Origin of the sequence: Microbacterium maritypicum (genome assembly GCF_041529975.1) — a bacterium.
Lineage (GTDB): Bacteria > Actinomycetota > Actinomycetes > Actinomycetales > Microbacteriaceae > Microbacterium.
Map to the genome: position 1 here is coordinate 3,327,147 of NZ_CP168030.1, position 56,553 is coordinate 3,383,699.

54 protein-coding genes (2 of these 54 running past the window's edge) are annotated in these 56,553 nt (G+C 69.9%); 22 read left to right on the plus strand and 32 right to left on the minus strand.

The window, feature by feature from the left end:
• From ACCO44_RS16115 to ACCO44_RS16125, 3 genes are all read right to left on the minus strand, one after another.
• Window positions 1-1,139, minus strand: the 5' portion of a protein-coding gene (locus ACCO44_RS16115) for an ABC transporter substrate-binding protein (protein WP_029263029.1). Its footprint begins 436 nt before the window's first position; the window shows 1,139 of its 1,575 coding nt (coding positions 1-1,139); the start codon lies at window positions 1,137-1,139; the stop codon falls past the left edge of the window.
• A gap of 102 nt (window positions 1,140-1,241) precedes the next feature.
• Window positions 1,242-2,681: an aldehyde dehydrogenase family protein gene (locus ACCO44_RS16120; protein WP_105709506.1), complete on the minus strand. Its 1,440-nt coding sequence runs from the start codon at window positions 2,679-2,681 to the stop codon at window positions 1,242-1,244.
• Between the two features lies 1 nt (window position 2,682).
• Window positions 2,683-4,350 (minus strand): thiamine pyrophosphate-dependent enzyme, encoded by a 1,668-nt coding sequence (locus tag ACCO44_RS16125; RefSeq protein WP_372467382.1) that lies wholly within the window; start codon window positions 4,348-4,350, stop codon window positions 2,683-2,685.
• Between the two features lie 159 nt (window positions 4,351-4,509).
• On the opposite strand from ACCO44_RS16125, the gene ACCO44_RS16130 reads away from it, so the two are divergent.
• Window positions 4,510-5,238: a FadR/GntR family transcriptional regulator gene (locus tag ACCO44_RS16130; protein ID WP_105709504.1), complete on the plus strand. Its 729-nt coding sequence runs from the start codon at window positions 4,510-4,512 to the stop codon at window positions 5,236-5,238.
• Window positions 5,239-5,274: 36 nt separating this feature from the next.
• Here the strand turns inward: ACCO44_RS16130 and ACCO44_RS16135 are convergent, their stop codons facing one another.
• The 5 genes from ACCO44_RS16135 to ACCO44_RS16155 are packed head-to-tail and all read right to left on the minus strand — an operon-like array spanning window position 5,275 to window position 10,363.
• On the minus strand, window positions 5,275-6,456 hold the full coding sequence (locus ACCO44_RS16135) for a M20 family metallopeptidase (RefSeq protein ID WP_372467385.1): 1,182 nt from the start codon (window positions 6,454-6,456) through the stop codon (window positions 5,275-5,277).
• A complete protein-coding gene (locus ACCO44_RS16140) occupies window positions 6,453-7,634 on the minus strand; it encodes an amidohydrolase (protein WP_372467387.1) in 1,182 nt (393 codons plus the stop codon). Before ACCO44_RS16140 ends, ACCO44_RS16135 begins: the two co-directional genes overlap by 4 nt.
• On the minus strand, window positions 7,631-8,167 hold the full coding sequence (locus tag ACCO44_RS16145) for a hypothetical protein (RefSeq protein ID WP_029263035.1): 537 nt from the start codon (window positions 8,165-8,167) through the stop codon (window positions 7,631-7,633). The genes ACCO44_RS16140 and ACCO44_RS16145 overlap by 4 nt, the downstream gene beginning before the upstream one ends.
• 1 nt (window position 8,168) lies before the next feature.
• Window positions 8,169-9,371, minus strand: a complete 1,203-nt coding sequence (locus tag ACCO44_RS16150) for an aromatic ring-hydroxylating dioxygenase subunit alpha (RefSeq protein ID WP_262000575.1) — start codon at window positions 9,369-9,371, stop codon at window positions 8,169-8,171.
• A gap of 23 nt (window positions 9,372-9,394) precedes the next feature.
• The gene (locus tag ACCO44_RS16155; protein ID WP_372467389.1) at window positions 9,395-10,363 is read right to left on the minus strand and encodes a 2Fe-2S iron-sulfur cluster-binding protein; all 969 of its coding nucleotides are present in this window, start codon (window positions 10,361-10,363) and stop codon (window positions 9,395-9,397) included.
• Window positions 10,364-10,511: 148 nt separating this feature from the next.
• Here ACCO44_RS16155 and hisC point away from each other — a divergent pair, with 148 nt between their 5' ends.
• Window positions 10,512-11,621: a histidinol-phosphate transaminase gene (gene hisC, locus ACCO44_RS16160; protein WP_372467392.1), complete on the plus strand. Its 1,110-nt coding sequence runs from the start codon at window positions 10,512-10,514 to the stop codon at window positions 11,619-11,621.
• 24 nt (window positions 11,622-11,645) lie between these two features.
• On the opposite strand, the gene ACCO44_RS16165 is transcribed toward hisC, so the two are convergent.
• The 5 genes from ACCO44_RS16165 to ACCO44_RS16185 form a co-directional block, all read right to left on the minus strand.
• Window positions 11,646-12,692, minus strand: a complete 1,047-nt coding sequence (locus ACCO44_RS16165; protein WP_372467394.1) for a winged helix DNA-binding domain-containing protein — start codon at window positions 12,690-12,692, stop codon at window positions 11,646-11,648.
• Window positions 12,693-12,735: 43 nt separating this feature from the next.
• Window positions 12,736-14,184, minus strand: coding sequence for a glyceraldehyde-3-phosphate dehydrogenase (locus tag ACCO44_RS16170; protein WP_262000572.1), 1,449 nt, complete (start codon window positions 14,182-14,184; stop codon window positions 12,736-12,738).
• Window positions 14,185-14,364: 180 nt separating this feature from the next.
• Window positions 14,365-15,030: an SDR family oxidoreductase gene (locus ACCO44_RS16175; RefSeq protein WP_262000571.1), complete on the minus strand. Its 666-nt coding sequence runs from the start codon at window positions 15,028-15,030 to the stop codon at window positions 14,365-14,367.
• Window positions 15,031-15,115: 85 nt separating this feature from the next.
• Window positions 15,116-16,051, minus strand: coding sequence for an N-acetylmuramic acid 6-phosphate etherase (murQ, locus tag ACCO44_RS16180; protein WP_105709495.1), 936 nt, complete (start codon window positions 16,049-16,051; stop codon window positions 15,116-15,118).
• Window positions 16,041-16,937, minus strand: a complete 897-nt coding sequence (locus tag ACCO44_RS16185) for an N-acetylglucosamine kinase (RefSeq protein WP_372467397.1) — start codon at window positions 16,935-16,937, stop codon at window positions 16,041-16,043. The genes murQ and ACCO44_RS16185 overlap by 11 nt, the downstream gene beginning before the upstream one ends.
• A gap of 134 nt (window positions 16,938-17,071) precedes the next feature.
• On the opposite strand from ACCO44_RS16185, the gene ACCO44_RS16190 reads away from it, so the two are divergent.
• The 6 genes from ACCO44_RS16190 to ACCO44_RS16215 all read left to right on the plus strand — a co-directional run bounded on the left by ACCO44_RS16190 (window position 17,072) and on the right by ACCO44_RS16215 (window position 23,018).
• Window positions 17,072-17,929 carry a MurR/RpiR family transcriptional regulator gene (locus ACCO44_RS16190; RefSeq protein WP_029263044.1) on the plus strand — a complete coding sequence of 286 codons (858 nt, stop codon included), beginning with the start codon at window positions 17,072-17,074 and terminating at the stop codon, window positions 17,927-17,929.
• Between the two features lie 152 nt (window positions 17,930-18,081).
• Window positions 18,082-19,065 (plus strand): GNAT family N-acetyltransferase, encoded by a 984-nt coding sequence (locus ACCO44_RS16195; protein ID WP_197021064.1) that lies wholly within the window; start codon window positions 18,082-18,084, stop codon window positions 19,063-19,065.
• Window positions 19,058-19,750 (plus strand): PIG-L deacetylase family protein, encoded by a 693-nt coding sequence (locus ACCO44_RS16200; protein WP_029263046.1) that lies wholly within the window; start codon window positions 19,058-19,060, stop codon window positions 19,748-19,750. The genes ACCO44_RS16195 and ACCO44_RS16200 overlap by 8 nt, the downstream gene beginning before the upstream one ends.
• Window positions 19,751-19,790: 40 nt before the next feature.
• Window positions 19,791-21,107: an extracellular solute-binding protein gene (locus ACCO44_RS16205; RefSeq protein ID WP_372467400.1), complete on the plus strand. Its 1,317-nt coding sequence runs from the start codon at window positions 19,791-19,793 to the stop codon at window positions 21,105-21,107.
• 58 nt (window positions 21,108-21,165) lie between these two features.
• Entirely contained in the window at window positions 21,166-22,101 is a 936-nt protein-coding gene (locus ACCO44_RS16210; protein WP_051662632.1) for a carbohydrate ABC transporter permease, read from the plus strand.
• Window positions 22,098-23,018, plus strand: a complete 921-nt coding sequence (locus ACCO44_RS16215) for a carbohydrate ABC transporter permease (protein WP_372467403.1) — start codon at window positions 22,098-22,100, stop codon at window positions 23,016-23,018. Before ACCO44_RS16210 ends, ACCO44_RS16215 begins: the two co-directional genes overlap by 4 nt.
• A 3-nt stretch (window positions 23,019-23,021) precedes the next feature.
• Here the strand turns inward: ACCO44_RS16215 and ACCO44_RS16220 are convergent, their stop codons facing one another.
• The gene (locus ACCO44_RS16220) at window positions 23,022-24,164 is read right to left on the minus strand and encodes a DUF998 domain-containing protein (protein WP_372467405.1); all 1,143 of its coding nucleotides are present in this window, start codon (window positions 24,162-24,164) and stop codon (window positions 23,022-23,024) included.
• 70 nt (window positions 24,165-24,234) lie between these two features.
• On the opposite strand from ACCO44_RS16220, the gene ACCO44_RS16225 reads away from it, so the two are divergent.
• From ACCO44_RS16225 to ACCO44_RS16235, 3 genes are all read left to right on the plus strand, one after another.
• Window positions 24,235-24,885: an HAD-IA family hydrolase gene (locus ACCO44_RS16225; protein WP_029263051.1), complete on the plus strand. Its 651-nt coding sequence runs from the start codon at window positions 24,235-24,237 to the stop codon at window positions 24,883-24,885.
• Between the two features lie 79 nt (window positions 24,886-24,964).
• Complete coding sequence (locus ACCO44_RS16230; RefSeq protein WP_029263052.1) at window positions 24,965-25,321, plus strand: YidH family protein; 357 nt, start codon at window positions 24,965-24,967, stop codon at window positions 25,319-25,321.
• Entirely contained in the window at window positions 25,318-25,758 is a 441-nt protein-coding gene (locus tag ACCO44_RS16235) for a DUF202 domain-containing protein (RefSeq protein WP_262000564.1), read from the plus strand. Before ACCO44_RS16230 ends, ACCO44_RS16235 begins: the two co-directional genes overlap by 4 nt.
• A gap of 53 nt (window positions 25,759-25,811) precedes the next feature.
• Here the strand turns inward: ACCO44_RS16235 and ACCO44_RS16240 are convergent, their stop codons facing one another.
• The gene (locus tag ACCO44_RS16240) at window positions 25,812-27,410 is read right to left on the minus strand and encodes a DUF222 domain-containing protein (RefSeq protein ID WP_372467407.1); all 1,599 of its coding nucleotides are present in this window, start codon (window positions 27,408-27,410) and stop codon (window positions 25,812-25,814) included.
• An 893-nt stretch (window positions 27,411-28,303) separates the two neighbouring features.
• Here ACCO44_RS16240 and ACCO44_RS16245 point away from each other — a divergent pair.
• Entirely contained in the window at window positions 28,304-28,993 is a 690-nt protein-coding gene (locus tag ACCO44_RS16245) for a M23 family metallopeptidase (RefSeq protein WP_372469421.1), read from the plus strand.
• 52 nt (window positions 28,994-29,045) lie between these two features.
• On the opposite strand, the gene ACCO44_RS16250 is transcribed toward ACCO44_RS16245, so the two are convergent.
• Window positions 29,046-30,497 carry a gamma-aminobutyraldehyde dehydrogenase gene (locus tag ACCO44_RS16250; protein WP_372467408.1) on the minus strand — a complete coding sequence of 484 codons (1,452 nt, stop codon included), beginning with the start codon at window positions 30,495-30,497 and terminating at the stop codon, window positions 29,046-29,048.
• Window positions 30,498-30,597: 100 nt separating this feature from the next.
• On the opposite strand from ACCO44_RS16250, the gene ACCO44_RS16255 reads away from it, so the two are divergent.
• Genes ACCO44_RS16255 through ACCO44_RS16265 form a run of 3 tightly spaced genes read left to right on the plus strand, consistent with a single transcriptional unit; the run spans window position 30,598 to window position 32,841 of the window.
• The gene (locus ACCO44_RS16255; protein ID WP_372467409.1) at window positions 30,598-31,065 is read left to right on the plus strand and encodes an Lrp/AsnC family transcriptional regulator; all 468 of its coding nucleotides are present in this window, start codon (window positions 30,598-30,600) and stop codon (window positions 31,063-31,065) included.
• A 28-nt stretch (window positions 31,066-31,093) separates the two neighbouring features.
• A complete protein-coding gene (locus ACCO44_RS16260; RefSeq protein ID WP_372467410.1) occupies window positions 31,094-32,497 on the plus strand; it encodes an NAD(P)/FAD-dependent oxidoreductase in 1,404 nt (467 codons plus the stop codon).
• On the plus strand, window positions 32,494-32,841 hold the full coding sequence (locus ACCO44_RS16265; RefSeq protein WP_372467411.1) for a cupin domain-containing protein: 348 nt from the start codon (window positions 32,494-32,496) through the stop codon (window positions 32,839-32,841). Before ACCO44_RS16260 ends, ACCO44_RS16265 begins: the two co-directional genes overlap by 4 nt.
• A gap of 20 nt (window positions 32,842-32,861) precedes the next feature.
• On the opposite strand, the gene ACCO44_RS16270 is transcribed toward ACCO44_RS16265, so the two are convergent.
• The 6 genes from ACCO44_RS16270 to ACCO44_RS16295 all read right to left on the minus strand — a co-directional run bounded on the left by ACCO44_RS16270 (window position 32,862) and on the right by ACCO44_RS16295 (window position 39,037).
• The gene (locus ACCO44_RS16270; protein ID WP_372467412.1) at window positions 32,862-34,373 is read right to left on the minus strand and encodes a carboxylesterase/lipase family protein; all 1,512 of its coding nucleotides are present in this window, start codon (window positions 34,371-34,373) and stop codon (window positions 32,862-32,864) included.
• Window positions 34,374-34,423: 50 nt separating this feature from the next.
• On the minus strand, window positions 34,424-35,401 hold the full coding sequence (locus ACCO44_RS16275; protein ID WP_372467413.1) for a site-specific DNA-methyltransferase: 978 nt from the start codon (window positions 35,399-35,401) through the stop codon (window positions 34,424-34,426).
• Entirely contained in the window at window positions 35,380-36,429 is a 1,050-nt protein-coding gene (locus ACCO44_RS16280) for a biotin/lipoate A/B protein ligase family protein (protein ID WP_372467416.1), read from the minus strand. The genes ACCO44_RS16275 and ACCO44_RS16280 overlap by 22 nt, the downstream gene beginning before the upstream one ends.
• 65 nt (window positions 36,430-36,494) lie before the next feature.
• The gene (locus tag ACCO44_RS16285; RefSeq protein ID WP_372467417.1) at window positions 36,495-37,232 is read right to left on the minus strand and encodes a DUF1684 domain-containing protein; all 738 of its coding nucleotides are present in this window, start codon (window positions 37,230-37,232) and stop codon (window positions 36,495-36,497) included.
• Window positions 37,233-37,408: 176 nt separating this feature from the next.
• On the minus strand, window positions 37,409-38,266 hold the full coding sequence (locus ACCO44_RS16290) for an alpha/beta fold hydrolase (protein WP_372467418.1): 858 nt from the start codon (window positions 38,264-38,266) through the stop codon (window positions 37,409-37,411).
• A 33-nt stretch (window positions 38,267-38,299) separates the two neighbouring features.
• Window positions 38,300-39,037 carry a copper homeostasis protein CutC gene (locus ACCO44_RS16295; protein WP_105711284.1) on the minus strand — a complete coding sequence of 246 codons (738 nt, stop codon included), beginning with the start codon at window positions 39,035-39,037 and terminating at the stop codon, window positions 38,300-38,302.
• A gap of 59 nt (window positions 39,038-39,096) precedes the next feature.
• Between ACCO44_RS16295 and ACCO44_RS16300 the strand changes: the two genes are divergently transcribed.
• The 3 genes from ACCO44_RS16300 to ACCO44_RS16310 all read left to right on the plus strand — a co-directional run bounded on the left by ACCO44_RS16300 (window position 39,097) and on the right by ACCO44_RS16310 (window position 41,231).
• A complete protein-coding gene (locus ACCO44_RS16300; protein WP_029262135.1) occupies window positions 39,097-39,537 on the plus strand; it encodes a MarR family winged helix-turn-helix transcriptional regulator in 441 nt (146 codons plus the stop codon).
• Between the two features lie 5 nt (window positions 39,538-39,542).
• Entirely contained in the window at window positions 39,543-40,880 is a 1,338-nt protein-coding gene (locus tag ACCO44_RS16305; RefSeq protein WP_372469422.1) for an MFS transporter, read from the plus strand.
• A 63-nt stretch (window positions 40,881-40,943) separates the two neighbouring features.
• Window positions 40,944-41,231: a hypothetical protein gene (locus ACCO44_RS16310; protein WP_262001590.1), complete on the plus strand. Its 288-nt coding sequence runs from the start codon at window positions 40,944-40,946 to the stop codon at window positions 41,229-41,231.
• 95 nt (window positions 41,232-41,326) lie between these two features.
• Here ACCO44_RS16310 and rocD read toward each other — a convergent pair whose 3' ends face one another.
• The 8 genes from rocD to ACCO44_RS16350 form a co-directional block, all read right to left on the minus strand.
• The gene (rocD, locus tag ACCO44_RS16315; protein ID WP_372467419.1) at window positions 41,327-42,547 is read right to left on the minus strand and encodes an ornithine--oxo-acid transaminase; all 1,221 of its coding nucleotides are present in this window, start codon (window positions 42,545-42,547) and stop codon (window positions 41,327-41,329) included.
• Window positions 42,544-43,422, minus strand: a complete 879-nt coding sequence (ddaH, locus tag ACCO44_RS16320) for a dimethylargininase (protein WP_372467420.1) — start codon at window positions 43,420-43,422, stop codon at window positions 42,544-42,546. The genes rocD and ddaH overlap by 4 nt, the downstream gene beginning before the upstream one ends.
• A gap of 171 nt (window positions 43,423-43,593) precedes the next feature.
• A complete protein-coding gene (locus ACCO44_RS16325; RefSeq protein WP_372467421.1) occupies window positions 43,594-44,595 on the minus strand; it encodes an NAD(P)-dependent alcohol dehydrogenase in 1,002 nt (333 codons plus the stop codon).
• Complete coding sequence (locus tag ACCO44_RS16330; protein WP_091031373.1) at window positions 44,592-44,831, minus strand: helix-turn-helix transcriptional regulator; 240 nt, start codon at window positions 44,829-44,831, stop codon at window positions 44,592-44,594. Before ACCO44_RS16330 ends, ACCO44_RS16325 begins: the two co-directional genes overlap by 4 nt.
• Window positions 44,831-45,265, minus strand: a complete 435-nt coding sequence (locus tag ACCO44_RS16335; RefSeq protein WP_372467424.1) for a hypothetical protein — start codon at window positions 45,263-45,265, stop codon at window positions 44,831-44,833. Before ACCO44_RS16335 ends, ACCO44_RS16330 begins: the two co-directional genes overlap by 1 nt.
• 78 nt (window positions 45,266-45,343) lie before the next feature.
• Window positions 45,344-49,012, minus strand: coding sequence for a proline dehydrogenase family protein (locus tag ACCO44_RS16340; protein ID WP_372467425.1), 3,669 nt, complete (start codon window positions 49,010-49,012; stop codon window positions 45,344-45,346).
• Window positions 49,013-49,071: 59 nt separating this feature from the next.
• Window positions 49,072-50,469 carry a Re/Si-specific NAD(P)(+) transhydrogenase subunit beta gene (pntB, locus tag ACCO44_RS16345; RefSeq protein ID WP_372467426.1) on the minus strand — a complete coding sequence of 466 codons (1,398 nt, stop codon included), beginning with the start codon at window positions 50,467-50,469 and terminating at the stop codon, window positions 49,072-49,074.
• Window positions 50,466-52,019, minus strand: coding sequence for a Re/Si-specific NAD(P)(+) transhydrogenase subunit alpha (locus tag ACCO44_RS16350; protein ID WP_372467427.1), 1,554 nt, complete (start codon window positions 52,017-52,019; stop codon window positions 50,466-50,468). Before ACCO44_RS16350 ends, pntB begins: the two co-directional genes overlap by 4 nt.
• Before the next feature lie 187 nt (window positions 52,020-52,206).
• Here ACCO44_RS16350 and ACCO44_RS16355 point away from each other — a divergent pair, with 187 nt between their 5' ends.
• Genes ACCO44_RS16355 through ACCO44_RS16365 form a run of 3 tightly spaced genes read left to right on the plus strand, consistent with a single transcriptional unit; the run spans window position 52,207 to window position 54,064 of the window.
• Complete coding sequence (locus ACCO44_RS16355; RefSeq protein ID WP_029262123.1) at window positions 52,207-52,911, plus strand: hypothetical protein; 705 nt, start codon at window positions 52,207-52,209, stop codon at window positions 52,909-52,911.
• Window positions 52,908-53,468, plus strand: a complete 561-nt coding sequence (locus tag ACCO44_RS16360) for a hypothetical protein (protein ID WP_051662546.1) — start codon at window positions 52,908-52,910, stop codon at window positions 53,466-53,468. Before ACCO44_RS16355 ends, ACCO44_RS16360 begins: the two co-directional genes overlap by 4 nt.
• Entirely contained in the window at window positions 53,465-54,064 is a 600-nt protein-coding gene (locus tag ACCO44_RS16365) for a hypothetical protein (RefSeq protein WP_372467428.1), read from the plus strand. The genes ACCO44_RS16360 and ACCO44_RS16365 overlap by 4 nt, the downstream gene beginning before the upstream one ends.
• On the opposite strand, the gene ACCO44_RS16370 is transcribed toward ACCO44_RS16365, so the two are convergent.
• Window positions 54,019-55,419, minus strand: a complete 1,401-nt coding sequence (locus ACCO44_RS16370; protein ID WP_051662545.1) for a hypothetical protein — start codon at window positions 55,417-55,419, stop codon at window positions 54,019-54,021. The genes ACCO44_RS16365 and ACCO44_RS16370 overlap by 46 nt on opposite strands.
• Before the next feature lie 43 nt (window positions 55,420-55,462).
• Window positions 55,463-56,023, minus strand: coding sequence for an acyl-CoA thioesterase (locus tag ACCO44_RS16375; protein WP_029262119.1), 561 nt, complete (start codon window positions 56,021-56,023; stop codon window positions 55,463-55,465).
• A 131-nt stretch (window positions 56,024-56,154) separates the two neighbouring features.
• On the opposite strand from ACCO44_RS16375, the gene ACCO44_RS16380 reads away from it, so the two are divergent.
• Window positions 56,155-56,553, plus strand: partial view of a GNAT family N-acetyltransferase gene (locus ACCO44_RS16380; RefSeq protein ID WP_168429446.1) — the 5' portion only. 111 nt of this gene lie beyond the right edge of the window; the window shows 399 of its 510 coding nt (coding positions 1-399); its start codon is at window positions 56,155-56,157; the stop codon falls past the right edge of the window.

Consider the following 56,553-nt stretch of genomic DNA (forward strand, 5'->3'; position numbering starts at 1 on the left):
GATGCCGGGTAGAGCATCAGGATGGACAGCGGCTTGCCGTCCTTCGCGCGGATGCCGTCGGCACCCTCGACCCAGCCCGCGGCGTCGAGTGCGGCAGCAGCAGCATCCACGTCGTAGTCGGGGATGGCGCCGGAGCTGTCCATGGCGGTGCACGCGGCGCCGAATTCGGACACGAGTGTCGTGATCTGCTCGCCGCGACCGGCGGAGGCGACAGGCCCGACGGCTTCGCGGTCCACAGCCTGGGCGAGAGCTTCACGGACGGCGAGATCGTGGCCGACCCGGCCTTCCGCCTGGTTGAAGAAGATCAGTCCCGGGCGCAGCGGCACCTCGAGTTCTTTCGCGAACTCGGTCTTGTCGAGCCGGTCGCGCTCGCTGCCGCCGACCTCGGCGACGTTGGCCTCGCCGGTCTGGAGCATGTTGGCGGCGGTCGAATCGCTCTCGATGATCGAGACCTCCACCGTGCCGGGCAGCCCTGCTGTCTCGCTGGTCGTGTCGTCGGGACCCCAGGTGTAGTCGTCACGCAGCGTGAACGTGTACGACTGCCCCGGGGAGGACGCCTTCAACGCGTAGGCGCCGGTGCCGTGGAACTCGGTGTCGAGAACGGCCGGGTCGGCGAGACCGGACGCGCACACGATCGGCAGGGCGCCGATCGTCTCGGCGAGGAAGCTCTGGGCGTTCGCGCTGGTGAAGGTGACCGTGCGGGCATCGTCGTCCGCCTCGATCGTGAGGCCCTCGGCCGGGAAGTACACGCCCTTGTACGGCGAGCCCGTCTCGTCGGCCGCGGCGTACTCGAATGTGGACTTGACATCGGTCGCGGTCAACGGCGTGCCGTCGGCGCAGAGGATGCCGTCCTTGAGCGTGAACTCCACGCCGGTCGTGGTCGACTCCCACGAATCCGCGAGCAGCCCTCGGGGCTCCTCCCCGGTCGGGTAGAAGAGCAGCGACTCGTACCCGAACGTGGATACGGACTCACTCGCGTTCGTCGCGTTCGTGATCGGGTTGAGCGTTCCGGGATCCGATTGCACGGCGATCTTGATCGTCTGTGCTTCTCCTCCCCCGGGCTCCGCCGTACCGGCGCAGCCGGACAGGGCGAGGGCCGTCACGCCGACGGCGGCCGCGGCGACAATGCTGCGTCTCATGGTGTCCTCTCTCACGGGTTCCGCACGGTGCGGGTCAACCCAATTGAATGTTATGAATTACTCTTTATTGGCTCGTGTCGCCGGTGTTTCGGGTATGTAACTTCACGAGCGATCGTCGAGGAGGGCAGCGGCGCCCATCACCGACTTGAGCTCGAGGAACTCCTCGAACCCGTGGACACCGCACTCCCGACCGACGCCCGACTGCTTGTATCCGCCGAAGGGCGCACCGACATCGAGGCCTGCGCCGTTGATGCCGACGGTCCCGGTGCGCATGCGCAGAGCGATGTCGAGGGCGCGTCGAGGGTCGCTCGACCACACGCCGCCCGACAGTCCGTAGACGCTGTCGTTGGCCAGGTCGACAGCCTCATCGACCGTGCCGTAGGGGGTGATCGTGAGCACCGGACCGAAGACCTCCTCGTGGAAGATCCGCATGTCCGGCGTCACATCGGTGAAGATCGTGGGCTGCACGTAGGCGCCGCCTGCCGTCGGTTCGACGATATCGAGACCGCCGGTCAGCACCTGCGCGCCCTCGTCGATCGCCGTGGCGATGTGCGCCCGGACGCGATCGCGCTGCAGAGCCGAGGCGAGGGGCCCGGTCGCGGTCCCCTCCTCGCGCGGATCACCGGGGGCCCAGCCCGCGGCGACCTCGAGCGCGGCCTTCTGCCAGGCATCGCGCATGCTCTCCGGTACCAGGACGCGGGTCTGCGCGGCGCAGGTCTGGCCGGCGTTCGCGAAGCACGAGGCGAGCACTCCCCGCACCGATTCCTCGAGCGGTGCGTCGTCGAGCACGATCGCGGCGGACTTGCCGCCCAGCTCGAGAGCGACCTTCTTGATGGTCGCCGCCGCGGCGCGAGCCACCTGCTCCCCCACCTGGCGTGAGCCGGTGAAGGTGACCATGTCGACGCCCGGGTGGGCGACGAGGGGCGAGCCGACTCCTGCGCCGTCGCCGTGCACGATGTTCACGACACCGGCCGGCAATCCGATCTCGCGGAGGATGTCCCCGATGATCGCGGCGTTGAGAGGGGCGACCTCGCTGGGCTTGAGCACCACCGTGCAGCCCGCGAGAAGGGCGGCGCCGACCTTGAGCACGATCTGGTGCAGCGGGAAGTTCCACGGGGTGATCGCGGCGACGACGCCGACCGGCTCCGAGACGACGAGGGAGTTCGACACCGCCTCCCGCTCGACGTGCGCGCGGGCGGCATCGGCGAGCATGTTCAGGTCGGCGATCGCGACCCCGACCTGAGCGGAACGCGCGAACGCGATCGGCGAGCCCATCTCGGCACTGAGGGTCGCGGCGAGAAGCTCACGGTGGCGCGCCAACCCCTCGGCGAGCGCCTCTACGTAAGCGATCCGCTGCGCCATCGGCGTCGTGGACCAGCTGCCGAACGCGTCCGCGGCCGCAGCCACCGCGCGATCGACGTCCGCGGGGCCGCCTGCGACGACGGCGCCGATGACGGTGCCGTCGGCCGGGCTGACGACATCGATCGCCCTGAGGCCATCGACATCTTCCCTGATGCCTGCGATGTCGTGCCCGATGGTCATGTCAGACCCCTGCCCGCTGCACGAGGTGCGCGTCGGGCGCGAGCGGAACGGGACGCGGGACGCCCTCATGGATGAGGTGCCACGGCGAGGGGAACTCCCCCACCGGCACGTCGATGAGGATCGGCTCGTTCGCGGGGACCGCATCGGCGAGCACACCCGCCAGTTCCTGCGGCGTGTACGCCCGCGCGGAGCGGATGCCGTACGCGTCGGCCAGCTTGCCGTAGTCGGGGTTCGTCAGGTCGCTGGCGAAGTAGCGCGCGCCGTAGCGGTTCTTCTGGATGCGGCGCACGTTGCCGTAGAACCCGTCGTGGAAGACGATCGTCACCAGTCCGAGGCCGTAGCGCTTCGCCGTCGACAGCTCCTGCAGGGTCCAGGAGAATCCGCCGTCGCCGTTGACCGAGACCACCGAGCGGGTGGGATCCGCGGCCTTCACACCCAGCGCCGTCGCGAAGCCGTAGCCCAGCGTGCCCTGGTAACCGGGGCCGATGTAGGTGCGCGGCTGGTACGCGGGGTAACAGGCGCTGGCCGCGTAGCCGACCTGGGTGAACTCGCTCACGAAGACGCCGTCCTCGGGCAGCGCACCGCGGATCGCGGCGAGGTACTCGCGCTGCGGGGCGATGTCGTCGAACTGCTCGGCGAGCCAGGAGCGGACGCGGACGAACTCGCTCTCGCGGGAATCGCGCTGCGGGGACCCCACCTCGGCGGCGAGCGCGGCGAGCGCCAGCCGGGCGTCGGCGTGGAGGGTCTGCACGGCGGCGCGCGGGCCGCCGAGGTCTGCCTCTTCCGCGTTCACGAGGATCACCGGTGCACCATGGGTGTCCACCTGGGTTCCGAAGGTGGAGACGAAGCGGGTTCCGACCGCCAGTACGAGATCGGCGTCCTCACGGAAGGCGCGGAGCGCGAGCGAGTCGAACGCGAGGCGGTGCCGGGCGTCGAGCGCTCCCCGGCCGTTCTCGGTCATCAGCACGGGAATCTCCAGCGCCTCAGCGAGCGCCTGCAGAGCGACGGACGCGTTCGAGGCGAGCACTCCGCCGCCGACGACGATCATCGGCCGCCGGGCGGCGAGGAGCCGGGCCGCCGCGTCGCGGATCTGCTGCTCGTCGGGAACGAGCGGGGCGTCGGCGACCATCTCGGCCGCCGCCATGCGCGAGGTGGCGGCGAGCACGTCCGGCGGCACCTCGATCGCGACGGGACGCGGGCGGCCGCTGCGCAGCTGCACGAAGGCCTCGCGCACGAGTCCGGGGATCTCGTCGGCGGAGCGGGCGATGCCGGTCCACTTGGTGAGCCGTTCGAGGATGCCCGTCTGGTCCGGGATCTCATGCAGGGCGCCGAGTCCGCGGCCGATGGCCTTCGAATCGATCTGTCCGGCGATGAGCAGTATCGGCGAGTTCGCGGAGTAGCCCGTCGCCACACCGGAGAGGGCGTTGAGCACTCCCGGGCCGGGAACGACCATGGCGACACCGACGTCTCCGGTGCTGCGCGCATACCCGTCTGCCATGTAGGTCGTCGCCTGCTCGTTGCGAGCGCAGATGAAGTCGACCTGGTCGGCGCGGGCATGGAGGGCGTCTGCGGCGGCATCGAGCTGAACGCCCGGAATGCCGAAGATCCGTGAGACTCCCTGGTTGATGAGGGAGTCTGCGAGCAGATCGCCACCGGTGTGGTCGGTCATCTGTTTCCTCTCGTGAGCAGCATTGCGTGATTGACTGTATTAGATACATTCAATTACTGCAAATAGGAGAATCGCCCTGATCCGCCGCTCCCCGGCGGCGGGGCGTCCCTAGGATGTGAGAGATCCGCTGCAGAACACTGCCCCGACCGAAGGATTCCCGTGGCCAGCACCCAGGATGACGCGCGCACCTTCCAGCGTGTCGCGCCCGCACAGTCCGTCGCCGACCGCGTCGTGACCGAGGTCGAAGCGATGATCAAGTCCGAGGGCCTCACCCCCGGCCACCGCATCGGCACACGACAGGACCTGTGCGAGCAGTTCGGCGTCGCGCCGGCCACACTCGGCGAAGCGCTGCGCGTGCTGCGCGCCCGCGGCTCCGTCGACCTGCGCCCTGGCCCGGGCGGCGGCATCTTCGTCGCCGACCAGTCGCCGCTCATCCGCCTCGCCCACAGCGTGCTCCGTCTGCGCCAGACCGGCGCTCCGGTCAACGACGTGATCAAGGTGCTCGATGCGCTCGACGAGGCGGTCATGCATGACGCCGTCCTGAACCGCACCGATGCGGACATCGCCGACCTCGACGCGGTCATGTCCGACCTCGCCGACCACTGGCACGACCCGATCGAGGGGCTGCACGGCAACTGGCGGCTGCATCGCCGCATCGCCGAGATCTCGCCGAACGCGGTGCTGCGGACGTTCTACCTCAACCTCGTCGACTACATCGAGGGCGAGACCGCCGGCGCGGCGGATGAGGACGCACTGGCCGTCCCCGGATTCCGCCAGGACACGGACGAGCGCCTGCACATCCACGAGGCACTCATCGATGCGATCCGCAGCAGCGACGTCGAGGCCGGGCGCAAGGCCGTGCTGGACCACCGCACGCTCGGCCGCTGACCGCGGTTCGGTACCGCGACCGGACGGCGCCCGCGCCTAGCGGGACACGTGCCGGAGAGCGAGCGCGGCCAGCGCCGCGGCCTGATCGCCGAGCACCGCATCGTCGAAGACCGCGTGCGGTGAATGGTTCATCGGGATCTCGTCCGGGTCGACGTGCAGCGGCGTCGCGCTCAGGAACAGGAAGGTCCCCGGCACTTCGCGGAGCACGAATGAGAAGTCCTCCGAGGCCATCCAGGGCACGGCGAGCTCTTCGACCCGGTCGTCGCCGAACTCCTCCCGGAGCACCGCCGTCGCCGCCGCGGTCTCCGGGGCCGTGTTGACGGTCACCGGATAGCCGATGATCACCTCGACATCGGCCGTGCACCCGTGCGCGGCCGCGATGCGCTCGACGAGGGGCGGAAGTTCCGCCTGGGCCTGTGCGATCGAGGCCTCGGACAACGTGCGCAGCGTCGCGGCGAGGCCGGCCTGCTCGGGGATCACGTTCACGACCTCGCTCGCGAACAGCTTCGTCACCGAGAGCACCACGGGGTCGAACACGTCGACGCGCCGGGTGACCCAGCTCTGCAGCGCCAGCACGATCTCGGCGACCGCGGGCACCGGGTCGACCGCCTGATGCGGGCGGGAGCCGTGGCCACCCCGGCCGTGCACGGTGACCCTCAGCACGTTCGCACCGGCCATGATCGTGCCCGGTTTGAGTTGGAACGTGCCGCGCTCCCCCGGACCGACATGGATGCCGTATGCCGCTTCGACCCTCGCGCCTGACGCCTCGAGCACGCCGTCGCGGATCATCAGCGGCGCACCTCCGCCGGCCTCCTCGCCCGGCTGGAACATGAAGACGACGGACCCCGCGATGCTCTCCCGCCGTGCCGCGAGCAGCCGGGCGGCACCGACGAGTCCGGCCACATGGAGGTCATGTCCGCACGCGTGCATGGCGCCGTTCACGGACGCGTACTCGAGCCCGGTCTCCTCGACGATCGCCAGCGCGTCCATGTCGCCCCGCAGCAGCACCGACGGCCCGTCCGCCGCTCCGCGCAGCACCGCGGTGACCGAGCTCAGGTCACTGCCGGTGGTGATCTCGAGGCCGAGGTCGGCGAGTTCCGCGAGCACGACGGCCTGCGTCTGCGCAAGCTCGAAACCGACCTCGGGGATGCGGTGCAGGCGGCGTCGCAGATCGACCAGCTCGGGCAGCAGGCGGGCGGCATCGTCGCGCAGCGTCACAAGTTCTCCTTCTTCGCGGTGTAGACGGTCCGTCCGTCGATGAGCACCTCCCGCACGGTCGAGGCGACGTCGAGCGGGTCTCCGGTCCACAGAACCACATCCGCGTCGCGGCCGACCTCCAGCGCACCGACGCGGTCGCCGATGCCGGCGATGTCGGCCGCGGCGGAGGTCACGGCGGCGATGGCGGTCTCGCGGGGAAGGCCGGCACGCACGGCGACGGCAGCCTGCAGAGCGAGGAGCCCGATGGGAACCACCGGATGATCGGTGGTCAGGGCGACGCGCACTCCCGCGGCGGCGAGGGTCGCGAGGTTCGCAGGATCGGCCTCGCGCACCTCGACCTTGGATCGGCTCGACAGGATGGGGCCGAAGATGACGGGCACATCGCGCTCCGCGAGCACGTCGGCGAGCTTGTGGGCCTCGGTTCCGTGGTTGAGCACGAGACGCAGCCCGAACTCCTCGGCGATGCGCAGCGCCGTCGCGATGTCGTCGTGCCGATGCGCGTGCTGCTCCCAGGAGAGCGCGCCGTCGAGGGCCTCGGTGAGCGCCTGCTTTCCCAGGTCGACCGCGAACGGTGTGCCCTCGGCGCGGGCGCGATCCCGCCGTTCGGCGTAGTCGCGCGCATCCAGGAGCGCCTGCCGGATGACGAGCGCGATGCCGAGACGGGTCGACGGCAGCTGCTTGCGCTCCCCATAGGCCTGCTTCGGATTCTCGCCGAGCGCCGACTTCATGCCGAGGGCCGCGCGGATGACCTGCTCGTCGACCGAGCGTCCACCGGCGGTCTTGATCGCCACGCTCTGCCCGCCGATCGGATTCCCCGATCCCGGTTTCACGACGACCGCCGTGATGCCGCCTGCCAACGCGTCGGCGAACGCCATGTCCTCGATGTTGATCGCGTCGATCGCCCGCACGCCGGCGGTCACGGGCGACGACACCTCGCTGCCGTCGAAGCCCGCGGGGCCGTTGGCTTCTTCGTGCACGCCGATGTGGCTGTGCGGGTCGATGAGTCCGGGCAGGACCCAGCATCCCGTCGCATCGATCACCCGCGCACCGTCCGGCACCGCGATCCCGACACCGACCGCCTCGATGCGGCCGCCCGCCACGAGCACCGTGCCGCCGTCGAGCTCCTCGCCGAGGCCGGTGACCACGCGTCCGCCGACGATCGCGACGTCAGCGCTCATCCCTGCTCCTCGCTCGTGTGCATCGTGTTCCCTCCCGTGCGCCGTTCGACGAGCGCGCGCGTCCGTGTCAGCAGATCATCGAGGTCGAGGCTGAGGATGCCGGCAGCGGGGTCGACCCGCACGACGATCCCGTCCTCGCACTCCGGCGGCTCTCCGCTGAGATCCACGAGAGGATCGTCGACCCAGACCCACGGCAGACCATCGGCATAGCGGCGGATGTGCGCGAGCTTGTCGAACTGCACGGGCAAGAAGGGCCAGGGCTCCTCCGGCAACTCGAGCGGCCCGCGGAACGCCGTGTGCGCGTTGTGTCCCCACTCGGATGCCCAGACGATGTCGAAGTGCTCGGCCAGCTCGTGCAGGCGTCGGGCCGCCGAGTCCGGGATGGCGACGTCGCGGACCCACCGGCCCCAGGCGGAGAGGTGGTGCATGCTCACCGGGACCGAGGGCTCGCCCTCGATCACGAACACGTCGCTGATCCCGAGCACGAGGACCGGGCGGTCTCCGCGCGGCGGTCGCGCCGTGTACTTCGCCATGTCAGTCGTCCACCGCGTCGGCGAGCAGCGGCGCGTCTGCGGCACCCTCGAAGTAGTTGCCGCCCTCGATGCGCACCAGCCGCTCCGCCTCATCGAAGCTCACGCCCACCGGGTCGCCGCCGGCTGCGACCGCGCGGTGCTGCTTGGCCATCATCCGCCGGATCATCGCGATGCCCTGATCGGTGGTCGTGAGGTGATCCTCGGAGTGCAGCGAGATGGCACCCTGCGACTTCTGCGCCTCGTAGTCACCGGGCAGGCGCTGATGCTCGAGGTCGGTGAGCTCCTTCCACGGCTTGCCCTCGTGCGTGGAGCGGAGCTTCGCGAGGAAGTCGGGATCGGCATCGCGCGCCACGGTGAAGATGCGGAAGTTCGTGTCATCCATCGGCACGACCCAGCCGATCATGTTCGTCTGCCCCGAGCTGAGCTTCGGGCTGGCCACGACCCGCAGGTTCGGGAAGATGACCTCGGTGACGCGGCGCAGCTGACGACCGTCGCCGAGCTCGCGCATCTGGATGCTGCGCACGCCGAGCGGCGTGTACTCGTAGCTGACCTCGGGGATGAGCGCCATCTCGGGCGTGAACTGGTTGCCGCTGAAGCGCGCGTGCAGGATCGGCACGTGGAACGGGTCCATCACGTTCTCCCAGTGCTGCAGCCAGTTGAAGTCGAGCTGGGCGGGTCCGCCGCCGCCCACGCCCTGGTCGTTGACGATCAGCTGCTCGTCGTCGGCGAGCTCCTCAAGGGTGTCGTACCGCGGAAGCACGGGCTTCTTCTCGGGCGGGCCCAGGTACGCCCAGATCAGGCCGTACTGCTCCTCGACCGGATACCAGGGCTGGCGCACACGATCGCGGTGCAGGCCCAGTTCGGGCTCGCACGGCTGCTCGAGGCAGTGCCCCTCGGTGTCGAACACCCACCCGTGGTAGCAGCAGCGGATGCCCTCCTCTTCGACGCCGCCGTAGAACAACGAGGCGCCGCGGTGGATGCAGCGCGGGTGCAGCAGGCCGGCCTTGCCCTTGCGGGTGCGGAAGAGCACGAGCTCTTCGCCCAGCACCCGCAGCGAGATCGGGCGCGTCGTCGCATCCTCGACCTTCGCGACCGGGTGCCAGTAGCGGCGAAGCACCTCGCCGTAGGGGGTACCGGGGCCGACCTGGGCGAGCTCGTTGAGCGGCTGCCCGAGGCGTAGGCCGTATGCGGTTCCGGTGTCCATGTTCGCTCCGTTCGTGCGGGGGGTCAGATGTCGAGGACGAGACGCTCGCCGAGAGAGCGGGAGACGCAGATCATCATCGTCTCGTTGCTCTCGCGCTCGTCGGGGGTGAGGATCGAGTCCCGGTGTTCGGGGGTGCCGTCGATCACGGTCGTCTCGCAGGTGCCACAGACGCCCTCGAGGCAGGAACTCGGCACCCCGATCCCGGCGCTCTCGAGCATCTCGAGGATGCTGCAGCCGCGGTCGACCGTGACGACGAGGTCGGACCTGGCCGCCACGACCTCGAAGGTGTCGGCGCCCTGCGACTCGCCGAACGTCTTCGGCTGGAAGCGCTCGAGATGCAACGCACCGTGCGGCCAGTCGAGGCTGAGCGTTTCGAGGGCATCCAGCATGCGTTCGGGGCCGCACGCGTACACGGCGGACCCGGCGGAGGGGACACCGATCCACGCGGCGAGGTCGAGTCGCTCGTCGGCGTCGCCACGGACCAGGAGCGTCTCGCCCCCGGCCAGCTGGGGGTAGCGGAGGAACGCCATCCGTTCCTCCGTCGAGCCGAGATACGCCAGGCGCCACGGGATCCCGCGGCGGACGGCCTCGGACAGCATCGGCAGGATCGGCGTGATGCCGATGCCGCCCGCGACGAACACGTACTCCGTTGCGGGGGCGAGCGCGAAGTGGTTGATCGGGGCGGAGACGGTCACGAGTTCGCCGACCCGGAGACTCTGGTGCACATAGCGGGAGCCGCCGCGACTCGGGCTCTCGGCCAGGATCGCGACGCGCCAGGCAGTGCGGTCGGCGGGGTCGGAGCACAGCGAGTACTGGCGCTCCACTCCGTTCGCGAAGCGGAGGTCGATGTGCGCGCCGGGCTCCCACGCGGGCAGGGGCGCGCCCGTCGGGTCGTCGAGTTCGAGGGACAGCACGTCCCGCGCCTCCCACCGCATCGCCCGCACGCGCAGGGCGAGGGACGCTTCCGGGGAATCCACCGCAGAATGGGGCACCGTCGCTCCGCTCCTTCCGTCGTTCCGGCCGCCATCGACCGAATTGACCACATTCGATATATTCAATTGCGATAGTATGGATGATGCCCGGCACTGTCAAACGGACGGACGGGTGCCGCACGAGCGGATGATGAGAGAGGCGGAACGGATGTCGGAGCTGAGACTGCGGGAGGACCTGAACGCGATCCCCGGATACACCCCGGGGAAGGCCGCGCCGCAGGCGGAGACCACCGGACCGGTGTTCAAGGTGTCGTCGAACGAGAACCCCTATCCCCCGCTCCCGTCGGTGACCGCGGCCATCGCCGACCGGCTCGCGCATATCAACCGCTACCCCGAGACCGCGGCGACCGCCCTCACCGCCGTGCTGTGCGAGCGGTTCGGCGTCGAGCCGGTGAACGTCGTGCTCGGCAGCGGATCGGTCGAGGTCGTCTCGCAGCTGATGCGCGCGACGGCCGGCGAGGGCGATGAGATCCTGTTCGCCTGGCGGTCGTTCGAGGCGTATCCGATGCTCGCTCGCGCGGCCGGAGCCGTGCCCGTCATGGTTCCCCTCACGGACGACCACCGGCACGACCTCGACGCGATGCGGGCGGCCATCACCGATCGCACGCGCCTGATCCTGGTGTGCAACCCCAACAACCCGACCGGAACGACGATCGGCGACGCCGAGCTCGACCGGTTCCTCGCCCAGGTCCCGCCGCACATCGTCGTCGTGATCGACGAGGCGTACGTGCAGTTCAACGACCGCGACGACTCCCCCGTCGGCATCGAGTACTTCCGCCGCTACCCGAACGTCGCCGTCGCGCACACCTTCTCGAAGGCCTACGGCCTGGCCGGCATGCGCATCGGCTACGCGATCGCCCCCGAGCAGTTGGGCGTCGCGCTGCGCAAGGTCGCCATCCCGTTCGGCGTGACCGACCTGGCGCAGACGGCCGCGATCGCCTCCCTCGCCGCCGAGGACGAGCTCGAGGCCAGGGTCGCCGAGCTCGTCGTCGAGCGGGAGCGCGTCGTCGCCGCCTTCACCACCGCCGGCCTCGCGCTTCCCGAGAGCAAGGGCAACTTCGTCTGGCTTCCCCTCTGTGATGCCACGGCCGCTGCCGCCGAGCTGTTGGAACGCCACGGCCTGCTCGTGCGGCCGTTCCCGGGCGAAGGGCTCCGGGCGACCGTCGCCGAGCCCGAGGCCAACGAACGGCTCATCGCGCTGGCACCCGAGATCGCCGCACTCGTCGCCCCCGCGGAGGCCGTGCTCGCCTCGCGGTGACCGTTTTCTTCGCCGGCGACGCGCTCAGTCGCCGGCGAAGTGCGCGAATCGCGCCAGCGCGGCCTCCACGGCTGCCGGTTCGGCGGGTTCCGCGAACAGCTCCGGCGGCGCGTCGCGGGTCGCGCTCGCGTGCGTCCAGCATCCGATGACGCGTCCCTGCTCGATGAGCGTGGCGCGCACCATGCCGTTCTTGCCCGGGCCGACGGTGGCCAGGTGCTCGGGCGCGCACACGGTCGTGCGGTCGGCGTAGGAGATGTAGTACTCGTCGAAGGCAGGGAGGGCGTGGACCGTCGCCGCGCCCGTCGCTCGCCGCGGACGCTGAAGCGACACGAACAGCCCTTCGTCCACCTCGTCGACCCGCCCTGCCGCGCGCTCGACCGCCTCGCGTGACTGCCCGAGCGTGAGTCCCGACCACCACGCGAAGTCGGCGACGCCCGCCGGTCCATGTCCGCCGATGTACCGCACGAACAGCTCGGCGAGTGGGTCTGCCGGGCGGGTGTGCTCGCGGATGTGCTCCTCGGCCAGCACGAACCGCTGGTCTCTGGTGATGCCCGCCCGCGCGGCGACCGGCCCCTGGCAGATGCGGCCGTCGATCGTGAGGGTGAAGAGCAGATGGATGCCGCGCTGCCCCGTCGGGTCGATGCCGACGCCCTCGAGGATCTCGAACACCTCGGCGCGGGTGCGGCCACCGTCGCGCAGCTGCGGTGTCAGCGCGCGCACCGCCGTCGCGACCATGCCGTCGTCGATGCCCAGCTGACGGTGACGGGAAACCGCCTGCTGCCGCTGTCGGGCGGCGGTGACCTCGAGCATCCAGCCCAGGTCGCGTGCCGGCACGGTGTGCAGCGTGCCGCGCATGGTCCACGCCCGCACGAGGTCGCCGCGGTCGAACGCACGGTCGACGTCGCGCAGACGCACCGGCCCGCGGGTACGCGCGGCGAGCGCCCAGCGGCCCGCGGTGAAGTCCTGGCTCTGCACCGCGAGCATGTGGTGCGCGGCATCCGTCACCGTGCGCGCCGGCGCGCTCAGCCGATGCGAGCGGAGACGCTCGGTGAGCAGGGTCGCGGTGTTCATGCCCCCATCATGCCGGGCGCCACCGACGCGGCGCAGGAGACTCTCAGCCCTGCAGCGTCACTTCGCGGCGCTCGGGCAGCACGATCGGGTGCGACCCCGCCATGACCTCGAGCACGCGGATCACCTGGCACGAGTAGCCGAACTCGTTGTCGTACCAGACGTAGAGGATCAGGGTGTCCTCGTCGGCGATCGTGGCGAGGCCGTCGACGATGCCGGCGCGGTGCGAGCCGACGAAGTCGGTGGAGACGACGTCGGGGCTCTCGACGTAGTCGATCTGCTGGCGCAGCTTCGAGTGCAGCGAGACGCGGCGCAGGTAGTCGTTGACCTGCTCCTTGGTGGCCGGGCGCTCGATGGTGAGGTGCAGCACCGCGAGCGACACATCGGGCGTGGGCACACGGATCGAGCTGCCGGTGAGCTTGCCCTCCAGCTGCGGGAGCGCCTTGGCGACGGCCTTCGCGGCTCCGGTCTCGGTGATGACCATGTTGAGCACCGCAGAGCGACCGCGGCGGTCGCCCTTGTGGAAGTTGTCGATCAGGTTCTGGTCGTTCGTGAACGAGTGCACGGTCTCGACATGCCCCTTGACGACGCCGTACGCCTCGTCGATCGCCGCCAGCACCGGGGTGATGGCGTTCGTGGTGCAGGAGGCCGCGGAGAGGATGCGGTCGGAGGCGGCGATCGTCTCGTCGTTGATGCCGTGCACGATGTTCTTGAGCGGGCTCTTTCCCGGTGCGGTGAGCAGCACGCGCGCGACGCCCGTCGAGCGCAGGTGCTGGGAGAGGCCTTCCTCGTCGCGCCAGCGTCCGGTGTTGTCGACGACGATCGCGTCGTGGATTCCGTGGGCGGTGTAGTCGATGGATGCCGGGTCGTCGGAGTAGATCACCTGGATGCGGGTGCCGTTCGCGATGATCTGCTCGGCCTCCTCGTCGACGGTGACGGAGCCGGCGAAGCGGCCGTGCACCGAATCGCGCAGCAGCAGGGAGGCGCGCTTGGCGAGGTCGTTCTCCGCCCCGCGGCGGACGACGATGGCGCGCAGCCGCAGTCCGCTGCCGCCGCCGGTGTGGGCGATGAGGATGCGGGCGAGGAGGCGACCGATGCGCCCGAAGCCGTAGAGAACGACGTCGGTGGGCTCGGCGGCGACGGCCCCCATGGCGGGTGCGAGTTCCTCGGCGAGGTAGTCGTCCAGAGGCCGGCCGCTCTCGGCGTGCCCCGCGACCAGGCGCGCGACGTCGAGCGACGAGGCGCCGGGAGCGAGGGCGTGGATCGCCTCGAGCACGGCGAGCGTGTCTTCGATCGGGAGCCGCTCGTGCCCGAGTTGGGCGACGCGCTCGTGCACCTCGACCAGTCCCGTCGCCGAGAGCCCGAGCAGTCGGTGCCCGTGCAGCGAGGTGACCACATCGTGTTCGCGTCGAAGCGCCCCGATGAGCGGGATCATCCGCTCCGCCAGCTCTTCGCTCTCAGCCCAGTCGTCGCGGTGTGCCGCGGAATCGTTCATCTGCGTCCTTGCATGTGTGAGCGCGCGCCGAGATCGCCGGCGCGCGAATGTGCCGGGTGGATCGGGGGATGCCACCAGCGTACAAGCCGCGAGATGACGAGCCGAATCGGCGGCACGCACCGGCTGCGGATCGCCGGCGGTCTCCCCTCGTCATGGAGATCCGCACCCCGTCACGCTCGGTCAGTACTGCGCCGAGAATGCCCCGTCCGACTTGAGCAGCTGTCCCGAGACCCAGCGGCCCTCGTCCGACACGAGGAACTCCACCACGGCCGCGACGTCGGCGGGCCGTCCGAGTCGCCCGAGCGGCGTCATCCCGGCCAGTTCCGTGCGCGTCTCGTCGTCCATCCAACCGGTGTCGATGGGTCCGGGGTTCAGCACGTTCGCCGAGATGCCCCGCGGACCGAGCTCGCGGGCAGCCGAGATGACCAACCGGTCGAGAGCGCCCTTGGATGCGCCGTAGGGGAGGTTTCCGGTCACGTGGTCGCTGGTGAGGGCGAGGATCACTCCCCCGTCGTCGCCGACCTGTCGCGCGAACGCCGCGATCAGCAGCAGGCTCGCCCGTGCGTTCACGGCGACGTGCAGGTCGAAGCTCTCGGCCGTGGTGTCGAGCATGCCGGATTGCACGTCGTGCGCATGGCTGAGGATGAGCGCGGAGATCGGACCGTGCGCGGCCACCACCTCGGCGATCAGGGCCTCCGGTCCATCCACGGTCGACAGGTCGGCGAGGTGGTCGGCGTCGCGGAGGTCGCTCGTCACGACGGTCCAGCCGGCCGCACGCAGGCGGGGGACGATGCCGGCGGCGATGCTGTTCGCGCGCGCGGCGCCGGTGATCAGGGCGAGGGGCATCCGGCCACGCTACCGGACCGACTCCCGGGCTCGGCGCGGCCCGCGCAGGGGCCGAGACACATCACGACGGCACCGGCCGCTCCCCTCAGGCGAGAGCGGCGATCGCGTCGCGGAGCACCCCGTCGGCCTCATCGAGCGCGGATGCCGCGGCCTGCGGTGTGGCGTCGACCGCCAGCATCAGCAGGGCGCGCTTGACCGAGCCGTCCGCCCCCTGCAGCGCGGCGGCCGCGACGTCGATGTCGACGCCGGCGAGCTGCGACACGGTACGGATGGAGCGCGCGTGGAGCTTCTCGTTCGTGGCGAGGAGATCGACCATCACCCCGCGGTAGGTCTTGCCGAGCTTGATCATCGACAGGGTCGTGAGCATGTTCACGACGAGCTTCTGCGCGGTGCCGGCCTTGAGCCGCGTCGATCCGGAGATGAACTCCGGTCCGGTCACGACCTCGATGGCGACCTCCGCGGCGGCACCGATCTCGGAGTCCGCGTTCGAGGCGATCGCCGCCGTGAACGCGCCGACGCTGCGGGCGTAGTTCAGCCCGCCGACGACATACGGCGTCCGGCCGGAAGCCGAGATGCCGACCACCGTGTCGTCGGCCGAGAGTCCGAGTTCACGCAGGGATCCACCTGCCGCCTCCGCGTCGTCCTCCGCATTCTCCACGGCCGAACGGATCGCGATCTCGCCGCCGGCGATCAGCCCGACCACCATCGAGGGGTCCGTGCCGAAGGTGGGCGGGCACTCGCTGGCATCCAGCACGCCGATGCGGCCTGCCGTGCCGGCCCCGATGTAGATGAGCCGACCGCCGCGCCGGAACCGCTCCGTGATCGCGTCGACGACCGCCGCGATCTCGTCCGCCCGTTCGGCGACCGCCTCGGGGACCCGCCGGTCCTCGTCGTTCATCCGATGCACGAGCTCGGCCGTGCTCAACAGGTCGAGATCCCCGCGCTCGGTCGTGGATGCCTCGGTGCCGAGGCCTTCCAGTACGGAGAGGAGGGAGGCGAGGCGGGAGTCGTCATTCGGCACGGTGGACGAACCTTTCGTGAGGGAGATCGGTGCGGCGTGCGATCAGCAGCGCGCCGTCGAGGGCGTCGCCGGCGGCGGGGACCACCCGGCGTCCGGCGGCGTGCAGCGAGGAGATGAGACTGTCTCGGAACCAGGCGTGATCCGTGAGGCCGCCGTGCAGCGCGATGTCGCGAGTCAGTGACGAGGCGGCGACGGCCGTGGCGGTGAGCAGGCGGATGCCTTCCGTCGCGATCCGGTGGGCGACGTCGTCACCGGTCTCTGCGGCGTCGAGCACGAGAGGCGCCAGGGAGCCGAGACGCCGAGCGACCGATCCCTCCTCTGCGAGCCAGGTGACCACGTCGTCGGCAGGAAGGATGCTCGCGGCGACTGTTTCACTCAGTCGCGTATCGGGTCCGAGCCCGGCGGTCGCCCGCTGCACGGCTCTGGCCGCTTCGCGGCCGAGCCAGGATCCGCTGCCGAGGTCGCCGATGTCGGGCCCCCAGCCGTCGATCAGACGGATGCCGTCTGCGTCGGCGCCGAGCGCCGCAGCGCCGGTGCCCGCGATCAGCAGCACTCCGGGCGAACCGCCGAGAGCGCCCGCGTGGGCGGTGACGACGTCGGACGCGACGGCGACGCGCGCCCGCACCGACGCGGCGAGAGCGGCCGCGAGCGCCAGAGCGGCGGCGGGTGCGACCCAGGCGCCGGCTGCGCCGACCCCGAGAAGTTGGGGTGCCGCGTCCTGGTCGAGCAGAGGAAGGATCGACGCGACGGCGTCCTCGACGCCGTTCGGCGTCGCGAGCCCCGGGGAGCCGATGCCCGATCGTACGACGCGCTGCTCGGCGTCGACCATGGCGCGGCAACGTGTCTTGCCGAGGTCGACCGCTACGGCCGTCGGGGCGCTGCTCATCCTTCTCCTCGCTGTGACGTTCACAACAGTTCGGAAAGAGTCTACATCGGATCTAGACTTACTGAAAAGAATTTACCCAACGTTGCGCAGGGGCCCACGACATACTGAGAATCCCACATCTCTGGAGGAAGCGGATGAGCATTCAGTCGACGATCGAGGCAGCGGCCGCGACGCTGCCCCCGTCTCTCGCCCGCGTCGCCGCAGCGATTCGGGAGAATCCGTCCGTCGTCATCGACATGACCATCAACGAACTCGCCGAGGAGTGCCACACCTCCGTGGCCTCGGTCGTACGGTTCTGCCGCGCGATCGGATTCAGCGGCTATGCGCCGCTGCGCATGGCGCTCGCGACCGAGCTGGGCAAGGAGGCGGCGCAGTTCTCGGCGCGGGGCGCATTCGGGTCCGAGATCTCCGACGAGGACACGCTCAGCGAAGCAGTGTCCAAACTCGCCTCTCTCGAACTGCTCGCGATAGAGGAGACGGTGGCCCGACTCGACTTCGACGTACTGGAGGCCGCGATCGACGCCGTGGACCGCGCCGACCGCATCCTGATCTTCGGCATCGGGGCGAGCCAGTTCGTCGCAGAAGACCTCGCACACAAGCTCCTTCGCGTGGGCAGGAATGCCCACGTCCCCTCCGACCCGCACGAAGCGATCGCCGCGACCGTCCTGCAGACCTCCCCCACGGTCGCCATCGGGTTCTCACATGCGGGCTCCACCGCGGAGACGGTGCGCTTCCTGGAGACGGCGCGTGCCAACGGCGCGGCGACCATCGCAGTCACGTCGGCCAAGGACTCCCCCCTCGCCGGCGCCGCCGATCACGCATTGTTCACCGAGGTGCGCGAATCCACCTTCCGCGCCGGAGCGATGGTCAGCCGGATCGCGCAGCTGGCGCTCGTCGACTGCCTGTTCGTCGGCATCGCGAAGCGCCGTTTCGCCGAAACCGTCGACGCGCTGCGCCGGACCCGCGAGGCCACCCGGGCCCTCCGCGACTGAGCTCGCGCCGGCCTCCTCCCCCAGGTTCGACACCCACGGCGACCGGCGGCGAGATCGTCATATTTCCGTAATGTAAACGATCTACGTATCTCTCGACTTTCTTGAACATTGTTGCCATACTGGCCACACCCGAAGGCGAGAGGACGACGACGTTGACGTATGAGCACGGCACCACGATGGTGCGCCCCTTCCGACCCGGTGAGAGCGCTGCTCTTGCCGAGGCCTGGACCCGATCCGCCCCGCAGGACGGGATCACCCCCGCACGACTGCGCGATCTGGTCCTGCTCGATCGGAACTTCGATGCGGACGGCCTCCTCATCGCCGAGCGCGACGGCGCGATCGTCGGAGCGGCCTATGCCGTCCGCCGCCGCATCGCACACGACGCCGGCGATCTCCAGCCGGAGACCGGGTGGATCCCGTTCTTCTTCGTCGTCCCCGAGCAGCGCGGACACGGTCTCGGGCGCAGCCTACTGACCCAGGCGATCGGCTGGCTCCGCTCGCACGGCGCGACCGAGGTCGTCTTCTCGGCGTACACGCCGAACTACGTGCTGCCCGGTCTCGATACCGCCCGCTACCCCGCCGCGTCGGCACTGCTCGAATCGCTGGGGTTCTCTCGCATCGAGCGTCCGAGCGCGATGGACCGTTCACTGATCGGCTATCAGATGCCCGACGACGTCCGCACTCGGATCGAAGCGCTGCGCGCCGACGGGTGGTATCTCGGAACGCCGAGCGACGACGACCTCGTGCCGTTGATCCGCATCGCCGGCGAAGCCTTCAATTCCGACTGGGCGCGTGCGATCCGCGAAGGCGTTCTCGGCGGGCTGCCGCTGGAACGCATCCTCATCGCCAAGAACCCTGAGGGCACGGTGCTCGGCTGGGCCATGCACGGCACCTACGAGTCCGTGATCGAGCGTTTCGGCCCGTTCGGTGTGCTCCCGGAGAGCCGCGGAACGGGACTCGGCAAGGCGCTTCTCCACCTGACCCTGGAGCGGATGACCGCGCTCGGCGCACACAGCGCCTGGTTCCTCTGGGCCGATGAGGGATCGACCGCATCGGCCCTGTATGCCAAGACCGGGTTCGCCGCGACCCGCACATTCGACATCCTGCGCGCAGAGATCGGAGAGAGCAATGTCTAACACCGTCATCGCGGTCGGCGGCCACATCGGCGACATGGAGCTGACGGCGGGCCCCACACTCGCCAAGGTCGTCCTCGAGGGCGGCCGCGCCATCATCGTCGACTGCACCTACGGCGAGCGCGGGCATCCGACGGTCGCACCGAGCGTCTACCGCGAGCAGAAACTCCACGAGGCCCGCTTCTTCGCCGAGACGATCGGCGCTGAGCTGATCACCCTCGACTACTCCGACGGGTTCCTCCCGGACGACGAGGCGGTCGCCGAGCAGATCGCCGAGATCATCCGTGCGACCAAGCCCGATGTCCTGATCACCCACTGGGTGCACTCCATGCACCGGGACCACGAGCGCGCGGCGCAGGCGGCCCTCCGCGGCGCCTTCCTCGCCTCGATCCCCCTTGAGGAGATCGAGGCGGCGCGGCATTCCGTTCCGCGGATCCTGCACGCCGAGAACTGGGAGGACATGGAGGGGTTCGAGGCGGACACGTTCTTCGGCATCCCCGACGAGGCGTTCGACCTCTGGCTCACCGGAATCCAGGAGCACGCCTTCGCGCGCGGCGAGACCTACGGCTTCCGCTTCATCGACTACTACTCCGCGCTCATGCAGGTCAAGGGCTGCCTGGTCGGTGAGCGGCGCGCAGCCGCATTCCGATCTGCGGGGGCCGAGAAGTTCACCCTCGCAGGCCCCTGATCCTCCTCACCCACCCGATACGCACAGAAACGAAGGAACCATGAAGAAATCACTTCTCGCGGTCACCGCTCTGGGGCTCGCGACGACGCTGACCCTCGCCGGCTGCTCCGGCTCTTCCGGTGGCTCCGGCGATGCCGGCGGCTCCCAGGAACTCACATTCCTCACGCACTGGGGACCGGACCAGGTCGCGATGCTGGAGGCCGCCGGCGCGGCGTTCACCGAAAACCATCCCGACATCACCGTCAAGGTGCAGGCGGTCCCGTTCGGCAACCTGCTCTCGACCCTGCGTACGCAGGGTGCGTCGGCGGACGGCCCGGCGATCGTCGGCATCTACGACGCGTGGCTGCCCGAGCTGGTGCGCGACGGCCTCGCCGCTGCCGCGCCCGCCGACGTCGCCGACGAGGTCACGGAGAACTGGCCGGCCGGCGTCGTCTCGGCGGCGAGCAACGGCGGCGACGTGTACGGCATCCCGAACGAGATCGACCTGTACCAGCTCAACTACAACTCCGCGCTGTTCGACGCGGCGGGCATCGCCGAGCCTCCGGCCGATTGGGACGCCCTCGTCGAGGATTCCGCGAAGCTCACCACCGGAGACCAGCAGGGCTTCGGCCTCATCACCGGCTGGAACTCCGGCGTGGTGCATCCGTTCCTGTCGCTGCTCGCGTCGAACGGCGGCTCGTTCCTGAACGAGGAGGGCACGGCTTCCGAGCTGACCAGCCCGGAAGCCCTCGAGACGGCGGAACTGTACGAGAAGCTGGTCGCCGACGGGTCGAGCGACCCCAGGAAGTCGACGGCGAACGCCAACACCACCGGCCCGTACCTCGACGCCTTCGTGAACGGTCAGACCGGCATGATCGTCATGGCCAACTGGTGGGAGAGCGCGCTCCGCGACGGTATGGGCGATGACTTCGAGAACGTCGCCACCGCGCCGATCCCGGTCGGCCCCAGCGGCGATGAGTCCTCGTCGATCTCGTACTCCTGGATGACGATGGTCAACGGCAAGGCTTCCGACGCGCGTCAGAAGGCGGCGTGGGAGTTCCTCACCTACCTCAACGGCCCGGACTCCGGCGAAGCCGGTTCCTCGGCGATGGCCGACATCCTGCTGTCGATGGGGATCCTGCCCACGCGCTCCTCCGACCTGGAGGCGCACGCCGCTGAGCTGGAGACGCCGTTCCTGTCGTCGTACGTGACGGCTCTGGAGAACGCGACCCCGTTCCCGACCGTGCTCGGCGGACCGGCTGCGACCGATGCCCTGCAGCGACAGCTGGAGGCACTCGTGAACGGCCAGGTCGATGCGAAGACGGCGATGGAGAACGCCGCTCGCGACGTCGACGCCGCGCTCAGCGCCGCTCAGTGACACCCCGGCGGGGAGGCGGCCTCGACCGCCTCCCCGCCATCCTCCCGAAAGGCCTGACTTGACGACCCTCGAACGTCCCGCCGCCGCGCCGCCCGTCGCGCGCACCTCGAAGCGCCGGAGCATCGCTTCCACCCGACGCTGGTCGGCGCTGTTCCTCAGCCCGGCGCTGCTCATCATCGGCGTCTTCACCCTCATCCCCACCCTGATGACGGTCTGGATCAGCTTCCACCGCTGGTCGATGTTCACCCCCATCACCGAGATGACGTGGGTGGGGCTCGACAACTACTCCGGGCTGTTCGCCGATGCGACCAGAGTGCAGGCGCTCGGCAACACTGCCCTCTACGTGCTGCTGTCGATCGTCATCACCGTGCCGATCGCCCTGCTGATCGCGCTCCTGCTGTACTTTCCGCGCCTCAAGGGCAAGGGCATCGTGCGGGTGCTGCTCTTCGCGACCTATGTGATCCCGACGATCGCGATCGTGATCATCTGGAGCAACATCTACGCGCCCGGCTACGGCCCGCTGAGCACCATGGTCGCCGCGGTCGGGATAGACCCGCCCGGATGGCTCAGCGACCCGCAGTGGGCCCTGGTCTCGCTCGTGATCTTCAACGTCTGGCAGATGCTCGGCTACTACGTCATCCTGCTCATCGCCGGGCTCACCCAGATCTCCGAGGACCTCTACGAGGCCGCACGCATCGACGGCGCGGGCATCGTCCGTCAGACCTGGTCGATCACGATCCCGCTGCTGCGCCCGTCGCTGGTGTTCGTGGTGCTGATGACGTTCATCAACTCGATCCAGGTGTTCGATCCGATCTACCTCCTCACCCAGGGCGGGCCCGCGAACTCGACCAACATGGTCTCGTTCGAGATCCAGCGCACCGCGTTCCAGTACGGCATGGCCGGTGAGTCCTCGGCCCTCGCGGTCTCGCTGTTCCTCATGATCATCGCCGTCGGCGGGGTCCTCGGCATCATCATGAAGGGACGCACGCGATGAGTCTTCAGACCAGGACCTCGGCCCCGACCTCCACGCCGCCTCGGGCTCCGAAGCCGAAGACGGCGCCGCCCTCTCGGCGTCCGGTTCCGATGCGGCGGCGGCTGTCGACGGCTGGACTCTACGTGCTGCTGGCGATCGTCGCCCTGGTGCCGCTGTTCCCGCTGTACTGGCTGGTGATCTCGGCGCTGAAGTCGCCCGCGGAGTTCTCCCAGATCCCGCCGACCTGGTTCCCGACCGACCCGACGCTCGATCAGGCCGCGACCGCGCTGACGGCGGTGCCGTTCATGCAGTCCATGATGAACAGCCTCATCATCGCCGGCGGCAGCACACTCAGTGTCCTCGCCACCAGCATCCTTGCGGGGTACGTGTTCGCCAAGCACACCTTCAAGGGGCGCGATCTGCTCTTCTGGTCGATCGTCGCGACGATGTTCCTGCCCCCGATCGTGACCCTGGTGCCGCTGTACTACCTGGTCAACAGCATGGGACTCTCCGACACGTATCTCGGCGTGATGCTGCCGTGGTTGGCGAACGCGTTCGGCATCTTCCTGATGCGGCAGTTCATCCGCGACATTCCGGACGAACTCATCGAAGCGGCCAGGATGGACGGCGCCGGAGAGTTCCGGATCGTCTGGCAGTTCGTCGTTCCGCTGCTGAAGCCCGCGATCGTCACGCTCGCCGTCTTCATGTTCGTCTATGCGTGGAACAACTTCATCTGGCCGCTCTCGATCCTGCGTTCGGAGGCGCTCTACCCGGTGGTCCTGACCCTGAACAGGCTCATGTCCTACACGATGAGCTTCGAGTATCAGAACGTGGTGCTGGCCGGTGCGATCATCGCGTCGCTTCCGACGCTCCTGGTGTTCCTGGTCACGCAGCGGGTGTTCGTCGCCGGAATCGCCGCCAGCGGTGTGAAGGGCTGACGCTCACGCCGCAGCCCCCGGCACGGTGCCGCCCGTCCGCTCGACCTCGTCGATGCGGGCGGGCGGCGCTGTTCCGATCGAGCCCGCCGTGCGCAGGAAGACGATGATCCAGCTGAAGATCAGCACTGCGGCGATGAGTTCGACCGCGGTGAGGTTGTAGTAACCGACCGCGAAGAATGCGGCCAGCAGGATGATCACGAGCACGAAAGCCCAGCCGAAACCCACGAACACCTTCGGGATGCTGGGCAGGAGCCACGGCAGTCCCACCACGACGACGCCGAACACGACCGTCATACCGGTCGCGACGGTGTTGTGCAGGAGGAAGAACTCGTCGACGGGGAACAGCCCGACGCAGGCGAGGAAGATCCCCAGGAGGATCAGACCTCCGCGCACGAGGATCCGTCCGCGGCGGTCGGCGGGATCGTCGGCGGGGAGCCCGGCTGTCGCGTACCGGGCGATGGTCGTCACCATGATGCCGGCGATGATCAGGGTCGCGTTGAAGGCCACGGACGAGCTGTTGCTGCTCATCCCGAGCGCCGACAGGTTGTCGCGCCACCAGTGCACGTCGCTGGAGGCGAGCATGCTGGCGAAGGCGCCGACGACGAGGAAGACCGCGAGCACGAGCGAGAGGACCATGGGCGTGAGCGCCACCGCGCTGAGAAACGAGACGTAGCCGGTCAGAGCGAACGCGACCGCCACCAGCACCGCGCCGGGGAAGGCGAACACCGGCGCATCCGTGAAGCTCCGCTCGAGGAGCTCCGCGACGCCGAGCCAGCCGAGGTAGGCGATCGCCGCGTGCGCGAACGCGATGGCGGCGAGGTCGTACCAGCGCAGTCGATCGCCCGGCACGGTGAAGCCGTCGCGGACCGCGGCCGGATCCACCTGATCCGGCCGCACCGCGATGCGTCCGAGGGCGAAGGCGATGGCCGCGGTGATCGCTCCGCCGAACGCGGCGAAGACACCGATCGAACCGCTGCCGCTGATCGCCAGATCATGTCCCCAGAACACCGGGAGCGCGACGAGGAAGCCGATCACGACGAACCCGGCGCCGACGATCAGCGCGGTCGCCTCGAACACGGCATCCGCCGTGTCGGGACCCCGCACCTGCCGCAGCACCTGCACGACTCTCTTCGCGAGTGCATTCATCGTCCGTGCCTCCCGGTCCACATCATAGAAGTCGGCAGGCGTCCGATCCGCCCCGCACTAGCCTGGAGGGGTGCCCCAGACTCTCGCCGCCCGCGCCGTCCTTCTCGACATGGACGGGACCCTCGTCGATTCGACAGCTGTCGTGGAGCGGCTCTGGCTCGCCTGGGCGGAGCCGCACGGCATCGACCGCGAAACGGTGCTCCGCGTCGTGCACGGCCGCCAGGGTCACCAGAGCATGGCGATCATGCTGCCCGAGCGCGACCATGCCATCAACCTCCGCGAGAACGAGGTCATGCTCGCCACGGAGGCGAGTGATGTCGACGGTGTGATCGAGATCCCGGGCGCACGGGCGCTGCTCGAGGCGCTGCAGCCGTTCCCGCACGCGATCGTCACCTCCGCCAACGTCGCCCTCATGACCGCTCGGATGCAGGCCGCCGGGCTCACCGTCCCCGAGCGCAGCGTGACCGCCGAAGACGTCTCCGCCTCCAAGCCCGATCCCGAGGGATTCGTCCGCGCCGCGGGCCTGCTGGGGATCGACCCAGCGGACTGCATCGTGTTCGAGGACTCCGGCGCGGGAATCCAGGCGGGTCTCGCGGCCGGTATGCGGGTCGTCGGCGTCGGGAAGCACGCGGCAGCACACAACCCGACAGTCCTGGTCACGGATCTCTCACAGGTGGCTGTGACCCCCACCGCGACCGGCTTCGAGATCACGATCTCCTGACGACGGTCGCTCCCCCGCGAGCGCCGCACCCCGCCGCACCCCGCCGCACCCCGCCGCACCCCGCCGCTACGATGAGGCGATGCGACGTTTCCCCGCCTCGGTGTTCGGCATCGGCGAAGAACCCGATCCGCGTTTCTCTCTGGCGAACGAGCGCACGTTCCTCGCGTGGACCCGCACCGGCCTCGCGCTGATCGCGGGTGGCGTCGCCCTCGAAGTCCTGGGCCTCGACCTGCACGCCGGTTTCCGCCTCGCGGCCTCACTGCTGCTGATGATCACCGGCACGGCGGTCGCGCCCCTCGCCTGGTGGGAGTGGATGCGCGCGGAGCGCGCCCTGCGCCAGTCGCGCCCGCTGCCGGGAGCCTTCTCTGCGATCGTGCTCGCGGTCGTCGTGACGGTCGTCGGCCTGCTGGTTCTGGCGGGGGTGCTCTGGCGGTGACCGGTCAGGGGCACATCCCCCCGGGGGCACTCGTCTCGGGTCCGTTCGATCCGGGACTGCAGCCGGAGCGCACGGAACTCGCGTGGCGGCGGACTGCGCTCGCCATCGCGATCGGCTCGGTGGTCTCCCTCAGGGTCTTCCCCCTGCTGCTGCCGGCCGACGCGGCTGCGTGGGGACTCGCGCCGGGAGTTGTCGGCATCGGCGCTGCATGCACGTTCTGGGTGGCCGCCCGGCGCCGACAGCTGCAGACGACCGCCGCCCTGCACTCCTCCTCCACACCGGCGGAGCTCTCCACACCGGCGGAGCTCTCCACACCGGCGGAGCTCTCTTCCGAGGCGATGCCCGGAGGCGGGATGCTTCTCGCCTTGACGGCGCTCGCCGCCGCCTTCGGCGCCGTCTCCCTCGCCATCGTCGCGGTGTCTCTCCTCGTTCGCTGAGTGGGCTGGCGCTCGTCCTCCCGGCAACGACAGATCACACCCGCAGCAGCTCTTCACACCCGCAGCGGAACAGAACGCGTGTCGTTTCGCGAGGTCGTTGTTCGTGGCGTCGGGGGTTGTGGTGTCGGGGGTTGTGGTGTGCGCCAGCGTCGGGTGGGGTCCCACCAGGCGGGTCCGCGGACGTGGGGTGTGCCGTGGCGCATGCGGATCTCCCATCCGCTGGTGTCGAGGGTTCTGTGGTGGTGCCAGCAGAGGGCGACGCCGTTGTCGGTGTGGGTGGGGCCGCCGTGGGCGTGCTCGTGGACGTGGTGGATCTCGCACCAGGTCGCGGGGACGTGGCAGCCGGGGATGAGGCACTCGCGGTCGCGGAGGGTGATCGCGCGACGCTGATGCGCGGTGAAGATCCGGTCAGTGGTGCTGATGCCGATGATCCGCCCGTGCGGGTCGAACAGCACCCGTTGCACCCCGCCCGCGCACGCGGTGTGGACGGCGACACGGGTGGAGACGGGGGTGTCGATGCCGTCGACGTGCGCCCACCCGCGACCGGTCGTGTAGTCGTCGGCGGTGACGGACACCACCAGTGTGGGCGCGCCCCCACCCAGGCGTGGGGTGTCGTCATGGCGGGCGGCGATGCCGAGGATCGCGGCGAGGGTGTCGTGCTGCTTCTGCGACCGCGAACGCGGGTCGACCATCCGCCCCGGGTCACCGGACGGAAGCGCGTCGCCTCCCGCCTCGGGATCGTCGTCTGCAGGGCTTCCATTCCGAGCCCCGGTGTCGCCGGTGGTGTCGTGCGCGTGAGCGTGGGCCTCATCGGCGTCCGTCTCCCCCGTGGGCCGGAACATGACTCCGGGGACGGGTGGTCCGTCGACTTTCGGGTTCAGGTACGCGTCGAACAGGCGCTGCAACTGTCCCGCGACCTCGGGCAGCAACCGTCCCCGGACCGGGATCACCCCGTCTTTCGCGCGCCCGAGGGTCAGCCCCCGCACCCGCATCGCGATGTCGTCCGCGGGTTCCGCACCATCGGGGTCGAGATACTGCACGATCACCTGCGCCAACAACCGCAGATCCTCCGGCGTCGCCGCCGGTCCAACATCCCCGCCAGCGTCCGGTTCCGCATCCGCACCCGCATCCGGGTCAGCAACAGAGGTTCCCCGCGCGTACGCGGCCAACTCCGCATCCGCCCGCAACCGGTCCGCCGTCCCGACCCGGGACCCGGCCTGCTCGATCGGCCCGATCGCCGCCAACAGCCCCGCGACCCCGATCGTCCCGTCCACCAACGCCACCCGCAACGCCGGCCACCGCGCCGGCAACCACGCCCCCGACGACACCCCCACCTCCCGCCGCACCGCCTTCGCGGCCTTCACCACCCGCCCCGCCCCCGCAGCATCCGTGCGCAACACCCGCTGCAGCAACTCGTTCACCGTGCGACAGCCATATCGCCCACAGAACGCCGGCTCCCCCGACCCCGCCGGCCGCTCATCGACCGACGCGACCGTCTCCACGACCACCGCCCCCACCCGCCGCTGCACCTCACCCGCGACCCGCAAAACCTGCATCTTCTCGTCGTCCGCGAGCCCCGCGATCACGTCCGAGCGCAGCACCGCATCCAGGTCAGCGACGACCTGGACGAGCAGTTCCACGGGGTTGTTCATACCCCTAAGTCAACCCGGGGCCACCGACATTCAAACCCCGATAACCCCAGTTCAGAGCGATATTCCGAAACACGCGAAACACGCGAAACACCGACACGCCCTCCACAGAAACACCGACGCAACACTTGACCACACCGGCTAGAGCACGCCGCACTGCGACGCACGCGGACGCCCCCACCAGGGCAGAGTGTGAGTATCCACGTCGACACCGCACACACCGATGTCGCTGGAGACCGAGCATCCGTCGTCGAAATGACGTCGAGCATCCGCTCTTCGATTTGACGCTCACAGGTTCGCCAACTAAATTACAGATCGGTAACGGTGGCATCCGGGGGGATCGACCGCCGCGTACATCTGCCCTCCGGAAGGACTCCGTCACGAACTCCCTGCCACCCGAGCGCGCTCACGACGCCCCGGAAGCCCCCGAAGAAGCACCAGTCGCACCCCGCCCGCTGCTGCGGCGCGATCGGCGGAACTCCGCCCCCACGACTCCTGAAGCTCCCCGCGCGGCGGACGCGCCCTCGAACGCACAGCCTCCCCGCACGGCCGACGCATCCACCGCGACGCAGTCTCCCGTCGACGCGAGCACCGCCACCGCGACCGCGACCGCCACCGAGACGCAGTCTCCCGTCGACGCGAGCACCGCCACAGACGCGCAGTCTCCCGTCGACGCGAGCACCGCCACAGACGCGCAGTCTCCCGTCGGCGCGAGCACCGCCACCACGGACACCCCACGCCCGTCGCACCCGAAGGCCACCGGCACGCCCGGCCGCCCCCGGAGCCCGCGAGGGCGTCTCGCGCGAAAGCCCGCATCGTCTCCGGTCCGTCCCCGCCGCGCGAAGCGTCCGTGGGCGAAGGCCAAGGCGCTCGGCGCCACATTCGCGATCGGCGTGATGGTCACCGGCGCCGCACTGCCCGCACTCGCCACCGGGAGCGAAGGAGTCGTCGCCGGCGCCACCACCAGCCTCACCACTGCGGCCGCTGCCGATGCCGCGCAGTCCTACACATCCACGTCCGCGTCCTCGTCCTCGGACGAGATCCGCGCGGAGATCGCTCCGCGCGGGACCTTCTCGGCGACGACGCCCGAGGAGATCGAGGAGACACGCTCCCGTGCCGTCGCGGCGGCACTCGCTGCCGGCATGCCGCTCGGAAGCGCCGTCGACATCCCCATCGCCGATCGCATCATCATGCCGATGGCAGACGGGACCTACTCGTTCACCGATGGCTTCGGTGCGTCACGGCCGGGCCGGTCTCACCTCGGCCAGGACTTCGCCGCGGGCGTGGGCACCCCGATCAACGCCGCGATGAAGGGCTGCGTCTCCCGCTCCACCGAGAGCTACCAGGGCTACGGCGTGACGATTCAGATCGAGAGCATCGTCGACGGACAGGCCGTGAGCACCGTCTACTCGCACCTGAACTACGGAACCCGTGCGGTCGAGGTCGGCGACTGTGTCGACGAAGGTCAGTACATCGGCGACGTCGGATCGACCGGCTACGTGTTCGGCTCCTGCCTGCACTTCGAGGTCCACATCAACACCGTCGCCATCGACCCCATGCCCTGGCTCCAGACGCACGTGAACTGACCCTCACACTCGAACGGTCGGCGCGTTGCGCGGGCTCCGCGGCCGCGGCCACTCAGTCGAGCGCGCTCATCACGTGCTTGATGCGGGTGTAGTCATCGAAGCCGTACTGCGAGAGGTCCTTGCCGTATCCGGAGTGCTTGAACCCGCCGTGGGGCATGTCCGACACGAACGGGATGTGCGTGTTGATCCACACGCAGCCGAAGTCGAGGTCGCGCGAGAACCGCATCGCCCTGGCATGATCCGTCGTCCACACCGAGGCGGCGAGCGCATAGGGCACGTCGTTCGCCATCTCCAGCGCCTCGTCGTCGGATCCGAACGCCTGCACGGTGAGCACCGGGCCGAAGATCTCGCCCTGCACGACCTCGTCGTCCTGCCGCACGCCCGACACGATCGTGGCCTCCCAGAAGTAGCCCCGGTCTCCCTGGCGGCGTCCGCCGGTCTCGATGGTCGCGTGTGCAGGAAGCCGGTCGATGAAACCCTGCACCTGAGCGAGCTGTGCCGCGCTGCTCAGCGGGCCGTAGAGCACCCCCTCCTCGTGCGGTCCTCCGGTGCGCGCGTGCGTCTTCGCCCTCGCCACCAGCGCGGCGAGGAGCTCGTCGTGCTGCGACTCGTGCACCAGCACCCGAGTGGCCGCCGTGCAGTCCTGGCCGCCGTTGAAGAAGGCCCCCGTGATGATCCCGTCGACCGCCTTCTCGAGCACGGCATCCGCGAACACGATCGCCGGCGCCTTGCCGCCGAGTTCCAGGTGCACGCGCTTCACGTCGTTCGCCGCCGAGCGCGCCACCGCCATGCCCGCACGCACCGAACCGGTGATCGCGACCATCTGCGGGATCGGATGCTCGACCAGCGCCACACCCGTGTCGCGATCGCCCAGCACGACGTTCAGAGTGCCGACCGGGGTATGCAGCGCGACGATCTCGGCGAGCAGAAGCGTGGTCAACGGCGTCGACTCCGCGGGCTTGAGCACGACCGTGTTCCCGGCGGCGAGCGCAGGCGCGATCTTCCAGACGGCCATGTTCAGCGGATAGTTCCACGGCGTCACCTGACCGATCACGCCGATCGGCTCCCGACGCACGAACGACGTGTGCCCGGCGAGGTACTCCCCGGCGGCCCGGCCTTCGAGACTGCGGGCGGCACCGGCGAAGAAACGCAGCTGATCGACCGACTGCATGATCTCGTCGGCGACGAGGCTGGCGCGCGGCTTGCCGGTGTCCTGCGATTCCAGGTCGGCGAACTCCTCGGCCCGCGACTCCATCTCATCGGCGATGCGGAACAGCGCCAGCTGCCGATCGGCGGGCGTCGTGTCACGCCAGAGCGGGAAGGCCGCGGATGCCGCGGCATAGGCAGCGTCGACGTCGGCACCGTCGGAGAGCGGCAGTTCGCCGTACGTGGCTTCGGTGACAGGATCGAGGAGCGGCATCCGTTCCGCCCCGCTCGCGGGCACGTAGCGACCGCCGATGAAGTTCTGCAACGGCGCGGAGTTCTTCAGAAGGCTGCGGGACATGCCGTCATGGTAGCGCGCGACCTGCGGAATCGGAAGATATCGGCCGCGCGCAACGACTGAATCAGTTGCAGGATCGAGCCATGACTGTCAATATCGACAGATGAGCCCCAAGCCTGCCCAGCCTGGACTGGACGACATCTCGAAGCGCATCGTCGAACTCCTGCAGGAGGACGGACGCCGCCCCTACGCCGAGATCGCGCGCGAGGTCGGGCTCAGCGAGGCGGCTGCTCGCCAGCGTGTGCAGCGGATGACCGAGGCCGGCATCATCCAGATCGTCGCGGTCACCGATCCGATGCAGCTGGGCTTCCACCGCATGTCGATGATCGGCATCCGCGTCTCCGGCGACCCCCGCGCGATCGCCGAAGAGCTCACCACGATCCCCGAACTGGCCTACGTCGTCGTCACGCTCGGGACGTTCGACATCCTCGTCGAGGCCGTGTGCGAGGACGACGAGCACCTGATCACCCTCATCGCCACCCGCATCCGCACCATCCCGGGCATCGTCCACACCGAGAGCCTGCTCTACGCGGGCCTGTACAAAGACCTCTACAACTGGGGAACGCGCTGAGGCGCACCCCTGACGCATCGGAGTGATCATGGGAACCACCGTCTTCGAACGCCGGCAGCCGCCGCAGGGGGTCGTCGACGACTCCCTGCGCGACACCGCGCTCCGCGTGTTCTGGCTCGATGATGTCGATCGACCGACTCATCCGCGCCTGAACGGCACGGTCCGCGCCGACCTCGCGATCGTCGGCGGCGGCTACGCCGGACTGTGGACGGCCGTGCGCGCCAAAGAGCGCGACCCCGAGCGCCGCGTCGTCCTCCTGGAGGCGTCGCGGATCGCGTGGGCGGCATCCGGTCGCAACGGCGGCTTCTGCGAGTCGAGCCTCACCCACGGTCACGAGAACGGGGTCACCCGCTGGCCCGAGGAGATCGACCGGCTCGAGGAGCTGGGCCACGAGAACCTCGACGGCATCGAGCAGACCGTCGCACGCTACGGCATGGACGCGGAGTTCGAGCGCACCGGTCAGCTGGCCGTGGCGGTGGAGCCGCATCAGGTCGAGTGGCTCCGGGACGAACCGGGCTTCCTCGACCGCGAAGCCGTGCAGGCGGAGGTGCACTCCGAGACGTTCCTCGCCGGAGCCTGGGACCGCGAGGGCTCGGCGATGGTGCACCCGGCCAAGCTGGGCGTCGAGCTGGCCCGCGTCGCCGCAGACCTCGGCGTCGAGGTCTACGAGCACAGCATCGTGCGCGCCATCGAAGGCGACGGCTCCGGTCCGATCACGCTGGTCACGCCGAACGGTCGGGTCGTGGCGGATGCCGTGGCCCTCGCCACCAACGTGTTCCCCTCGCTCCTCAAGCGCAACCGCCTGATGACCGTGCCGGTCTACGACTACGTGCTGATGACCGAGCCGCTCTCCGCCGAACAGCTCGCGTCGATCGGCTGGTCGAACCGCCAGGGCCTCGCCGACAGCGCGAACCAGTTCCACTACTACCGGCTCACCGCCGACAACCGCATCCTGTTCGGCGGCTACGACGCGGTCTACCACTACGGCGGCAAGGTGCGCCCCGAGTACGAGGACCGCATCGAGAGCCACCGCAAGCTCGCCTCGCACTTCTTCACGACCTTCCCGCAGTTGGAGGGCCTGCGCTTCACCCACCGCTGGGCCGGGGCGATCGACTCGTCGAGCCGTTTCTGCGCGTTCTTCGGTACCGCCCGCAAGGGCCGCGTCACCTATGCGACCGGCTTCACCGGACTGGGCGTCGGTGCTGCGCGCTTCGCGGCCGACGTCATGCTCGACACGCTGTCGGGCGAGGCGACCGAGCGCACCGAGCTGCGGATGGTGCGCGAGAAGCCGATCCCGTTCCCGCCGGAGCCCACCGCCTCGATCGGCGTGAACCTGGTGCGCGCGGCCATGAACCGGGCCGACCACAACGAGGGCAAGCGCAACCTGTTCCTCAAGACGCTCGACGCCGTCGGCATGGGCTTCGACTCGTGAACGCTCTCGCGGCGGGGAACGGGGTGGATGCCCGTGGTCTCGCACTCGCGCACGAGCCGTTGCCCGCGGGCGAGGTGCTCGCCGGCGCCCCGACGACCGCCGTGCACGCGTTGGCGAGTCTCGGCGGGGTCGAGGTCGGCGTGTGGGAGATGACCCCGGGCACTGCGACCGACACCGAGTCCGACGAGGTGTTCGTCGTGCTGAGCGGCCGCGCCACGATCTCGTTCGCCTCGCCGGGGCTGCCCGACCTCGAGGTCGGCCCCGGCTCACTCGTGCGTCTCGCCGAGGGCATGCGCACGACCTGGACCGTGACCGAGACGCTCCGCAAGGTGTACGTGGCCTGACGGCAGGTCGGCTCAGATCGTCAGGACGACTCGCCCAGGAGCGGACGCACGGAGGCATAGGCATCGCGGACGTCGCGCGTCGGCACGTCGTAGACCCGGACGATGCCCGCACCCCCCTCGTGCCGCGGCCACCCGGGATCCCCGCCCGTGACGAACGCGACCGCCGCGCCGTGCACCTCATCGGCCAGCTGCTGCGGCGGGTTCGGGCCGGCGAGCGGCTCGATCGCGGGCCCGTCGAGGCAGTCGAAGAAGAACGGCACATCGAGGCAGTGCTCCGCGAAACCGAAGCGCCCCGACGGCCACGAGAACCGGTACACCCAGGTCGGCGCGGCCCCGCGGTCGGCGACGACCTTCAGCAGCGCCGAGCGGAACATCCGGTCGGTCAGCAGTCTCCCGGCGACGCGCGCGTTGCCGAGTCCCGTGACGTCGGCGTTGGCGGCGAGGTACGCACGGCGCGCGGCCTTCGGCAGCCCGAGCTTTCCCAGCAGCAGCGATCGGGGCACCCAGCGCAGCTTCTTCGCCGCATCCGAGAACACCATGGTGAACTCGTCGTCGGTCGCCCCGAGCACGAGCGGCTTGTCGGCGCCGACACCCGCGGCGAGCGCCTCGCGCGTCGACCGTGGCAGCAGATCGCCGTCGATGCGCGGTCCGAGCGGCAGCCCCTCCTCGATCATGGTGCCGACCGACGACGGCCCGAGCTGGGTCGCCTTCTTCTGCAGCTCGAGGATGCGCTCCTCGGAGAGCGACGAGAAGCCGGCGACGGTCGGCTCGACCCCGCCGGCGGTGGCGAGCCCGCGACCGAACGTCTCGGCACGGGTGGCGGCGACATCGGCGAGCGCGCCGGAGATCGAGTAGACACCGTGGAACAGGTGCTGCGCCTTCTCCATGCCGAGCAGGGTCAGCACGGCACCGCCGCCCGCGGACTGGCCGGCGATCGTCACGCGCGACGGGTCGCCGCCGAACGCGGCGATGTTCTGCTGCACCCATTCCAACGCGAGCAGCCAGTCGCGCACACCACGGTTCGAGGGAGCATCCTCGATCCACCCGAAGCCGTCGAAGCCGAGGCGGTACGAGATCGACACGGTCACGACATCGTCGCGGTTGAAGTTGCGGCCGTCGTACCAGACGCTCGCGGGCGAGCCGGCGAAGTACCCGCCGCCGTGGATCCAGACGAGCACCGGGAGCCCGGTTCCCTGCTCGGGGCGGGCCGGGCTCGGCGTGAACACGTTGACGTTGAGTGTCGACTCGCCCTCGACGCTCGGCTCGGGGATGAGAGTGACGCCGGGATCGCCGCGCTGCGCGGTGGCGGCGAACTCGAGCGCGTCGCGCACGCCCTCCCACGGCGCCTTCGGCACGGGCGCCTGGAAGCGCAGCTCACCGACCGGGGCCTCCGCGAACGGGATGCCCAGGAACGCCGCCGACCGCGGATTGCCTCGACCACCGGTGGTCGGACGCCAGCGGCCGCGCACGCGTCCTGCGGTGGTCGTCACCTCGACGAGGTCGGCGGTCGTCTCGAAGTCGGTATCCGTCATCACAGCATTCTCCCGTCTGTGGACGGCGAGCGGCGACACCGCGAACGCCCTCAGCCGGGCGTGATCACCTCGGCGTGCGGCATCCGCGTCTTCATGATCCCGATCGCCTCGGGGTTGTCATCGACCAGCACGGCATCGCGACCGAGCGCCGAGGCCACGGCCCCGGTCGTGCCGCTGCCGGCGAAGAGGTCGAGCACACGGTCGCCGGGGCGACTCGACGCGGTCACGATGCGGCGCAGGATCCCCTCCGGCTTCTGCGTGGGATAGCCGGTCTTCTCGCGTCCGGTCGTCGGGACGATCGTGTGCCACCAGACGTCGGTCGGCAGCTTGCCGCGCGCGGCCTTCTCGGCGGTGACCAGTCCCGGCGCCATATACGGCTCGCGGTCGACCTCTTCGGAGTTGAAGACGTACTCCCGCGGATTCTTCACGTAGACGAGGATCGTGTCGTGCTTCGTGGGCCAGCGGCTGCGCGACTTCGCGCCGTAGTCGTACGCCCAGATGAGTTCGTTGAGGAAGCAGTCCCGCCCGAACACGGCGTCGAGCATCACCTTCGCGTAGTGCGCCTCACGGTAGTCGAGGTGCAGATACAGCGTGCCGTCGTCGGCGAGCAGCCGCCACGCCTCCTCGAGCCGCGGCATCAGGAAGGAGCCGTAGTCATCGAAACGGTCGTCGTACGCGCGCAGCATCCCGCGCACCCGCTCGTACGCGTGGCCGTGGAACCCGTGCCGCACCTCGCTCGCCGGCTCCGTCTCGGGCTCCGGCGGTTCAGAACTCCTCAGATCTGCGCCTGTCACCCCCTCCTGGTCGCCGGATTCCGTGGCAGCACCTGCGACGGGCTCAGATTCTTGAGGAGTTGTGAACGTCCGGCGCGCGGTGACCACCTGCCGGCCCTGCGTCCGGCCGGTGTTGAACGGCGGGTCGAGGTACACGAGCGTGAAGGAACCCGTGGGCAGGGTCGCCGCGACGGCGAGGTTGTCGCCCTCGATGATGGTGACCGCGCCCGCGGTCACGGCACCCGATGCAGCCACGCCTCGGTGGCGAACTTCGACTCGACGAGAGCCTCCGCGTCGGCATACTCGTCCGCCGTGATCGCACCGGTCTCGGCGTCGGTCAGCGAGCGGAAGGTGTCCTTGAACCGCTCGATGATCTCAGCGCGCTCGAGTCCGGTCTGGCTGCGCAGCGGGTCGACGCGCTTGGCGGCCGAGGTGGTGCCCTTGTCGCTGAGCTTCTCGCGGCCGATGCGCAGCACCTCGGTCATGACCTGGCCGTCGATGTCGTACGACAGGGTCGCGTGGTGCAGCACTCCCCCGTTGGCGAGGCGCTTCTGCGCGGCACCGCCGATCTTGCCGGTCGGGCTCGCGATGTCGTTGAGCGGCTGATAGACCGCGTCGATGCCGAGCGACCGCAGCGCCTGCAGCACCCAGTCGTCGAGGAAGGCGTACGAGTCGGCGAAGGTCATGCCGGCGACGAGCGATGCCGGCACATACAGCGAGTACGTGATGATCTGCCCCGCCGCCATGAGCATCGCCCCGCCGCCGGAGATGCGGCGGACCACGTCGAACCCGTGCCGTGCGGCGCCTTCGGGGTCGACCTCGTTGCGGTACGACTGGAACGACCCGATCACGACGGCCGACTCGTTCCACTCCCAGATGCGCAGGGTGGGACGACGGCGCCCCTCGCCGACGCGGGCGGTGAGCACCTCGTCGAGGGCGAGGTTCATGCGCGGCGAGACCGCCTTGTCGTGCACGATCTCCCAGTCGAAGTCGCGCCACCCCGGGGCCGTCACGAGCGCGCGACGCACCGCGGTGCCGACGGCTTCGGGCGAGAAGCCGAGCAGCTGAGCGCCATCCGGAAGGGCGCTGCGGACGGCCGCGGCGATGGCCGTCGAGTCCGTCTCGGCGGGCATCCCGTTGACCGCGGCGTTGATGTCGTCCAGCGCCGAGTCCGGCTCGAGGAAGAAGTCGCCGGCGAGGCGGAAGCGGGCGATCCGGTCGTCCTCGATCTCGAGGTCGACGACGACGAGCTTTCCACCTGGGACCTTGTATTCACCGTGCACGGTTCCAGCTTAAGCCGCGAGAGCCCTGATTCGGCGGGTCGGCGGCGGATCACCCGCCGGACGGATCACCCCCCGAGCACGACCACGCGTTCCCCGGCACGGATCGGTGTCGAGTACCGGTTGCCGGCGGGCGGCAGCGGGCAGACGTACTGGTCCGAGAACGCGCACGGCGGCAGATAGGCGCGGTTGAAGTCGATCACGGCCGTACCATCGGCGGCGGGCTCGTCGACCGGCAGGAACCGGAACCGGTACGTCTCCAGCCCGTTGGTGCCGTCGGCGAAGACCGCGCTCAGCGCGCCCTGTCCGTTCCGGGTGACGGTGAGTGTCTGGGCTGCCCCCGCCAGTTCGAACCGCAACCGCCCGGCGACCGGCGTCTCCCGCGCCTCACCGTCGACCGATGTGATCAGGATCTGCTCATCCGGCGTCTCCTCGAACACCGCCGGGAGTCGCCAACGCTCGTCGGGCGCGTAGGCGTCGATCGCGGTGAACCACTCGCGCTGCGGCCGTGCCGGATTCAGCACGCGCAGTGCCAGCGCACCGTGGCGATCGAACACCCGCAGCTCACGCCTGCCGAGGCGGACACTCTCCGTACCGCGCAGGACCACGGTCGATCCCGCCTGACCGAGCTCGCTCCCCCGGATGCCGCCGTCGCCGGTCAGCGCCCAGAGCCCGGGGATGCCGTCGACCGCTGCCGCCTCCGTGATGAGCCAGTTCGTCGACTCGAGCGCCGACGGACCATACTCCGACCCTGCGTAGCGCTCGCGCGACGCGTGCCAGTCCTGCCAGTCCTTCACGAAGCCCATCGGTGCGGTCCCTCCCGTGCGAGGGCAGCCCACAACGGCGCGCTCCTCGCTCCTGCGCGGAATACTGACCCGAATCTACGGTCGTCTCCGAGCCCGGAGAATGGGTCCGTCACACGCCTTCACCGGGCGTAACGTCGCGTCACACCGCACGGAAGCGGGAATGCGAGGCGCGTTGCTCAGCGCGCGGGGATGTGCGCGTCGAGCCAGGCGAGCACGTCGGCGCGCACCTCTTCCTGCTGCAGCTCGGCGAAGATCTCGTGGCGCGCATCCGGGTACACGAGGGTCGTGACGTCGGTGAGCCCGGACCGGCTGCGGTACTCGTCGGCGAGCTTGTGCACGCTGCGGGGTCCGCCCACCGGGTCATCGCGACCGACGAGGAGCAGCATCGGGATGTCGCGGCCCAGGTCCTTGGCCGGACGCCCGTAGAGCCGCGCGGCCTCGATCGGACCGAAGAGCTTGAGCAGCGGGACGTCGGTCGTGAGCGGATCGTCGGCGAACGCGGCCCACACGGCGGGATCGCGGCTGAGCCATTCGAGCCCCGTGGCGCCTTCGTCCTTCGCCCACCGCGCGTTCAGGGGTGCCGCGTTGAGGAACCCGGGGGTGCGCAGCGCGGAGCCCGAGAGGATCACGGCATCCCACGCCTCCGGGTGGTGGTTCACGAGCATCTGCGCCAGGAACGAACCCCACGAGTGGCCGAGCAGCACGAGCGGCAGGTCGGGGTTCTCGTCGCGGATGATTCCGGTCAGCTGCCAGACGGCATCCTCGGCAGCGCGGAGTCCGCCGACGCCGAGTCGCCCCAGCTTCTCGGGTCCGCCGTGCTGACGGATGCCGGTGCGGCCATGGCCCCGGTGGTCGTCGGCGTAGACGTGGAAGCCGGCCTCGGTGAGGGCGCCGATCAGAGCGCCGTATCGTCCGGCATGCTCGCCGACGCCGTGCAGGAGCTGCACGACTCCGCGCGGAGTACCCGCAGCCGGATGCACGTCATAGACGATGGCCACGCCATGGGCGTCGGTGAACTCGCGCGTATCCGTCACGCTGCGAGCCTAGCGACCGCGCACCCGCACCGCCTACCGCGCGACGGCATCCCGGATCGCGAAGGCGATGTCGCGGTCGGTGACCTCGTAGCCGCCGACGCCGTCGGAGGCGGAGCCCATCCGCACGCCGCCCTCCTCGATCACCGAGCGCTTGGCGGAGAAGTGGATCGCGTCCACCCCCGCCGCGGCGAGCACCGGGGCACTCGCGACGTCGACTCCGCTGCCGGCCATGATCTCGATCTCGCCCTCGGCCGCGGCGACGAGCGCGCGCAGGGTGTCGATGCCGTCGATCGCGGCGGATGCCCCGCCCGAGGTCAGCACGCGGCGCAGGCCGAGTTCCCTGGCGCTGCGCAGCGTCGCCACGGGGTCGGCCGTCACGTCGATGGCGCGGTGCAGGGTGACGGGCGCTCCGCCCGCGGCATCGCGGAGCCGGGCCATGGCGAACAGGTCGAGGTGCCCCGCCGCGTCGAGCGCGCCGATGACGACGCCGGTCGCACCCGCAGCGATCGCGCGACGCACGTCGCGCTCGGTGATCGCCAGCTCGTCGTCGGTGTAGTGGAAGCCGCCGCCGCGCGGCCGGACGAGCACGTGCACCTCGGGCCCGTCTGCTCCGGCTGCCTCGACCGCCAGCTCGAGCGTCGCGGGAGACGGGGTCAGTCCGCCGAGGGCGAGCGCCGTGGCGAGCTCGACGCGGTCGGCGCCGATCTCGGCGGCGATGCGCACTCCGGCGGGGTCCTGCACGGCGATTTCCAAGGCGAGTGTTCGGGTCACTCCTCCATTGTGCCCGGTGCCGAGACAGTGTCAGAAAAATTAGATAGGCTATCTAAGTAATGTCTGCGTCCGATGAATCCCTCGCCCTCACCGCCACAGACCTGCGCATGGCCACGTTCCGCCTGGCCCGTCGCCTCCGCTGCGCCCGCGCGGCCGACTCGATGAGCGATGCCCAGCTGGCGGTGCTCGCCGACCTGCGCATGAACGGCCGCCGCACGATCTCGACCCTCGCCGTGCGCGAGCGCGTGACCGCACCGTCGATGACCAGCACCATCAACGGACTCGAGGAGCAGGGCTTCGTCGTCCGCACTCCCGACGAGGAAGACCGCCGCCGCGTGCAGGTCGACATCACCGACGCGGGCATCGAGCTCGTCGTCGAGACGATCCGCCGCCGCGACGAGCTGCTGGCCGACATGCTGCGCGAGGTCGAGTACACCGAGGCCGAGCTCACCACTCTCCGAGAAGCGAGCGCTCTGATGCGGAGGGTGGTGGAGCGATGAGTGCGATGTTCCGTTCCTTCGCGAACATCAACTACCGCATCTGGTTCGCCGGCGCCCTCGTCTCGAACGTCGGCGGCTGGATGCAGGCCACTGCCCAGGACTGGGTCGTGCTCACCGAGCTGACCGACAACGACGCCACCGCGATGGGCGTCACCATGGCGCTGCAGTTCGGTCCGCCGCTCGTGCTGGTGAGCCTCACCGGCTGGGTGGCCGACCGCTTCGACCGACGCCACATCCTGTTCGCCACCCAGTCGGCGCTCCTGGCCCTCGCGATCGCGGTGGGCGTGCTGCTGCTGAACGATGTGATGACCCTGCCGATGATGTTCGCCTTCGCCCTCGGTTTCGGTGTCGTGAACGCGTTCGACGCTCCGGCCCGGCAGGCGTTCGTCTCCGACATGGTGTCGACGGGCGACACCTCGAACGCGGTCGCCCTGAACTCGGCATCCTTCAACCTCGCCCGCATGGTCGGCCCGGCGGTCGGCGGTCTGCTGATCGTGGCGATCGGCTCCGGCTGGGTCTTCATCGTGAACGCCGCGACCTTCCTCGCGATGATCCTCGCGCTGTCGATGCTGCGCACCGGCCTGCTCGCGCCACGGCTGAAGAACCGCAACCGCGGCGGACTCGCGGCCGGGTTCCGCTACGTGTGGGGGCGCAGCGACCTGCGGGTCGTGTTCGTCACGGTGTTCCTGATCGGCGCGTTCGGCATGAACTTCCCGATCTTCGCCTCGACCATGGCGCTCGAGTTCGGCGCGGGCGCCGACGGCTACGGCGTGCTCAGCTCGGTGCTCGCGATCGGCTCGCTGATCGGCGCCCTGCTCGCGGCACGCCGGGATCGCGCGCGGGTGCGCGTGGTGATCCTCGCCGCCGGCGGATTCGGCATCGCCGCGTTCGTGTCGTCCGCCATGCCGACGTATGCCTCGTATGCCGTCACCCTGACCTTCACCGGCTTCATGATCGTGACGCTGCTCACCACGGCCAACGGGTACGTGCAGATCACCACCGAGCCGGCGCTGCGCGGGCGCGTGCTCGCGCTGTACATGGCCGTGATCATGGGCTCGACCCCGGTGGGTGCTCCCATCGCCGGGTGGGTCGCCGACTCCTTCGGCCCGCGCGCGGCCATCATGCTCGGCGGCACGGCCGGATTCGTCGCCTGCGCGATCGGGGTGATCTGGGTGGCGACCTCGGGCCGCCTGCGCCGCGCCGAGAACCGCCGCTTCCTGCTCACCCTCGACGAGACCCGGCCACTGAGTGTGGTCGAGCGGCCCGACCCGATCGAGTTCAGCGACGAAGCAGCCGTCACCACGCCCATCCGCACGGCGAAGAGGAACGACCTCGAGGGCTGAGCGTCTTTCCTCGGTTTGTCAACGCCCTCTACGGAGTGCACATGACGTACGTACCGTCGGTGCATGGACGACAACACGGAACGCACACCCCACCCGCAGGACCCGGCCGAGGGCGCTCCCGGCGTCGGCGTCCCCGATGAGGATGCCGGTCAGGGCGACGGCACCGGCGGCGCGATCCAGGGCGACAGCTCGCGCGGCGAATCGACCGGCGGCGCCATCCAGGGCGATGCCGGCCAGGGTCACCGCGCGGCGCTGGGCGGCGACGAGGGCACCGAAGACCAACTCGACGCCGACAACGCGGCCGAGGAAGACACGTTGAAGACGCTCGACCCGGATTCCCCACCGGCCTGAGCGCTCCGAGAGGGCAGCGTCACCGCAGCCGTCTCCCCCAGAGACGGCCTCCCCCCTGCGGTGGCGCTGCCCGTCACAGCCTCCTGCGCTGAGTACTACGCGCCGAGGACGAGCTTGAGCTGCTCCACCGCCCAGTCGAGTTCCGTCGCGCGGATCACCAGCGGCGGCGCGATGCGCACCGTCTGACCGTGCGTGTCCTTCACCAGGACGCCGCGATCGAGCAGCTTCTCGGCGATCTCGCGGCCGGTTCCCCGGGCGGGATCGATGTCGACTCCGGCCCAGAGCCCGGCGATGCGCACGGCTGTCACGCCGTGTCCGATCAGCGGCTGCAGCGCCTGCTCGAGGTGAGCGCCGAGAGCCCGCGCCCGCTCCTGGAACTCGCCGGTCTGCAGCATCTCGACCACGCGAAGACCCACGGCCGCAGCGAGCGGGTTGCCGCCGAAGGTCGAACCGTGCTCGCCCGGACGGATGACACCGAGCACATCGGTGTTCCCGACCACGGCCGAGACCGGGAGGATGCCGCCGCCCAGAGCCTTGCCCAGCAGATACAGGTCAGGCACGACGCCCTCGCGGTCACAGGCGAACGTCTCGCCCACACGGCCGAGCCCGGCCTGGATCTCGTCGGCGATGAACAGAACGTTCTTCTCGTCGCAGATCTCGCGGATGCGGCGCAGGTATCCCTCCGGCGGGATCACGACGCCGGCCTCGCCCTGGATGGGCTCGACGAGCACGGCGGCCGTGTCCTCGGTGATGGCCGCGGCGATGGCCTCCGCGTCGCCGTACGGGACGACATCGAAGCCCGGGGTGTATGGACCGAAGTCGTCACGCGCCTGCTCATCGTCGCTGAAGCTGACGATCGTGGTCGTGCGGCCGTGGAAGTTGCCGGCCGCGACGATGATGCGCGCCTTGCCCGCAGCGATCCCTTTGACCCGGTACCCCCAGGCGCGGGCGACCTTGATGCCGGTCTCGACCGCCTCGGCGCCGGTGTTCATCGGCAACACGAGGTCTTTGCCGGCAAGCTCCGCGAGCGCCGCGGCGAACGGCTCGAGCCGGTCGCTCTGGAACGCGCGGCTGACGAGCGTGACCCGGCCGAGCTGCTCGGTGAGCGCGGCCACGAGCGCCGGATGCCGGTGCCCGAAGTTCACGGCCGAGTACGCGGCGAGCAGGTCGAGGTAGCGCTTGCCCTCGACATCCGTCACCCAGGCGCCCTCACCGCGGGCGATGTTCACCGGCAGCGGGTGGTAGTTGTGCGCGACGTGCGGCTCGGTGTTCGTCACCGTGGCCTCGCCCTCGTTCGCGATGTCGACCGCGGTCACTTGGCACCCCGCAGCTCGAGCGTGCAGCACTTGATGCCGCCGCCGCCGAGCAGCAGCTCGGAGAGGTCGACGGTGATCGGGTTGTATCCGCGCTCGCGCAGCTGCTTCTCGAAGCCCTTGGCGCGCGGCGAGATGATCACGTTGTAGCCGTCGCTCGCCGAGTTGAGCCCGAACACCGAACCGTCTTCGTCCGACACGAGGATCGCGTCGGGGAAGCGCCTCTCCAGCTCGGCACGGCTGGCGTCGTCGAAGGCGCCGGGGAGGTACGCGATGTTCGCACGCTCCGGGCCGCCGTTGTCTGTGCCCTGCACCGGATCGAGCACGGCGATCGCGGTGTCGAGGTGGTAGAAGCGCGGGTCGACGAGGTTCAGCGAGACGACCTCACGGCCGAAGACCTCGCCGACCTCGCGGTGGCTGTCGCCGGTGGAGCGGAAGCCGGTACCGGCCAGGATCACGTCGCCGACGAGCAGGAAGTCGCCCTCGCCCTCGTTGACCTCCTTCGGCATCACGGTGTCGTAGCCGGCGGCGCGGAACCAGTCGGCGAACGCCGGGGCCTCACCCTGGCGCTCGACGAAGCGGAACTCGGGCACGTACGCGCGTCCGTCGATCAGGAATCCGCCGTTGGCCGTGTAGACCATGTCGGGGTAGCCCGCGAGCGGCTCGATGAGTTCGACGGTGTGGCCGAGCTCGAGGTACAGGTCGTGCAGCTTCTGCCACTGCGCGACGGCGTTGGCGGTGTCGGTCGGCCGCGACGGCTCCATCCACGGGTTGATGGAGTAGTTCACGGTGAAGTGCTCGGGCTTGCACATCAGGTAGTGGCGGCGGTGCGCGGTGCGGGCGGGTGCGGTGCGGACGGCGGTTTCAGTCGTCGACATGGGGGCTCCTCGAATGGACGGGCGCGGCGGACGCTGTCCTGGGGCCCGGCGGTCCTTCGACCCGCTGCTCGTTCAGAGCCGGCGACGGGGAAGATGCGACTCGGGCACGCCGGAGTCCATTGTGTCACCCGCCCCCTGTACGCCGCCAGAGCCGCGCTTCATCCGAGGCGCTCAGACCCCCGAGCCGCGGACCACGACCTTCCCCACGGCGTGCCCGGCCTCGAGGTGGGCGAGGGCGGCGGATGCTTCCGCGAACGGATACTCGCGCTCGATCACGGGCACGATGCGGCCGTCGGCGACGAGTTCGAGGAGCTTGGCCAGCACCTCCGGTCGCGGCGTCGCGGCGAGGGGACGGATGCTCCGGGAGCCGACTGACAGGACCGCGGCGCGCAGCATCCGCGGGATGGGCCCCAGCACGTGCCCGCCGTCGCCCGTGACCAGCACGACCCGACCACCGTGCCCCACGAGTCGCTGCAGCTCGCGCAGCGGCATCCCTCCGGCGATGTCGACGATCGCGTCGAAACGCGCGGCCGGGATCTCGCTCAGCGGCGACACCCGGTGGTCGAAGGTGCGCACGGCGCCGAGGCGCTCGACCAGCGGTGCGTTGCGAACGCTGCAGGTCGCCCAGACCTCGGCCCCGCGTAGGGCGGCGAGCTGCACCGCGAACGTGCCGACACCTCCGGATGCGCCGATGATCAGCACCCGGGGAGCCTCGCCTCCGCGCAAGCCGACGCCCGCGAGATCGAGGGCCTGCCACGCGGTGCCGGCGGCGATGGGGAGGGACGACGCCGCCTCGGGCGTGATGTCGGGCGGGATCGGCACGAGCCGCGACGCGGGAACCCGCACGTACTCGGCGAGCCCTCCGCCGCCGACCAGCTCGCCCACGACCTCCTCGCCGATCTCAGCGCTCACCACGTCGGGCCCGACCGCGACGACGGTGCCGGCGACCTCCATGCCACGCACCGGATGCTTCGGACGGGTGAGGCCGAAGACCGGGCGCACGAGGAGTGGATCGCCCAGCAGCAGCCGCACGTCACCCGCGTTCAGGGAAGTGGCCCGGACCTTAAGGAGCACTTCGCCGCGGTGCGGCGCCGGCACCGGGATCTGCTCGAGGTTCACCCCGGATGACGGGCCGTAGGTCTCGCGTCGCCAGGCGTTCATCGTCTCGGTCATGATGATGCTCCTCCGGATGCGGGTGGGGCGGGGTAGGCGAACAGGTCGTCGATCCCGACCCCGAACGCCCGCGCGATCTGGAACGCCAGCTCCAGCGTGGGCGAGTACTTCTGCTGCTCGATGGCGATGAGCGTCTGCCGGGTCACGCCGACGGTGCGGGCGAGTTCGGCCTGGGTGAGCCCGGCCTGCTCGCGATGGGCGCGGATGCTGTTGGAGACGAGGGTCGGCTTCACCATCAGACGAGCCCCCGCCGGTAGGCGATCACGCGGGCGATGCCGCCGACGAGCGCGGACACCGCGAAGCCGAGGTACATGGTGTTCGCGATCCAGAACACATCGGCGCCGACCGCGCACAGCGCGATGACCCCGAGTCCGGCGATCACGACGAAGGCCTGCTCGACCCGGCCGCCCATGCGACTGATGTCACGGTCGCGGATGTCGGAGCGACCGGCGCCGTCCGGGTCCTTCATGCCGGCGAGGATGCCCCAGACGACGCTGATCACGATCGTCGCGACGATGCCTCCGCCGATCGTCCACAGCATGAGCGGGAACCAGTCGACGGCGGTGAGTGGCCCTCCCCCGGCTTGCTGGAGCACCAGCACGACGTACACGACCAGCGCGATCGGGCTGACGATGAGTCCCGCCCAGGCGTTGCGTTCCTCGTAGACCATGATGCCTCCGATGTAAAAGATTCTTGACACTCACGCTACGCCGCCGACACGGCCGTGTCAAGAATTCTTTACATCGAATCAGATCACGTCGCTGCTCCAGGGGTCGAGGTTGCCGTAGCGGTGCGCGGTGATCGAGATCGACTGCTCGTGCACGAACGGCAGCAGCTCGATCCGGGCGGCCGCTGTGACCTCGCCGTCGTACACCGCGAGGTCGGGATTCCCTCCGGATGCCGTCGCCAGGGCCGTGTGCAGCGCGGCGACCGCGGCACGACCGCCGACCAGACGCACCCGGTCGCTCACGGGCAGCGCGACGATGCCCTCCACGGCATCCTCGTCACGGAGCATCCGCTGCATCCACTCCTCGTCGGTCTCGAGGAAGACCGAGGCGTCGAGGTCGCCGAGCGCGCGGCGCACGTCGCCGGGCAGACCGACCGGCGTCGAGAGCACGAAGGCGGCGCCCGAACGTACGCCCGCGATCACCACGCGCAGCAGATCCTGCAGGGCTGCATCCTCCGTCGCCCGGATCTCGACCGGCACCGGGCGGTACCGGAACAGGTTCCGCTCCACGCCGAGGTGCGACACGTCGCGCACCTGCCCGAACTCGCGGTCCCACGCCAGGGCATCCGAGAGCGCCGAGCGCCGTAGCCACTCGAACTTCTCGTACTCCAGCGACGACTGCGCCGACTCGATGAGCGCCGTGATGCGGGAGTCGAGCCCGCGCAGATGCAGGGTGCTGGATGCCGGTCCGCCCGGCTGCGAGCGCCAGGAGCCGAGCCCGATCAGGTAGTTCGGGCCACCCGCCTTGGCGCCGGGACCGACGGCCGAGCGCTTCCAGCCGCCGAACGGCTGCCGCTGCACGATCGCCCCGGTGATGCCGCGATTCACGTAGAGGTTGCCCGCCTGCACGCGGTCGAGCCAGAAGGCGAGGTCGCCCGGATCCTGCGTGTGCAGCCCGGCGGTGAGGCCGTAGGCGACGGCGTTCTGCAGCTCGACGGCCTTCTCGAGTGTCGGCGCATGCATGATGCCGAGCACCGGACCGAAGAACTCCTCGGTGTGGAAGCGCGACCCCGACTGCACGCCGACGCGGATGCCGGGGCGCCACAGCCGCCCGCTGCCGTCGTCGTCGGCCGCGAGCGCGGGCTCGATCAGCCACTGCTCCTCACCCTCGAGCTCGCTCAGCGCCCAGGCGAGCTTGCCCTGCGGCGGCTCGATCACCGGGCCGACCTCGGCGAGCGGATCGGCGGGCGGGCCCACGTGCAGCGAGCGCACGGCATCCGCGAGCTGCCGCTTGAACCGCGGGGAACGGCCGACGGGCCCGACGAGGATCGCGAGCGAGGCGGCCGAGCACTTCTGACCCGCGTGCCCGAACGCGCTCTTCACCAGGTCGGCGACGGCCAGGTCGAGGTCGGCCGACGGGGTGATGATCATCGCGTTCTTGCCGCTGGTCTCGGCGAGCAGCGGCAGGTCGGGGCGCCAGGAGCGGAACAGAGCGGCGGTGTCCCACGCGCCGGTGAGGATCACGCGGTCGACCGCGTCGTGGGTGATGAGCTCGCGGCCGAGCTCTCCCTCCTCGATGTCGACGAGCGCGAGCAGATCGCGCGGGATGCCCGCCTGCCACAGCGTCTCCGCGATCACGGCGGCGCAGCGGCGGGCCTGTGGCGCGGGCTTGAAGACGACGCCCGAACCCGCAGCGAGCGCGGCGAGCACTCCTCCGGCGGGGATCGCGAGCGGGAAGTTCCACGGCGGCGCGACGACCGTGACGGATGCCGGCACGAATACGGCACCGGCGATCGCGTCGAGCTCGCGCGCGGTGGCCGCGTAGTACCGGGCGAAGTCGACGGCCTCGCTCACCTCGATGTCGGCCTCGGCGAAGATCTTGCCGGTCTCGGAGGCGGCGACCTCGATCAGGTCACCGCGTCGGGCTTCCAGCGCGGCGGCGGCGCGCAGCAGCACCTCGGCGCGTTCGGCGGCGGGACGCCCACCCCACGCCGGAGCCGCACCGCGGACCCCCTGCACGATCCGCTCCAGGGAGTCCGCATCGTCGACGTGTGCGGCCGCGATCGTGGCGTCACCGAGCTCGGATGCGCCGATACGCTCCCGCACCTCGCGCGCCCAGTCGCGGTTCACCGGCAGGGCGGGGTCGCTGTCGACCGTGTTCGAGAAGCCGGGGGCACCACCGGCATCCTGCTCCAGTTCGCGGGCGGAGTACACCGCGGTCTCGAGGAAGGCCTCGCGACCACCGCCGTCGTCGTCGGAGCCGCGCGAGATGCCGAGCACGGCCTGAGTGAGGTCGGTCTCCGGCAGCGGTGACACGGGCGAGGGGCGCAGCGCTTCGTGCACGGGCGCGCTCCGGTCCTGCGTGCGACGCGGACCGGTTCGCAGCGTGGGATCGTCCGACCGGTCGAGTGCGTCGAGGAACCTGTCCTGCTCCCGCACGAACAGGGCCTCGTCCTCGCCGAGTCGGAATGCCGCGGAGAGGAAGTTGTCCGGCGAGGCGTTCTCCTCGAGCCGGCGCACCAGGTAGCTGATCGCGACGTCGAACTCGGCCGGCGCCACCACCGGCACGTACAGCAGCACGGGCCCGACCTCACGCGAGACGGCCTGCACCTGCCCCTGTGCCATGCCGAGCAGCATCTCGAACTCGACGGCTTCGCGCACATCCCGCTCGCCGGCGAGCAGCCACGCGTAGGCGATCCCGAACAGGTTGTGTCCCGCGACGCCGATCTTCACGGCGGAGGCATGCTCGGGGCGCAGGGCCCAGTCCAGGCAGCGCAGGTAGTTCGCGTCGGTGTCGAGCTTGGTGTCGTAGGTCGCGGGGGTCCAGCCGTGCATCCGCGCCTCGACCTGCTCCATCGCGAGGTTGGCGCCCTTGACGAGGCGCACCTTGATGCGGGCGCCGCCGTGCGCGACGCGGTCCTGCGACCAGGCGGTCAGCTCCTGCAGGGCGGGCAGGGCATCGGGCAGGTACGCCTGCAGCACGATCCCGGCCTCGAGCCCGGCGAGCCGAGGGTCTTCCAGGATGCGCGTGAACACCGCGATCGTCAGGTCGAGGTCGCGGTACTCCTCCATGTCGAGGTTGATGAAGGTGCCGTCCGCGGCCGCCGTGAGGTACAGCGGGAGCAGCCGCTCCACCACCTCGTCGACGATCTCGTCGAAGGCCCACATCGACAGGTGGCTGACGATGGCCGAGACCTTGACCGAGACGTAGTCGACATCGGCTCGTCGGATCAGGTCGTGGATGCCGTCGAGGCGGCGCTTCGCCTCCGCTTCGCCGAGCACGGCCTCGCCGAGCAGGTTGAGGTTCAGGCGCGAGCCCGTGGCCGTGATGCGTTCGATGGCCGCTTCGAGCTTGGCGGGCCGCGCATCGACGATGAGATGCCCGACCATGTCGCGCAGCACCTTCCGCGCGATCGGCACGACCGGCGACGGCAGGATCGGCGCGACGCCCCCGCCGAGCCGCACCACCGAGCGCAGGTACCAGGGCAGGAACTCGGGCACGATCGGCGCGATGCGGTGCAGCTGCGAGGCAGCGGCGCTCAGGCTCTCGGGGCGCATGACGCCGTCGACGAAGCCGAGCGTGAACGGCAGCCCGTTCGCGTCCTGCAGCACTCCGGCGAGACGGGCGGCAGCGGGGTCGGGTTCGATCGCGGCGGCCTCGATCGCCCACCGCCGAGCAAGCTCGACGGCACGGTCTGCGAGGGGTGCGGATGCCACGGCATCCGCCGGAGATGACGACGACTCTGCCATGTGTCCACCCTAGGTCTGCATCACCCCGCAGGCCGGGAGCCCGCACCCCTCTCGACAGCTCACAGCGCAGCGATGATGTCCTCCACCCGCTGCTTCGCGTCGCCGAACAGCATCTGCGCGTTGTCGCGGAAGAACAGCGGGTTCTGCACGCCCGCGTAGCCGGCGGCCATCGAGCGCTTGAACACGATGACGTTCTCGGCCTCCCACACCTTCAGCACCGGCATCCCGGCGATGGGGCTCGACGGGTCTTCCGCGGCCGCGGGATTCACGGTGTCGTTCGCGCCGATCACGAGCACCACCGAGGTCGAGGCGAGGTCGTCGTTGATCTCGTCCATGCTCAGGACGATGTCGTACGGCACCTTGGCCTCGGCCAGCAGCACGTTCATGTGGCCGGGCAGACGACCGGCCACCGGATGGATGCCGAAGCGCACGTCCACACCCCGCTCGCGGAGCCGGTGGACCAGGTCGGCCACCGGGTACTGCGCCTGCGCGACCGCCATGCCGTAGCCGGGCGTGATCACGACGCTGCTCGCCGCGACGAGCATCTCGGCCGCACCCTCCGCGGTGATCTCCCGGTGTTCGCCGTACTCGGTGTCGTCCGCGGACGATGCCGCGACCCCGAAGCCGCCCGCGATCACCGAGAGGAACGAGCGGTTCATGGCCTTGCACATGACGTAGGAGAGGTACGCACCCGAAGATCCGACCAGCGCGCCCGTGACGATCAGCAGGTCGTTGTTCAGCAGGAAGCCGGCCGCAGCCGCTGCCCAGCCCGAGTAGCTGTTGAGCATCGAGACGACCACCGGCATGTCACCGCCGCCGATCGAGGCGACCAGATGCCAGCCGAGGGCGAACGCGAGCACGGTGACCGCGATCAGGAGCCACAGCTGCGGGTCGTTCACGAACCACACGGTGAGGGCGACGAACGCGACGAGCGCCCCGATGTTGAGCCCGTTCTTGCCCGGGAGCATGAGCGGCTTCGACGACATCCTCGCCGACAGCTTCAGGTACGCGACGATCGATCCGGTGAAGGTCACCCCGCCGATGAAGACGCCGATGAAGACCTCGGCGTCGTGGATGCCGACGAGCGCCGGGGCGATGTCCGGGTGCGCGAGGTAGCCGTTCCAGCCCACGAGCACGGCCGCGAGACCGACAAAGCTGTGCAGGAGCGCGATCAGCTCGGGCATCCCGGTCATCTCCACGACCCTGGCGCGCCACAGGCCGATGGCCGCGCCGATGAGCACCGCGGCGACGAGCAGCCCGAGGCCGAGGAACGCGCCGGTGCTCCAGGCATCAGCGACGGTGAGGGCGACGGTCGCGACCAGCGCGATCGTCATGCCGAAGATGCCGTAGACCACGCCGGCACGGGCGGACTCGTGGCGGCTGAGGCCGGCGAGGCTGAGGATGAACAGCAGGGCGGCGACGATGTAGGCCGCCCCGGCGAGCGCGTCGACGGTCACTTCCGGCCGCCCTTCGCCGAGTTCCCGAGTGTGAACATCGCGAGCATCCGTCGGGTGACCGCGAACCCTCCGAAGATGTTGATCGACGCCAGCAGCACGGCGATCGCGGCGAGCACCTGCACGATCGGCAGCGGCGAGGTGATCTGCAGCATCGCGCCGACCACGATGACGCCGGAGATGGCGTTGGTCACCGACATGAGCGGGGTGTGCAGTGCGTGGTGCACCTTGCCGATCACGAAGAAGCCGATCACGACCGACAGCACGAGCACCGTGAAGTGCTGCGGGAGCGGAGCCGGAGCGAACGCGTTCACGACGAACAGCGCGGCGATGCCGACCACGATCAGGCCGACGCGGCGCGCGGTCGACACCTTCTTCGGCGGCGCGACCTCGACCGGCGCCGCCGCGGCCTTAGCCGCGGGGGCGGCTGCGACCTGCACGGCGGGCGGCGGCCAGGTGACCTCGCCGTCGCGCACGACCGTGACCGAGCGCTGCACCACGTCTTCGAAGTCGATCACCAGCCGGCCGTCCTTCGCGGGGGTCAGCAGCGCGACGAGGTTGGCGAGGTTCGTGCCGTAGAGCTGCGAGGCCTGGGCGGCCAGGCGCGAGGCCAGGTCGGTGTAGCCGAGGATGACCACGCCGTTGTCCGTGACGACGCGCTCGCCGGCGACCGCGCCCTCGACGTTGCCGCCCTGACCCGCCGCCATGTCGACGATCACGCTGCCCGGCTTCATCTGCGCGACATCGGATGCCGTGATCAGGCGAGGCGCCGCGCGCCCGGGGATGAGCGCGGTCGTGATGATGATGTCGACGTCGGCGGCCTGCTCGGTGTAGATCTCGGCTGCTCGCCGGTCGTAGTCCGCACTCGTCGCCTTCGCGTAGCCGTCGGTGGAGGCGGCGACCGCGACGTCGACCGGAAGATACGTGCCGCCGATCGACGTGACCTGGTCGGCGACCTCGGGGCGCGGATCGGTGGCACGGACGATCGCACCGAGGCTCGACGCGGCACCGATGGCCGCGAGTCCGGCGACGCCGGCTCCCGCCACCAGCACCTTCGCCGGCGGCACCTTGCCCGCGGCGGTCACCTGTCCTGTGAAGAAGCGCCCGAACTCGTGGGCGGCCTCGACGACGGCCCGATACCCGGCGATGTTCGCCATCGAGCTCAGCACGTCCATCGACTGCGCGCGCGAGATGCGGGGTACGGCGTCGAGCGCGACGGCCGTGATCCCGCGCTGGGCGAGAGACTCGACCAGGTCGGGGCGGAGGGCGGGTGACAGCAGCGCGATGAGGGTCGCGCCGTCGGCCAGGAGGGCGATCTCGTCGGGGCCGGGCGCTGTGATGGCGAGCACGATCTCGCTGCCCCATGCCTCTGCGCGCTCGACGAGTGCGGCTCCGGCCGCCTCATACTCGGCGTCGGGGTACGAGGCCGCAGCGCCCGCTCCCCGTTCCACTCTGACCGTGTGGCCCAGCTTCCCGAGCGACGCGATCGTCGCCGGGGTGGCCGAGACCCGCGCTTCGCCCGCAGGCTCCCGCACGATGCCGATGACTGCCACTGCATCCTCCTCCGCCCGTCGACGTCGACGGGGCCGCTCCGGGGCGTCTCTGCCCCTGACTTTCGCTCAGAGTACTGAGCACGGCTCCGGGAACACCCCTTCTTCGCCCGCATGACGCGGAAAGAAGTCTCGTTCTTGCGGAAAGCAGAGGAGCGATCAGCCGCGCGCGCGGTCCTAAGCTGTTGCCGTGACCACGACGCCGCCGGAGAGCCCCGCCCAGGGGCAGGATCCGGCCGTCACCGCGGCGAACGCGAGCGCGAGGGCGAAGGTCCTCGGCTGGGCGCGACGCAGCATCGACCTGATCCCGACGTCCTGGCTCATCACCGGCGCCGGAGCCGTGCTGCTCGCGACCACCGCCGTCTTCGGCGGACTCGAGGCCGCGGCCGTCGATCCCACGCCGGTCGTCGAGGTCGGCGAGACCTTCGCGGGCTCCGATCTCGAGATGACCGTGCTCGGGGTCGAGCTGCGCGACGAGCTGAGCGCGGAGAGCGGTCGAACCCTGGTCTTCCCGGACGAGGAGAAGAGCGAGCGAATCCTGGTCGTCACGGTCGACGTCGTCAACACGTTCGACAAGCCGCGACCGTCGACGGCGAACCCCCCGCAATCCCCGGTGCTCGACGGCATCCGCATCGAGGGTCTCGATCAGAAGGGCGACGTCTTCCGTGCCGACGACGGCGAGCGCGCGCCCCGGTTGCAGCCTGACGTCCCCGCCCGCATGCTGCTCACCTGGACCGTCGGGCCGGACGACTTCCACGACGGCGACGAGATCACTGTCACCCTCCCCGAGTCGGACCACTACGTCGGGCAGAGCGTGATGCGCGGCGACTACTGGGTGGACGTCCGCGTCGGAGCGACGCTGACGGCGACCATCGACGAGGTGCCGCTCCCGTGAAGAAGCACATCCTGATCTGGGTCGCCACTGTGGCGTTGCTCGTCTGTGCGTGGGGCGTCTCGAAGGCGACGCTTCCCGACGACGCCCCGAATGCCGCGTTCGCCTCGGTCGCGCAGATCGGCGAACAGGCCTCCACCCGCAACCTGGTCGCTACCGTGACCGACGTGCACCTCGCGGATCGGGTCACGGATGCGGAGGGCTGGTCGGCCGACGGCACCTGGCTCGTCGTCGATCTCGAGGCCGCCACCGGCGTGACGCAGGATCAGAGCGGCTCACGGCTCGCGGAACTCACGATCGGCGACCGTACGTTCAGCGCGACGGATCGCGGCACCAGCTTCGTCGATCAGCGGCTGGTCACCGGTGTCCCCCGCTCCGGGAGCCTCGCGTTCGAGCTCCCGGACGACGTGACCGGCGACCGCGCGACGCTCCGCCTGGGCATGCCGGGTTCCGGCCTCGGAGAGGTGGTGCGCGACACCGTGATCGAGCTGTCGATCGACCTCGCCGCGCTGCCCGTCGAGGCCGAGGTGCTCCTGGACGAGAACGGCTGGGCCCGATGACCATCCCCCTCCCTCCGGTCCCGCCCGCGCCTCGGGAAGACGCGGAGGCCGCCGCTGCCCCGGCGAAGCCGCCCTCCTGGTGGCGCCGCAACACTCTGGCTCTGGTCGCACTCGTCGTGCTGCTGCCGGCGACCGCCATCGCGGTCGGGTGGCAGGAGTGGTACCAGTTCTTCGGATTCGGGGCCCGTGCGGTCACACCTGTGGTGGTCGTCGAGGACGAGACGACCGATCTCGCCGGCGCGACCTGGGGGCCGGTGCGCGGTGGGGAGATCGAAGACCTCGCGGGTCTCGACGTCCCTCCGAACACACGCCTGATCGCCGTCGGGGTGCCTGTGGATCCTGATGCCGAGGGGATGGGGTGCGAGACGCCGACCCTCGTGGAGCAGTCCACGGGGCGCGAGTGGGGTCCCGTCCGCGCGGAGATCGGGCTGGACTGGAGCGCGGAGGAACCGGAGACCTGCCTCAGCGAGCAGGCCGGCGCCTACGAGATGATCGTGCCGTTCGTGGTGCCGGAAGATGTCGAGGGCCCCTTCTGGGTCGACGTGCGCCCCTACGACGCCGGCGGGTCCTTCGTGAGGTTCGAGTTCGAGCCCTGACCCTCGACGCTGTCCCTGGCGGGGGCGGTGACCATCGCGGCGGCGACGGCATCCACCGACGAGGGCAGGAGTCCGGCGGCATCGGCGACGGCACGCATCTCCCCTTCCGCCTCCGAGACGCCCACCGTGTCGGTGCGGTCCTGCTGCCGCTTGCGCAGCCGCGCCAGAGTGGCGTCGTACGCCCCGCTGATCACCGCGATGCGCACCGGCTCCATGAGCAGCAGCGGCACGAGCGACACGAGCGGCGCGGCGATCGCCCAGAACACGTACTCCTGTGGGCCGACCAGCCGGGTGATGCCGAAGCCGAGGTACGACTCGAGCGCCTTCACGATGACGTAGAGCAGCGCGTAGGAGCCGACGAGGAGTGGCCCTGCGCGCCACATGAGCAGCAGCGCTCGTCCGATCGGGCGGAAGCGGGCGCCGAGCTCTTCGCCGAGATCCTTGAGTCGGCGCACGAGCGGGTTGGGGATCACGGCCGCGTGTTCGCGCACGCGGGCGATCAGCTCGCTCTCCACACGCAGCTTCTCGGCGACGATCGCCTGGCCGAACACGACGCCGGCGATGGTCAGCCACGCCAGCGGAGCGAGGAGCACGGGACCTGCTTCGGTGAGCACCCACCCGATGGCCTCCCAGAGCCAGCGCAGTGGGGCGACGGCATCCAGGATCTGTTCTCTGACCGTCTCGAAGAAGGCCATGGCCGCGCGGCTGTCGACCCACGCCTTGATCGTGTCGAAGATGTCGCCGAGCACCATCACCGAGAAGAAGACCCAGACGACCTCGAAGTAGACCGCGACCGGCGACAGCCACTTCGCGAGCTTCGCCGACCACTTCGACCACGCCCAGCGACCGGCGAACGCGAGCACGATGATCGAGATGGTCCATACGTTGATCGGCAGGTTCAGCACGGTGTCGACCGAGCTCACGGGACCTTCGCCGTTGGCAGCCGCCGTCCAGATGATTCCGTTGCGCACCTCGAGGGCGCGCAGCGAGTACGCCCGCACGTCTTCGCCCAGCAGACCCTGCGCCCAGTAGACCGCGAAGAAGGGGAGGATGCCGGCGAGCAGCGCCGAGAGGAAGGTGCGGCGGCGGTCCGCGGCCGCCTCGGGCAGCGGCGCGACCTCCTGCAGGTTGCGCAGACCGTCACGCAGCACCAGGAACATCGCGACCAGGCTGATCAACCGCGCGAGGATCCCGATCGGAAGGACGAGGAACCCGAGGGTGGCGGAGTACGCGCCGATGAATCCGGCGACCTCGGTGATCACGTAGTGCACCAGGACGCCGGCCAGATACCACGCCATGAGCGCGGGCCAGTGTCGCCACAGCACGCGCCCGGTGGTCTTCAGGATCGCCAGCACACGGTCAATATATCGTTGCCGCCGGCCAGCGCTGCCGACGGGGTCAGCCCCAGATGCTCGGCGCCTTCACCCGCACGGGCGGGAGGGCGGATGCCGCGGCCCAGTCGTGCACCCACGCGTCGATCTCCGGCACGCCCTCGGGCTTGCCGACCGCGGCGAACAGCTCTTCGTTGCTGACCGTGCCCCCGGTGCGACGCAGCATCCGCGCCCGCACGATCGCCCGGGCGTAGACCTCGCCGTCGACCACGGCGCGGTGCTCCAGGAACAGCGCCTTCTCGTCGTGGCCGATGAACCGCGACTGCACCTCGAACCGCTGCCACAGCTGCAGCGACTTGCGGAACGTGATCGTCTCGCTGGAGACGACCGCGTACCAACCCTGAGCCTTCATGGCATCGAACAGCCCGGTGCGGATGAGCTGGTCCCATCGTCCGAGGTCGAACAGCGACAGGTAGCGACCGTTGTTCATGTGCCGCAGGATGTCGAGGTCGGTCGGCAGAGTGGTGATGGTGATGCTGCCCACCGCCGTCGGGTCGAGGGTCTTCCCCCGCCGCACGCGGCGTCGGGCACCGAGGATCACCAGGAGGGTCCGCCAGATCACGTTCACGAGGATCGATCGTAGCCAGGCGTGCACGATTTGCGAACATCGTTGTACGAACCCTCCAGGCCGGCACGCCGAGCGTCATCGAACATCCACTCGATTTCTCCTTCACGGACGCCGCGCGTAGAGTCACGATCATGAGCGCCGAAGCCCAGCCTGAAGTCATCGTCCGCCCGGTCCGTGATGTGGATGCGGAAGCCCTCGGTCGCGTGCACGCCCAGTGCTGGCATGAGACCTACGACCACCTGATCAGCAAGGCGGCGCTCGAAAAGGTCTCGCCCCGGCGCATGGCCGAGCTGTGGACGCACTGGGCCTCGCAGGGTCCCGAGTTCAAGATGAACGCCGCGCTCGTCGACGGCGAGATCGTCGGATTCGTCGGCTCCGGCCCGGCCCGCGACAAGGATGCTCCGGCGTTCCGCGAGCTCTACTTCATCTACCTGCTCGACGCGTACCACTCCACCGGCATCGGACAGAAGCTGTTCGACGCCGCGGTCGAGACCGACGAGCCGCTGTACCTGTGGGTCGCCGAGGACAAC

What these genes read in the sequence shown, in the direction of transcription:
- ACCO44_RS16120 (WP_105709506.1), bottom strand. Translation starts at nt 2,681, where the DNA reads ATGACCATCGGGCACGACATCGCAGGCATCAGGGAAGATGTCGATGGC.
- ACCO44_RS16125 (WP_372467382.1), bottom strand. Translation starts at nt 4,350, where the DNA reads ATGACCGACCACACCGGTGGCGATCTGCTCGCAGACTCCCTCATCAAC.
- ACCO44_RS16140 (WP_372467387.1), bottom strand. Translation starts at nt 7,634, where the DNA reads ATGAGCGCTGACGTCGCGATCGTCGGCGGACGCGTGGTCACCGGCCTC.
- ACCO44_RS16145 (WP_029263035.1), bottom strand. Translation starts at nt 8,167, where the DNA reads ATGGCGAAGTACACGGCGCGACCGCCGCGCGGAGACCGCCCGGTCCTC.
- ACCO44_RS16150 (WP_262000575.1), bottom strand. Translation starts at nt 9,371, where the DNA reads ATGGACACCGGAACCGCATACGGCCTACGCCTCGGGCAGCCGCTCAAC.
- hisC (WP_372467392.1), top strand. Translation starts at nt 10,512, where the DNA reads ATGTCGGAGCTGAGACTGCGGGAGGACCTGAACGCGATCCCCGGATAC.
- ACCO44_RS16165 (WP_372467394.1), bottom strand. Translation starts at nt 12,692, where the DNA reads ATGAACACCGCGACCCTGCTCACCGAGCGTCTCCGCTCGCATCGGCTG.
- ACCO44_RS16170 (WP_262000572.1), bottom strand. Translation starts at nt 14,184, where the DNA reads ATGAACGATTCCGCGGCACACCGCGACGACTGGGCTGAGAGCGAAGAG.
- ACCO44_RS16175 (WP_262000571.1), bottom strand. Translation starts at nt 15,030, where the DNA reads ATGCCCCTCGCCCTGATCACCGGCGCCGCGCGCGCGAACAGCATCGCC.
- ACCO44_RS16185 (WP_372467397.1), bottom strand. Translation starts at nt 16,937, where the DNA reads ATGAGCAGCGCCCCGACGGCCGTAGCGGTCGACCTCGGCAAGACACGT.
- ACCO44_RS16190 (WP_029263044.1), top strand. Translation starts at nt 17,072, where the DNA reads ATGAGCATTCAGTCGACGATCGAGGCAGCGGCCGCGACGCTGCCCCCG.
- ACCO44_RS16200 (WP_029263046.1), top strand. Translation starts at nt 19,058, where the DNA reads ATGTCTAACACCGTCATCGCGGTCGGCGGCCACATCGGCGACATGGAG.
- ACCO44_RS16205 (WP_372467400.1), top strand. Translation starts at nt 19,791, where the DNA reads ATGAAGAAATCACTTCTCGCGGTCACCGCTCTGGGGCTCGCGACGACG.
- ACCO44_RS16215 (WP_372467403.1), top strand. Translation starts at nt 22,098, where the DNA reads ATGAGTCTTCAGACCAGGACCTCGGCCCCGACCTCCACGCCGCCTCGG.
- ACCO44_RS16220 (WP_372467405.1), bottom strand. Translation starts at nt 24,164, where the DNA reads ATGAATGCACTCGCGAAGAGAGTCGTGCAGGTGCTGCGGCAGGTGCGG.
- ACCO44_RS16230 (WP_029263052.1), top strand. Translation starts at nt 24,965, where the DNA reads ATGCGACGTTTCCCCGCCTCGGTGTTCGGCATCGGCGAAGAACCCGAT.
- ACCO44_RS16240 (WP_372467407.1), bottom strand. Translation starts at nt 27,410, where the DNA reads ATGAACAACCCCGTGGAACTGCTCGTCCAGGTCGTCGCTGACCTGGAT.
- ACCO44_RS16245 (WP_372469421.1), top strand. Translation starts at nt 28,304, where the DNA reads ATGGTCACCGGCGCCGCACTGCCCGCACTCGCCACCGGGAGCGAAGGA.
- ACCO44_RS16250 (WP_372467408.1), bottom strand. Translation starts at nt 30,497, where the DNA reads ATGTCCCGCAGCCTTCTGAAGAACTCCGCGCCGTTGCAGAACTTCATC.
- ACCO44_RS16255 (WP_372467409.1), top strand. Translation starts at nt 30,598, where the DNA reads ATGAGCCCCAAGCCTGCCCAGCCTGGACTGGACGACATCTCGAAGCGC.
- ACCO44_RS16260 (WP_372467410.1), top strand. Translation starts at nt 31,094, where the DNA reads ATGGGAACCACCGTCTTCGAACGCCGGCAGCCGCCGCAGGGGGTCGTC.
- ACCO44_RS16270 (WP_372467412.1), bottom strand. Translation starts at nt 34,373, where the DNA reads ATGACGGATACCGACTTCGAGACGACCGCCGACCTCGTCGAGGTGACG.
- ACCO44_RS16285 (WP_372467417.1), bottom strand. Translation starts at nt 37,232, where the DNA reads ATGGGCTTCGTGAAGGACTGGCAGGACTGGCACGCGTCGCGCGAGCGC.
- ACCO44_RS16300 (WP_029262135.1), top strand. Translation starts at nt 39,097, where the DNA reads ATGTCTGCGTCCGATGAATCCCTCGCCCTCACCGCCACAGACCTGCGC.
- ACCO44_RS16305 (WP_372469422.1), top strand. Translation starts at nt 39,543, where the DNA reads ATGTTCCGTTCCTTCGCGAACATCAACTACCGCATCTGGTTCGCCGGC.
- ACCO44_RS16310 (WP_262001590.1), top strand. Translation starts at nt 40,944, where the DNA reads ATGGACGACAACACGGAACGCACACCCCACCCGCAGGACCCGGCCGAG.
- ddaH (WP_372467420.1), bottom strand. Translation starts at nt 43,422, where the DNA reads ATGTCGACGACTGAAACCGCCGTCCGCACCGCACCCGCCCGCACCGCG.
- ACCO44_RS16325 (WP_372467421.1), bottom strand. Translation starts at nt 44,595, where the DNA reads ATGACCGAGACGATGAACGCCTGGCGACGCGAGACCTACGGCCCGTCA.
- ACCO44_RS16330 (WP_091031373.1), bottom strand. Translation starts at nt 44,831, where the DNA reads ATGGTGAAGCCGACCCTCGTCTCCAACAGCATCCGCGCCCATCGCGAG.
- ACCO44_RS16335 (WP_372467424.1), bottom strand. Translation starts at nt 45,265, where the DNA reads ATGGTCTACGAGGAACGCAACGCCTGGGCGGGACTCATCGTCAGCCCG.
- ACCO44_RS16340 (WP_372467425.1), bottom strand. Translation starts at nt 49,012, where the DNA reads ATGGCAGAGTCGTCGTCATCTCCGGCGGATGCCGTGGCATCCGCACCC.
- ACCO44_RS16365 (WP_372467428.1), top strand. Translation starts at nt 53,465, where the DNA reads ATGACCATCCCCCTCCCTCCGGTCCCGCCCGCGCCTCGGGAAGACGCG.